Origin of the sequence: Tardiphaga robiniae (assembly GCF_013359755.1) — a bacterium.
GTDB lineage: Bacteria > Pseudomonadota > Alphaproteobacteria > Rhizobiales > Xanthobacteraceae > Tardiphaga > Tardiphaga robiniae.
On record NZ_JABMCJ010000083.1, the window covers coordinates 56,980 to 114,650 of the forward strand.

Here is a 57,671-nt window from a genome sequence, read left to right on the forward strand (position 1 = left end):
TCTCGCTCACAGCGCGGTCAGCATCCTCATTTTCGCGCGGCATTTCTTTGGGAAGATCGGTCTCTTTCTCGACCGCTTTCTGCTCCTGCACAGCCTGAGACGCAACTTGCTGCGCGGAATCCGGCCCTAGCGGCACGTCCTCGGTCGGGTCGACATCGACCGACACCATCTCCATGCCAACCTCTATGCCGCTGGCGCCGAGGCCGTCGTCGTCCTCTTCCTGCTGCATCTCGAACACGGCCGCAGCGATGCCGCCGACATGCAGCAGCACGGCGACAAGCGCCGCGATCAGCCACAGTCGCCAGGACGACTTTCCATCAAGCTCGGACATATCGTTTCCGTAACGTCAGGGCTTCGGTGCAGCGGTCGGCGATGCGGCAGCGGCATCTGGAACACCTTCCAGTGCAACAAGCTTGGTCTTTTGATAGCCACCGGCACGCAGCCGTTCCATCACATCGAAGAATTCGCCATAGGGCACCGCGCGATCGACGCGCAGGAAGATCGGACGATCCTTGTTGCCGTCGCCCATCGCATCGAGCTGACGCACCAGATCGACACGCTTGACCATGTTCTCGCCTATCGCGACCGCGAGATCCGGCTTGATGCTCACATAGGTCGGCTTGTCCGGCTTCTTCTGCGGCGTCACCGTGGAGGACGGCAGATTGATCGGCAGGTCCACCGTCGAGAGCGGCGCGGCCACCATGAAGATGATCAGCAGAACCAGAATGACGTCGATGAAGGGCGTGACGTTGATTTCGTGATTTTCACCGAAATCATCATCGTCGTCTGCACCTTCGGAAAGCGACATACCCATGATTATTCAGCCGCCGCGCGTGCGTGTGAACTCGAATGCGTACGATCAAGATCGCGTGACAGCAGACGACCGGCGGCGCCCTGCGCACGGCCGACGATTTCCATGTAGGCCTTCGTCACGCGCGAGAAGTGATTGTAGATGATGACCGCCGGGATCGCCGCGACGAGGCCGATGGCGGTCGCCAGCAGCGCTTCGGCGATACCGGGCGCGACGACGGCGAGATTCGTGGTCTGCGACTTCGAGATGCCGATGAAGCTGTTCATGATGCCCCACACAGTGCCGAACAGTCCGACAAACGGCGACGTTGCGCCAATGGTCGCGAGGATACCCATACCGGTACGCACCTTGCGGCCTTCAGCGCGAACGATTTCGCCAAAGCTCGACGCGGCGCGCTCCTTGATGCCTTCATCGCTCGAAATGCCGGCGGACATCCGCCCTTCCCGCATCGCCGCTGCCAAAAATCGCGACAGGATCGTGCCGCGCTCACCGAGCGCCATCTGCGCCTCGGACAGCGAACGCGATTCACCGATCTTGCGGAGCGCGGCCTTCAGGCGACGCATTGCCCAGGTCAGTTCCATCATCTTGAAAATGCCGACCGTCCAGGTGACGACCGATGCGAAAGCCAGACCCACCATCACCGCCTTGACGATGATGTCGGCGCCCATGAACATTTTCCAGGGCGACAGATCGTGCTCGCCGGTCGCGACCATCGGCCGGGGCGCGGCCTCCACCACCGGGCTAGCAAGAGCTGTCGAAGCGGTCGGGCTCGCCGCTGTGCTGCTCGGCTGAGCAGTTACCGGGGCCGGCGCCGCAGCGGGAGCTGCCTGAGTAACCACCGGCGCCACGGGCTTTGCAGCCTGCTGCGCAATGATTGGCGAAGCAAACGCGACCACTGCCAGCACAGCCAGCGACTTAAGAACAGTTCTAAACAAGCTTATACCTCGGCCCAGTAGCGGATGAGATTATGATAGATGCCCGTCAATTTGACCGTTTCTGGGTCGTCTCTTCCGAGACGTTCAACTAGGCTCTGAATCGCGCTGTCGAGATCGAAGATCATGCTGCGCGCATGAGCATCACGTATCATGCTCTGTAGCCAGAAAAAAGACGCTACGCGCATACCTGCCCTTAGAGGCGTTACAAGGTGCAAACTGGAAGCAGGATAAAGTACGAGGTGGCCGGCCGGCAGCTTCACCTCGTGTGAGCCGTAATTGTCTTCAATAACAAGCTCACCGCCCTCATATTCTTCGGGCTCGGAGAGGAACAGCGTCACTGAAAGGTCGGTGCGGATACGCATGCCGGTGAGATGATCGCCGCGCACTGCATTGTCGACGTGCACGCCGAAGTGATGTCCATCCGACGAGACGTAACGATTGAACAGCGGCGGGAAGATATGCAGCGGAATTGCTGCAGACAGAAACCGCGGGTTCGACGTCAGTGCCGAGATAATCTGATTACCGAGCGCGCGGGCCACATCGCTGTCCGGCGGCAGTTGCTCGTTCCTTTTGACCAGCGCCGATTGCGCACCGGCAGTCGAGCGACCGTCCTCCCAACCGGCCGCATCCATGATGCGGCGGAACTCCGCCACATCACTTTTGCTCAGAACATCAGGGATGCAGATCAGCATCCCCTAGAACTTCCCACTGAGAACAAGTGTTCCCGACCGCCCCGGCGCCACCAGCACGAACGGTGCAGCACTGTTGTAGAAGCCGTCATAGTAGAGCTTGTTGGTGAGGTTGTTGACGAACAGCTTGAGGGTGATGTTCTTGTCGATCTTCTTCTCGACGAACATGTCGAAGCGCCAGAATTCCGGCAGGACCGTCGTGGTGGTCGTGTACAGAATGCCACCGGTGCGCTGCGACTGATAGGTCGCCTGCCCGCCCAGCTCCCAGCCATAGTCGAACTTGTACTTGGTCATCAGGTTGAACGACTGATGCGCGATATTGGCGAGATCGCGCCCGATGAAAGCAGGCGTTGCCGAATTCAGCACCTTGGATTCCATCAGAACCAGACCGCCGAACACGCTCCAGCGATCGGTAATCTTGCCGGCGACGCCGAGATCGATGCCGCGGATCCGGTAAGACGCACCAGCGACGACCTGCGTGACGCCACCGACGGCGAGCTGCTCACGCGCGTTGCTCTTGGTGGTCTCGAACAGGGCACCGGTCAGCAACAGATGGCGATCGAACAGTTCCCACTTGGTACCGACTTCCGCCGACTTGTTCTTTTCCGGCGCGAACACCTGATTGTAGGCGCCCGTGAGGTTGAAGCCGCCATAGCGTGCGTCGGTGCCGTCCAGTTCCGCACCGACCGGGTTGGTCGACGTGGCGTAGGCCGCATAGACGCTGCCATAGGGTAGCGGCTTCAACGTCAGGCCGACATTCCAGTTTACATTTCCGCTATCTGCCTTTTGCGGGAACGTGGTGGTGGTCGCAAACGGCTTGCCTGCGCTGACGCTGTAGTCGTCATAACGGATGCCGGTGTTCAGATAGACGAGGTCGTTGTAGTTCGCCGTGTTGATGGCGTAGCCCGCATTGGTATCGACCTTGATGACCGTTGGATTGTTGGCACGCGTGGGCTGCGCGAAAGCCGAATAGGTCAGATACGGATTATTGATCGGAACGATCACCGAGCCGATGCTGGTGCTGCCACCCGGCAGTGACTCCGTCGTCAGGCCCGTAAAAGTGTCGATATCGACCTTCTCGCGCGAGATCTCCGCACCGACGATGGTCGTGTGCCTGATCGGACCGGTGTCGAACTTGAACTTCAAGTCTGACTGGTTAGCGATCGTGTCCGTGGTCTGGTAGCGGCTGACGGCGTTGAGCTGCACCAAACCGTAACCGGCAGGATCGGGAGAATAGCCGGGAATGCCGGCGCGGGGCGCTTCCGGCAAAGTGCCGACATAGGCCAGGGTCGAGCGTTCCAACCGCATCTTGTTGCTGAAGGTAACATCCGGGGTCAGCGCGACTTCGGTGTTCAGCGAACCGATATCCTGACGTGCATGCTGGAAGTCGCGATTGGCGAAGCCATAGTAGTTGTTGCGGTTGGCGATGCCGGTTTCCGTTGATGGCTTGTTGGCCGCGCGGTCCCATGGAATACCGAAATCCGGGATCGAATTGAGATCGGTGTGGATGTAGTTGGCCGTGACCTTCACGGCATCGACCGGCGTCCACTTGATGGCCGCGAAGCCTCCCCAGCGATCGTCAGTCGTGGTGTTGCGGCCAGCAACATTGGCGTCCTGGAACAGGCCGCCGGCGCGCACCGACACCGTCGGGCTCAGCACCTGATTGGCGTCGATGGTCACGCGCTTGGTGGCATCGGTGCCGAAGGCGGTATCGATATTGGTGAAATTCTTGTCGCCCGCCTGTTTGGTGACAATGTTGATCGCACCGCCGGCAGTGCCGCGTCCGGCGAAGGACGATGCCGGACCGCGCAGAATCTCGACCTGTTCGGTGAAGAAGTTTTCACGAATGCTGACGGCCGGGTCGCGGATACCGTCGACGAACACGTCATTGCGAGCATCGAAGCCGCGAATGAAGAAGCGATCGCCGAAAGCATTGCCGCCCTCACCGGTGCCGAGCGTCACGCCGGCCGTCGAACGGACGGCATCGCGCAGCGATGTCGCGTTCTTGTCCTCAAGAACTTCCCTGGTGAGCACCGTGACGGTGCGCGGCGTATCCAGCAGCTTCTCGGTGAATTTTCCGCCCGCAAGCCGATCACCTTTATAGGGCGCGGACGGATCAGCATAAGGATCAGCGGCTAGTCCGCCGGCATTCGGAAACGGCACCGGCGCGACCGGCACCGGTTGAGCCCGGCGGGCGGCGCGGCGGAGCGCGGTGCGCGCGCGAATCTGGTCCGGACTTGGCTTCGACGCCGCCGGCCGGGGCCGGGCAACCGGGGCATCCACTGTGACCGGCGGAAGGGTGGATTGCTGCGCTTCGGCACCGCTGAACGACGCAACCGCGATAAGACCCGCAACCGCCGTTACTTTTCGGCCAGAATGGGGATCGGCGCCCTCGCCGACACGAACCTCAGAAACAGCACGCAAAGATCGCGGCATTTTCGCCGTACCCATCGAATTCCCCCAAAACTGCGACGCCAGGACGCATCAAGTGCGATAATTTGTCCCATGGACGTAGTCGGCAGGAGAACGGGTGGTCAACGCAATTGGGCGAGATTGCAGGGTTCTTATGTTTGAATATGTCTAGATTGGCCGCGGCAGCTACCGGGAGGTAATATGAGACGGCCGCCCTATTCGCTGCTCGGCGGCTTCATCAGCGAGAACATCTCGTCGACGGTCTGCAGCGCCGACTGCCTTACCCGATCCGTATTCTCCATGCCGGCGATGTTGATGCCACGCACGACGGCTTTGATCTCGTCCCGATAGTCGGTCAGGAAGCGCAGCGGATCCGGCGAGTCATTGGCGACCCGCGCGATCAATCCGGTAATCAAAATCTGACAGGCGATCATCCGCCCATTCAACTCGTCCATGTGCCGCTCCGGCTCGATTACATTTGCAAGCCGCGATGTCGGCTTCGACGAGGCTATGGCGGATACGACGCGCAGTTACAACACCAGGCGCTTCTCACTGCGCCGATGGATTGTCCAAGACGCCGCATAAAACGAGGCGCAGTGTCCTGTTGGAACGATGCGAGAAATCACGCGTAAATCATAGTGAACATGAAGATTTGGCAATGAAGCACGCGTTCAAGCGGTCGTGTGTTTACAGCATTTGAGTCGCCACCTAGCTGATCAGGAGCCGCCCAAGCGGGCGCGCATTGGACGCGCTTGTCTGCGTCAATGGCTGCCAAGAGATTGATGAGATCACCATGACAACGCTTACCCGTTTTCGATGGACTGGGCTGATTGTTCTGGCGCTGCTTGCGGCCGGCGGAACTATCGCATGGCAGCATTACGGAGCTACCGGAGCACAGCAGGCGAATGCCGACAAACCGCGCGGCCCTGCCCCTGTCCCGGTGAAAATCGCATCTGTCGAAAAAGCTGATTTCCCCGTTTATCTCGGCGGTTTAGGCACCGTGCAGGGTTTTAATACTGTCGTCGTGCGGACCCGTGTCGATGGTCAGATCGACACAATCGCTTTCACCGAAGGACAGATCGTCAAGGAGGGTGACCTGCTCGCGCAGATCGATCCGCGCCCGTTCCAGGCAGCGCTCGATCAGGCCAAGGCCAAGAAGGCGCAGGACGAAGCCAATCTCGCCAATGCCAATCTGGATTTGCAGCGCTTCACCAAACTCGGCGAATTCGCGACACGGCAACAAACAGACACACAACGCTCCACCGTGCAGCAGCTGACCGCGCAGATCGCTGCCGATGATGCCGCGATCTCGAATGCGCAGACGCAGCTCGCTTACACCACGATCAAGGCACCGATCTCCGGCCGCGTCGGCTTTCGTCAGGTCGACCAAGGCAACATCGTCAATGCTGCGACCCAGACCGGCATCGTCACCATTGCGCAGATCGAGCCGATCGCCGTGATCTTCACCGCGCCTGAACAGAACCTCATCGACATCAGCCAGTCGCTAGCGGAGCATCCGCTCAAGGTGATCGCGCTGACCACCGACGGAAAGCGGACGCTCTCGGAAGGCACGCTCGCGGTCATCAATAATCAGGTGGATACGACCAGCGGCACGATCCGGCTCAAGGCGGTATTCGACAACAAGGACCACGTGCTGTGGCCCGGCCTTTCCGTCTCGACACGGTTGCTGGTGACCACGTTGAAGGATGCGACCGTCATTCCCGACGATGCCGTTCAGCATGGGGCCGACGGGCTCTATGCCTTTGCGGTCGGCACCGACAACAAGGCCGAGCTGAAGAAAATCAAGGTCGGCCGTTCCATCGATGGCCGCACGGTGGTCGAGGACGGGTTGAGCGCCGGCGAGCGCGTCATCGTCGCCGGGCAATATAAAGTGCAGCCGGGCGCGCTGGTGGCGACGTCAGTCGCAACATCCGCAGCCACTCCGGCGAAGGGCGAATAGCCATGAACGGAGGAATTTCAGCACCGTTCATTCGCTATCCGATCGCAACATCATTGCTGATGGCCGGCATCCTGTTCGTCGGCCTGGTCTCCTATCCCCAGCTTCCCGTCGCGCCTTTGCCGCAGGTCGACTTCCCGACCATCCAGGTCGCCGCCACCCTGCCCGGCGCCAGCCCCGAGACGATGGCGTCCTCGGTGGCGCAACCGCTGGAGCGACAGCTCGCGCAGATCCCCGGCGTGGCGCAGATGACCTCGACGAGTTCGCTCGGCACATCTGCAGTCACGATCCAGTTCGATCTCAACCGCTCGATCGACGGCGCCGCCAATGACGTGCAAGCCGCGATCAATGCCGCCGGCGGACAATTGCCGAAGACGCTTCCGAGCCCGCCCACCTATCGCAAGGTCAACCCGGCGGACTCGCCGATCATGCTGCTGTCGGCGACATCGGACACGCTGCCCATTACAACGGTCAGCGACAGTGTCGATGCGCAACTGGCGCAGCAGATCAGCCAGATCTCCGGCGTCGCCCAGGTTACAATCGGCGGCCAGCAAAAGCCGGCGATCCGCATCCAGATCGATCCCGCCAAGCTGGTTGCCAAGGGGCTGCAACTCGAGGACATCCGCAGCCAGATCGCGATCACCACCGTCGACAGCCCGAAAGGCAATATCGACGGCGCGACCCGCAGCTACACGATCTACGCCAACGACCAGTTGCCGGAATCGAAGGATTGGAACGATGTCATCATCGCCTATCGCAATGGTGGCCCGCTGCGGATCAAGGATATCGGCACGGCGGTGACAGGCCCGGAAGACGCCAAGCAGGCGGCATGGGCCAACGGCAAGCGCGGCGTGTTTCTGGTGATTTTCAAGCAACCCGGCGCCAACGTCATCGACACCGTCGACAAGATCAAGGCCGAGCTGCCGCGTCTGGTGGCCGCGATCCCGCCGACCGTGAAGATCGAGGTCCTCAGCGATCGCACGCAGACCATCCGCGCCGCCGTGCAGGATGTCCAGTTCACCCTGCTGCTGACCATCGCCCTCGTCGTAATGGTGATCTTCGTCTTCCTGCGAAGCGTCTGGGCCACCGTCATTCCCAGCGTGACCGTACCGCTCGCATTGCTCGGCGCCTGCGCGCTGATGTGGGTGTTCGGCTATACGCTCGACAACCTGTCGCTGATGGCGCTGACCATCTCGGTCGGCTTCGTGGTCGACGACGCCATCGTGATGCTGGAAAACATCACTAGATATATCGAGGAAGGCGAAACACCGATGGCTGCCGCGCTGAAAGGCGCCGGTGAAATCGGCTTCACCATCGTCTCGATATCAGTCTCGCTGGTCGCGGTGCTGATCCCGCTGCTGCTGATGGGCGGCATTATCGGCCGCCTGTTCCGCGAATTCGCCGTGACACTGACCATGACGATTTTCGTCTCGCTGGTGGTGTCGCTAACGCTCACCCCGATGATGGCCTCGCGCTTCCTGCGCGAGGAGAAACACGCCAAGCATGGCCGGCTCTATCAGCTCAGCGAGAACGCCTTCGACGCTCTGCTGCGCGCCTATGAGCGCGGCCTCGACCTCGTGCTGCGCTGGCGCCTGACGACGCTGATGATGTTCTTCGCCACGCTCGTCCTGTCGGTCTATCTATTCATGATTATCCCGAAGGGCTTCTTCCCGCAGCAGGACACCGGCCTGATCACCGCTTCCTCCGAAGCGTCGCAGGATATTTCCTTCGCCGACATGAAGATCCACCAGGAAGAACTCGGCAAGATCGTGCAGGCCGATCCCGACGTCGCCAGCGTCGCCATGTCGATCGGCGGCAGCGGCGGCGCGCTCAATACCGGGCGCATGTTCATTACCTTGAAACCGCGGGACGAACGTTCCGCCAATGCGCAACAGATCATCACACGGCTGCGACCGAAGCTGGAGAAGGTTCAGGGCGCGCGCCTGTTCATGCAGGCGGCACAGGATATCCGGCTCGGTGGCCGCGCCACCCGCACCCAGTTCGAATACACGCTGCAGGATGCAAATCTGGCCGAACTGAACGAGTGGGCACCCAAGATTCTGGCCAAGATGCAGACGCTGCCGGGTCTACGCGACGTCGCCACCGACCAGCAGACCAAGGGCACGACGCTGACGCTGACCATCGATCGCGACAACGCCTCGCGCTACGGCATCCAGCCGCAACTGATCGACGACACGCTGTATGACGCGTTCGGCCAGCGTCAGGTCGCGCAGTATTTCACGCAGTTGAACAGCTATCACGTTATTCTCGAGATATTGCCCGAGCTGCAGGGCAAGCTCGATTCACTCGACAAGATCTATATCAAGTCGCCGACGACAAGCGACATGGTGCCACTGTCGGCCTTTGCCAAATGGACGACGGTGCCGGTGCGGCCGCTCTCGATCAGCCATCAGGGACAATTCCCGGCGATCACGATCAGCTTCAATCTCGCCCAGGGTGTTGCGCTTGGACAGGCGACCGATGCCGTACAGGCTGCCATGCAGGATATCGGCGCGCCCTCAACCTTGCGCGGCACCTTCCAGGGTACGGCGCAGGCGTTCCAGCAATCGCTATCGACGGTGCCGCTGCTGATCCTCGCCGCACTGGTGGTGGTCTATCTGATCCTCGGCATTCTCTATGAGAGCTACATCCACCCGCTGACGATCCTGTCCACCCTGCCCTCTGCCGGCGTCGGCGCGCTGGCGATCCTGATGGCGTTCGGTTTCGATTTCAGTCTGATCGCACTGATCGGCATCGTGCTGCTGATCGGCATCGTGAAGAAGAACGGCATCATGCTGGTGGACTTCGCAATTGCTGCCGAGCGCGACGAACATCTTGAACCGGAAGAAGCCATCCGCAAGGCCGCTATCCTACGTTTCCGCCCGATCATGATGACGACCATGGCGGCGCTGCTTGGCGGCGTGCCGTTGATGCTCGGCACCGGCACCGGTTCGGAAATCCGCCAGCCGCTCGGCTACGCGATGGTCGGCGGCCTGATCGTCAGCCAGGCACTGACGCTGTTCACGACACCAGTGGTCTATGTCTATCTCGACAAGCTTTCCAATATCATGTCGGGCTGGGGACGATCGAAGCGCGACGACGATAACCGGTCGGACAAGCAGATGCTGGCGAAACAGGCCGCCGAATAGCGCAACGGCGCGCTATACAGCTTCTTCGATCCTGGTGCCGACATAGACGGTGTTGGACACTTCCTCGTCTGCGTTCAGATTGTCGAAGGCCACGACATGCGCGGTGACGGCGCCAAAGACACTCTCCATCACGGCCGTGAATGCAGCTTCTGGTGGGTCGTTCGACCACAGCGCAAACACGCCGCCGGGCTTGAGATGCCCGGACAGACGCTGCAGCCCGGCCGCCGTATAGAGCACGGCATGACTCGGATGCAGCAGGTTGTCCGGCGCATGGTCGATATCGACCAGTATCGCATCGAAGCGACGACCGGGTTCGTCGGGATCAAGATGACCACCCGTCGAGGTCGCCATCTTGAAGAAATCGCCATGGACGAGACGGCAGCGCCCGTCCGCCGACAATTCGCGGCCGATCGGGATCAGGCCGGCCTGATGCCATTCGATCACTTCGGGCAGTGCATCAATGACGACCAGCGAACCGACCTTCTCATGCGCGAGAACTGCCTGCGCAGTGTAGCCCAGACCGAGACCGCCAACGACGACATCCAGCCCGCTGCTGGTTAGTGACGCCAGACCGATATCCGCCAGCGCGATCTCGGCAGCCGTGAATGCGCTCGACATCAGAAATTCGTCGCCGAGCTTGATCTCAAAGATATCGATGTCCGTGCCCGGCTTCCGCCGACGTCGCAGGGTCAGGACACCCATCGGCGTCGGGCGATAATCCAGTTCTTCGAACATCATGCTCATATCCAACCATGTACATGGCGCGTGCAACCCGGCAACAACGAAATGCCCCAAGTGTGCAAATCTGGACAGACACCTCCGGCGAAATGACTAAACACTTGGCGTCGTCGGCGATTCGTCGCGTCATGGTTGCGTGTTGCGTGGAGAGTGACTGCAGGCTCACTCCAGCGCGCGGGGGCGCCGCCATGAAACGCATTCTGGTCGTCGACGACGACCCACTCGTGTCCATGTCATTAGGCTGACACTGGAACGCGAGGGCTTCGAAACCGTCTCGGCCGATGGTGGCGAGATCGGTCTATTCGTGTTAGAAGATACAAGCTTCGATGTGATGATCATCGATATCTTGATGCCGCATGATCAGGCGTCAGCCATATCGCCGTGATCGCTCTTCGCCGGCGATTTCTTCTTGCTACCTTTGGTGTTCAGGAAGCGAATATCGATCTGCGCACCGTTCACCTTGACCAGTTCGCAGCGGCGATAGGCAAGTCCGGTCGATGACAGCAGCAGGAAGAACTCTTTCAGATTGAGGCCCTCGATGGAGGTCTCGAGTATCAACTCGGCGTCGTGACTCGACACAGCCTTCAACACACAACTGCGCCGCCATGTGCCGTCGATGGCCATGATCCAGACATTGTAGCCGCGCCCGAAAATGACGCGCCCGTTGGTTGCAACTTCTTCTGCCATGACCGCTCCTACGCCCGCATACTGGCGGGAGACGTCTTCAGTCCGGCACCCATGCCGGGCACGATCGATGGCGACGCTTGCGCACTCACCGGCAGATACACACCGCGACGATTGGGGCAAACCCGATAGCGGTCGGTGAGACCAATCACAGTCTCGGCTGCGCCCAGAAACAGATAGCCGTCAGCCTCGCTGGCTTTTGCAAGCCTGCCGAAGATCTCGGTCTTGGTCGCCTGATCGAAATAGATCAGCACGTTGCGGCAGAAGATGACGTCGAACTTGCCAAGATGTGCGTAGTCCTGCAGCAGGTTGAACTGCTTGAACTGAACCATCGCGCGGATGTCAGCATTGAGCTGCCACGTCGTACCGGTCTGCTTGAAGTGTTTCACCAGCAACTGGATCGGCAGGCCGCGCTGCACCTCGAACTGGGTGTAGACGCCAGTGCGTGATTTTTCGAGCACTTCGGGCGAGAGATCCGTGGCCACGATCTCGACGCGCCACCCCGTCAGCGCGGCGCCGAATTCCTTCATGATCATGGCGAGCGAATATGGCTCCTGCCCGGTCGAGCCGGCGGCGCACCAGATCCGCAGGCTACGCTTGCCTGCGCGCGCCTTGATCAGGTCGGGAATAACCGTGTTCTGAAAATGCTCGAACGGTGTCTTGTCGCGAAAGAAGAAGGTCTCGTTGGTGGTCATAGCTTCGACCACATCCGAGATCATCGGCTCCGAACCGGCTTTCATCTTCTGAACGAGTTCGCTGATCCCGGCGACACCGACCTTACGCGCCAGCGGCATCAATCTGCTTTCGAGCAGGTACTTCTTGTCGGCCGATAGCACCAATCCGGAACGATCTTTCAGAATCTTCTGCAAATACTCATAATCGATAGGGGTCATGGTCTCTTTCTAAGACGCAACGCCGGTCCAAATAACTTGCAGCGACGACGGTATGCCGCTGCGTGCAAAAAGCGCGTAGTACACGATTGCAGCAAATGACTAAGAGATCGCCAAGACGCCGCAGGACGTCGCGCAACGCCGGGCACAAAGTTGAGAAGCGCGACCACATAACCGTTGCACGCGGTAGCCCATAACCTGCGCAAACAGAACAGCGCACCAAGCGAATGGGTGGAAGCGGCATCAATTGACAATGAAAAAAGCCGGCGCTTTCGCGCCGGCTTCAATGTCTCGATATCTCGTAGCGTCAGGCTGCGCGTACGGCGTTCAGGAACTTGCTGACCTCGACCTTCAGACGCGTGCTGTCCGAGGACAGCGACTGCGCTGCAGAGAGCACCTGCGAGGATGCCGAGCCGGTCTCGCTGGCGCCACGCTGAACGTCGGTGATGTTCGACGAGACTTGCATGGTACCCTGCGCTGCCTGCTGGACGTTGCGGGAGATTTCCTGGGTCGCAGCGCCCTGCTCTTCCACCGCCGAGGCGATCGTCGAAGCGATCTCGGACATCCGGCCGATGGTGTCCCCGATCTCCTTGATCGCACCAACCGATTCCTGCGTCGCCGCCTGGATGCCGGAGATCTGCGTCGAGATCTCGCCGGTGGCTTTCGCCGTCTGCTCGGCCAGCGCCTTCACTTCCGATGCCACCACCGCGAAGCCACGACCGGCCTCGCCGGCACGCGCTGCTTCGATAGTTGCGTTGAGCGCCAGAAGATTGGTCTGGCCGGCGATGTTGTTGATCAGCTCGACGACGTCACCGATGCGAGCGGCCGCACTGGCAAGCGCGCTGACGCGATCGTTGGTCAGGCGGGCCTGATCGACGGCCTGATTGGCGATGCTGGCCGATTCCTGCACCTGACGGCTGATTTCGTTCACTGACGAGGCCATCTCCTCGGTCGCCGAAGCAACCGACTGCACATTGGTCGAGGCTTCCTCCGAAGCGGCTGCCACGGTCGTTGTCAGCTCCTGCGAACGTTCGGCGGTCGCAGTCAGCGTGCTGGCAGAGGCTTCCAGTTCGGTCGAAGCCGACGACGCCGTCTCGACGATCTCGCCGATCATCGTTTCGAATTCGCGGGTGATGCTATCGACGCGGCGACCGCGCTCGATCTTGGCTTCTGCATCGGCTGCTGCAGCTTCGTCCGCCGCACGCTTGTCGATCAGCGCCTGCTTGAAGATCTGCAGCGCGTCTCCCATCGTGCCGATCTCGGTCTTCATGCCCTGATGCGGCACGACGGCGGACAGATCGCCCTGGCCCAATGCCTGCATCGGCTTGACGATCGATGCGATGCCGCTGGAGACGTCCCGCACGAGGTAGATGCCGATGCCGATGCCGAGCAACGCCGAGACGACGAGGATTGCGACAACCATCATGAAGGCAGCATCGTAATTGGCCAGGGCGTCTGCACCGGCAGTGTCGGAGCCCTTGAGATTGAGCTCGATGTCCTTGTTCAGGATTTCGTCAGCTTTCAGGCCGATCGGATTCACGGTCTTCGTGTTCAACGCATTGGCTTCCTGTGGCATCTTGCCGGCGCTCTTGCGCGACAGATCCATCACATCGAGCGTGCCCTTCTTGTAGCTGTCCCAGAGCTTGCTCCATTCCTCGTAGAGCGCGCGCTCTTCCGGCGAGGTGATCAGCTTCTCATACTTCGCGCGGATAGCGGTGTTGCTCGCCACCACCGTCTCGAGCGTTTTCTCATTGGCCAGCTTCTCCTCCAACGTCTCGGACAGCATGTGCTGACGGATCACGTTGCGATAGGTGATGACGCCGGAGCGCAGATCGCCGAGGAAACGCACGCTTGGCAGCCAGCTGGTCTGGATATCCACCGCATTGGCGTTGATCGCCTGCATCTTGCGAACCGCGACCAGGCCCAGACCCGTCATCGCAAGCAGCAAAAATGAAAGAACAATGGTGATCTTGGCGCGAATAGACAGGCTGGCGAGCATGACGAAGGGTCCCTCGGTTTTCGACCGTTGGTCCGCAATGTGCGGGGTGTCGTGGAAATGAAGCAGTCAGCAGAGGTGCAATTGGCAGAGCGACGAACACGGGGTTTGATGACTTTCTTGTTATCAAGTCCCGTTCCTGCAATTTGTAGGTATTATGTAAACCGTTGGTAAAGGTGCGACATTCTGACTGAACAAAAGTGAACTGAAGCTCTCTTTTTCGATGGCCTGCAATATCAGCCAGTTAGCAACGAGTATCTGAGGTTGACAGCCACAACTCCACTACTTGTGGACGCGTGTCGGCGTAAGCTAGCGACGACGTAGTGCCCCTGGACAAAGTAGCGAATCAAAATCGCAACTTTTGGTTCCAGCCGCCGACATACCGACGACCTGAAGTTTATCCGTCGCTCGACGTGGGGACGACGCGGCGTGCGAACACGACTGAGCGTGCCGGCTGGAGAATCAGGAGCAATCTGGTCCGGATATTTTCCAGTCAGATTATAGCCGCCCAATTGCATCTCAATCCGAAGATAGTAGCTGCGCCCCGTGCCGGTTGATTTGGTAGGTCTGGGACGACATGCAGCTGGGACACCGGAACGTCCTCCGATCGCCGGGCAGACTGGCTCTAGGCTGCGCCACAATCTTGATAAGAGTGCGTGCCCCCCCGCAACGGCGGCACAGCAACAGATCGACTGCTGGTAGTTTCGTTGCTCTCACATCGATACCTCCGCGGAGTGAAGTCATCGACTCAAGTCCGGTTGTCTTGCTCCGTTCCACAACTTTTACTATGCGGTACTCCGTTGCAGCGCTCCTGATGATCGCCCGGCAGCTTTCAGAGAGTTCCTTCGCCTCAGCTTGGAGCGGGCCGGTCATGGTGATGGTGCGGCCCTCAAGCACCTTTCTGGACATGTTCCGGACGACATACTGCACCCAGTCGTCATCACAGCGCTGGGCATTCATATCGAGCTGGTGTTCAGCGCAGCGCCTGGCTTGCTACTTTCCAGCAACACGGAACCAAGCCGCCTCGATCATCGCGTGCTCGTGAGAATGAGCAGCAATCCCGCCGTGCCCAAAGATGATCGCGGAAATCAATGAAGCTCAGCGGCAGCGCCACCGCGACATAATGGCACACCGTTGTCCCATCTGTCGGCGACGTCCTTCAAACGCAGGATGTCGAAATTTCCGTGCCCGGCGATAACAAGCTTTAGGCTCGGCAGGTGACCTATGGCTCGGACTTATCTCCAACCAGAAGTGGTGGAACGACCGGCCGACCCGTTCGTCAACCAGAGGCTGCGGCCCTCATGGGCGCAGGGACGCGAGCCGACGATCTATCAAATCGTGCGGGATGCCCAGTCCACGAGTTTCAACACTCCCAACATGCCTGGAACCTCGGAGGAAGCCGACGATTTATCAAGGCTGCAGCGGTGCATTCAGGAGATAGAGAGCGCCACCGGGCTGGAGCTCTCGGTCGCACACTTCGCGCTCGATATGACAGCCGCGGAGATGGTCAAGGCGATTGTGTCCGGGAAGGCAACCGCCAAAGCCGTGGGCGTGCAAGCCGATCTGCGTCCCATCCTGTTCCTGTTGCCGGGGTCCCTTGGTTACGGTCCGAGCATGGCCGCTTTTGCAGCGGGGCTCGGCAAGATCGCCCGGGTCGTCCCGATCAAATACCCCGACCTGGGGAGCATCCTCGCCGGAAACAACACGGTCGCCTCTATGGCAGATGCCGCGGTGGAGCAAATCCGCCGGAGCCAACCCGTCGGACATGTTCGCCTTCTCGGCCATTCCCTTGGTGGTGTGGTGGCATTCGAAGTTGCGGCGCGGCTGCTGGAAGCACGGCGGTCCATCAAGTTCCTGGGGATTCTCGATACAGCGATTATCAACGAGGGCCGCGATTACCGGGAGACGCTCGCCCGAACGTTGCGGCGGCTCCGCGCCAATCGTGTGAACATTTCGCGGATAGCCTGCCGGGCGCTCGCAAAGGTTACGGCAGCAATCGGTGGCGAGGCCCCCCTTACCTGGATGCTTCATCGCTATGCGCGAGGGAAGTTCAACGCCACCTGCTTCCGAATTAGGCTTGAGCTGCAAGAGGTGTTGCGGTCGCGAGCTTTCTACCAATGGCTGGCGTCGCCCAGGCCGTCTTTGCCGATCGGAGCTACACTGTTTCGCTGCAACCGAGATGGAGCGCCGCAATCGCTCGGCTGGGATTGCTCACTCGCAAGCCTGGACGTGATCCCCGTCGCAGGCACGCATATCGAGCTCGTCGTCGAGCCCTACCTCGCCACCAACCTCCCCTTGGTCGAGAGTGCGGTCGTGCAAACCTACACGCCGGCCGAGTTTTGCAAGCGGAAAGCGCTGTCATGACCCTTGCTGCGCACATTCCGGCTGCGCGGGAGTTTGGCAACAACGTATTGGCGCTCGATCCCGCTGCCGAAGTCGAGAGGATTGTCCAGGCGCTACGCCAACAGGTCTTGGGCGTGTTAGGGCGCCGCGGCGCCGTCGTTGGTCTTTCCGGCGGCATCGACAGCTCCGTCGTCGCGGCGTTGTGCGTGCGTGCATTCGGCAACGACAAGGTCTTGGGCATCTTCATGCCCGAGCACCATTCTTCGGACGATTCGCTGAGGCTCGGCCGCAGTTGGGCGGCGCAGCTTGGCATCGATACCGTGTTGGAAGACATATCGCCCGCCCTCGAGGGACTCGGCGCCTATCGCCGGCAGGTCGAGGCAATCCGAACCGTCGTTCCCGAATATGACGACGGCTGGAAATGCAAGCTGGTGCTACCGTCGGTTTTCGCGAGCAACGGATTGAATATCACCCGTCTCACGGTTCAGAGCCGCGACGGCAGCACCCGCACCGTTCGTCTTTCGTCAAACGCCTATCTCCAGATCGTCGCCGCGACCAATTTCAAGCAGCGCGTCCGCAAGATGACGGAGTACTACCACGCCGACCGCCTCCGATACGCGGTCGCCGGCACACCGAACCGTCTCGAGCACGACCTGGGCTTTTTCGTCAAGCAGGGCGACGGAATTGCGGACGTGATGCCGATCGCCCATCTCTACAAGACGCAGGTCTATCAGCTCGCGAAATATCTCGAGGTCGAGGAGGAGATCCAGCGCAGGCCACCGACCACGGATACGTTCTCGATGCCGCAGAGCCAGGAGGAGTTCTATTTTGCGCTGCCTTATCACCAGATGGATCTGTGCCTTTACGCGGTGAATCACGGGATTCCGTCAGACGAAGTTGCAGAGGCTATCGGACTGACAGCAGCCCAGGTCGATTTGGTATTCAGGGATATTGACGCCAAGCGTCGTGTCACGCGCTACCTCCACGCACGACCCCTGCTCATCACTCAAGTATTCGAGGACTGACCTGCATGTGCGGTGTCGCGGGCATAGTGTCAGTAACCGCCGCCGCAGGGCCCCCCTCCCGCGAAGCCTTGATGCGCATGCTCGGCGCGCTCGCCCATCGCGGCCCGGACGAGCGCGGCCTATACCGGGACGAACGCGCGGGATTGGCACATGCCCGCTTGTCCATCATCGACATTTCGAGCGGTCAGCAGCCTCTCGCGGACGCGAGCGGCACGACGTGGATCGTGTTCAACGGCGAAATCTTCAACTACGTTGAGTTGCGTGAGAAGCTGATCAGGCTTGGCTACAGGTTCCGGACCCGCAGCGACACGGAGGTCATCGTCAACGCCTATCGGGCCTGGGGCGAGGACGCCTTCGAGCGGATGACCGGACAGTGGGCGCTCGCGATCTGGGACTCGGTAGCCCGTCGTCTGGTGTTGGCGCGCGATCGCACCGGCATTTGCCCTTTGCATTTCTGCGAGCGCGAAGGTCGACTGTATTTCGCCAGCGAAGTGAAGGCCATCTTCGCGGCGGATGCAGCGATTCCCCGCACCTTCGATCCAGTCGGCATCGATCAGACATTCACTCTCTGGACCGTTGTGGCGCCGCAGAGCGTGTTTCAAGGGATCAAGGAGCTCGTCCCGGGACATTTCCGCATTTATGAAAACGGCGACGTTCGCGAGAAAGCGTTCTGGAAGCCGCGATATCCCCAACTGTCCAGCTCGCGCGACGGCCGGTTTGCCGGTTCACTCGACGATGCCGTGAAGCAGGTGCGCAGCGCTTTGGAATCCGCGACGTCGCTTCGAATGGTGCGCTCCGACGTAAACGTCGGCAGCTATTTGTCCGGCGGGCTCGACAGTTCGCTTATTGCGGCGATGGGATGCCACTTTGCCGGCGAACGCTTCCAAACTTTCTCACTGCGTTTTGCTGACGCTGAATATGATGAGACCGACTTCCAGCGACTGGTTGCCCGTGTCACCGGGAGTGAGCACCATGAAGTGGTGGTCTCGCGCAGTGACATCGCCGAGATTTTTCCGCAGGTCATCTACCACACCGAGCGTCCGATCTTGAGAACCGCGCCAGCGCCGTTGTTCCTGCTGTCGCGTCTGGTGCGCGCCTGCGGCGTCAAGGTTGTGCTGTCCGGCGAAGGCGCCGACGAAATGTTTGCCGGCTACGATCTCTTTCGCGAAGGCAAGGTCCGCCGTTTCTGGGGCCGGCAACCCGCTTCGACACGCCGCGCGCGGCTGCTTGAGCGTCTCTACCCTTATCTCACACGCTCGCCGGTACGGCAGCAGGCAATGGCCCGGCAGTTTTTTGGGCGCAATCTGTCGGAGCACGCCGCGCCGGGCTTCGCGCATGACACCCGCTGGCGAACGACCAGCGGCATCAAACGACTGTTCTCCAGCGACATGAGCGCGGAGTCGGCGAGACACGATGCGGTTTCCGAGTTGATCGCCGGTCTACCTCCGGAATTCACGCAATGGAGCTCCCTTGCGCAGGATGAATATCTTGAAATCCAAACACTGCTGTCGGGATATCTCCTGTCCTCTCAGGGCGATCGAATGCTCATGGCTCATTCGGTTGAAGGTCGCTTTCCTTTCCTTGACGAGGACGTGGTCGCGCTGGCGAATTCGCTGCCGCCCGCCTACAAGCTCCGCGTCCTTGACGAGAAGCACGTTCTGAAGCGCGTCGCAGAGCCGATCGTGCCGTCGGAGATCATCGCCCGCAAGAAGCAGCCATTCCGCGCGCCCGACGCTCTATGTTTCGTTGGCCGCGATACGCCCGCCTATATCGACGACGCGCTTTCGGAGGCGGCTATTCGCGAAGCAAACGTCTTCGATCCTGACGCGGTCGCGCGCCTGCGGAGCAAGTGCCGGACACAGGCCGCAACCGGCAACGGCGATCTCTCCAACTCCGACAACATGGCGATGGTCGGCGTGCTATCGACCCAGCTCCTGCACCAACAATTCATCGCAAGCCGTCCTGGTGGGCGCCACGCTCTGGAGCTGACCGTCGATATCGATCGCGAGCACCGGGTTGAGGGGGCCCTGTCCTGATGCATGGTCCTGTACCGCTCCTGCACGATTACCTCATCCACTCCGCCCGTCATCTCGGTGAAAAGGTGGCGCTGGTGTGTGGCAAGCATCGCGTCAGCTATGGTGAGATCGAGGCACGCTCCAACGCAATCGCGAATTATCTGGTCGCAAGCGGCGTCGAACGTGGCGATCGGGTGATTATCTTCGCCGACAACACTGTCGAGACCGTCGTCAGTTTCTGGGCCGTGCTGAAGGCGAATGCCGTGGTGTGCATCGTCAATCCGCTCACCAAGCGCGACAAGCTTGGCTACCTGCTCAATGATTGCCAGCCGTCGGCGCTTATCACAGACAAACATCTCCTCACGATATTCGAGGAGCCTGCGCAGGCATGCCCGTCATTGCGACGGGTAATCGTTTCCGGGCCCATCGACGATGCCGAGCTGACGGGGCTGCCCCATGCGGTACGCTGGGACGAGGCAGGCGCCGCCAGCCACGACCTAGCTCCGGCGCGCCGCTGCATCGATATCGATCTCGCGGCCATCGTGTACACCTCCGGATCGACGGGCGATCCCAAGGGCGTGATGCTGACGCACCGGAACATGCTGTCCGCGTGCACGTCGATCGCATCATATCTCGCGCTACGCGAAGACGAGGTCATTTTGAATGTCCTGCCACTCGCCTTCGATTACGGCCTGTATCAGATGATCATGGCGTTTCGCACGGGCGCGCGACTGGTCCTCGAACGGTCGTTCGCTTTTCCGGCACAGATTCTCGGGCTTATCGCCGACGAACGGGTGACCGGCCTGCCCGGCGTGCCGACGATCTTCTCAACGCTATCGGGGCTCAAGTCGATCAAGGAGCACGATCTCTCGAGTATCCGCTATGTCACGAACACCGGAGCTGCACTGCCGATGAAGCACATTCGTCTGCTGCAGGATCTATTCCCGGATGCCCGCATTTATTCCATGTACGGCCTCACTGAATGCAAGCGCTGCACCTTTCTGCCCCCGGAGGATATCGATCGAAAGCCGCTCAGCGTCGGGATCGCCATCCCGAATACCGAGATGTGGATTGTCGACGAGCGCGACAGACGCGTGGGCCCCGACGTGGTCGGTCAGCTTGTCATTCGCGGCGCGACGGTGATGCGAGGCTATTGGGGCAAGCCAGAGGCCACGGCCAGGAAACTCAAGGCCGGTCCGCTGCCAGGCGAGCAGGTACTGTACACCGGTGACTACTGCCAGATGGACGCGGAAGGCTACCTCTACTTCGTTGGCCGCAGCGACGAGATCATAAAGTCCCGAGGCGAGAAGATCGCTCCCAAGGAAGTGGAGAACGTGCTGATGGATATTCCGGGCGTGAGGGAAGCCGCGGTGATTGGCGTTCCCGACGAGCTCCTCGGGCAGGCGGTTAAAGCGTTTGTCGTTATCGAACAGGGAACAACACTGAGCGAGAAGCAGATTCAGAAAGAGTGCCAGCGACGCCTCGAAAGCTTCATGGTGCCGAAGTGTATTGTGATCGTGCCCAGCCTGCCGCGAACGAATACAGCAAAACTCAACAAGAGAGCACTGCAGGCGTCGATTTCCGAATGATCCGAGCGTGACTTTTCTTTACGCATTGGAGTTGAAACATGTTGCTAGTCAGGGAACCACTCGAGACCTATCGAAGGCAAGTTCGCGATTTCTTGCTGTCGAACTTCTACATTGCTGAAGCCAACTCGCTTGAGGTCGACACATCGCTGCTCGATCAAGGCATCATCGACTCGACGGGAGTGCTCGAGGTCATCGGGTTCATCGAGGAGACCTTCGGCATCACGGTCGAAGATAGCGAGCTCTTGCCTGAGAACCTGGATTCCATCGAGGGAATTTCACGCTTCGTCATGAGCAAGAAGAGCTGATGCTTGTCTGCAGCGTCCAAACCGCGTCACGAACGCCACCGTAGCGGTTCAGGTTGTTGCGCCTTTGCGGTATCCCATAACGACGCGGCCTTCGCCCGTTTCATTCGTCACCACGCTGATGCTCTCGTAGCTCTTGTTGCGCTCAAGAAGGGTTGTCACCTGCCGCTCCTGACCGGCGCCGACCTCGAACAGGAGGATGCCGCCCGGCCGCAAATATCGGACTGCGTCCTTCGTAACCCGCATATGGATGCTAAGTCCGTAAGGACCGGCTGCGAATGCCTCACGTGGTTCGAGTTCGAGCAAGGGGGCCCGGTCGCCTCTGAGCCGCGTTTCCGAAATATAGGGTGGGTTGCAGACGATCAGGTCGATGGTCCCATCCAGCGACAGACCTGAAAAAGCGTCGAACAGATCGCCCTGAAACACCGACATGCGTTGCGTGAGTCCGTGATAGGCGACATTGCGACGTGCGACAGTGACACATCCATCGGTTAGATCGCTCGCCCAGACGCTTGCGTCGGGGGTCTGGAGCGCGATGGCGCATGCCAGATTGCCTGCGCCACAGCACATGTCGATCACCCGCGGCTCCGCCACGTTTAACTGACGCAGAGCATCGACAGCGCTCGCGCAAAGCAATTCGGTTTCCGGCCGGGGGACGAGCGCACCGGGCGCGACCAGCAGCTCTATTCCCATAAACAGAGTACGTCCCTCATCGTAAGCTTTGGCGACGTTGATCACTTCGCTCATTGCGGTCACCCTGCCTGGACGTTGCGCGACAACTGTTGCATGCGGCGTGATCATGCACCGGACAGAACCATGCCCTGTCCATGTGGCAATGGCGGTAGTCACAATGAGGTAGATGGGCCGATAGCGGCAATGCAGTTGTTTTCGGCAGCGCTCCTTACGCATTTTGGCGATGCGGCAACCCACCGGCTGCATGGTCATCCGACGACGCAGACCTCGCTCTGACTTCGGCCACTTCGAGGCTGCGTGGTATTTGCCTGTCCCGCTTTTCAAGTTCTCATGAACGGGGCCGCGGCGATCCGGCACCCTGTCCGGCGAGCTAACGATTCGTGACGATGGCTTCGTTGGCCGTTTGCTGCTATGGCGTTCTTGGTATCAACGAGGCTGAGGCCTTACGTTGTTTTTTATATTGTCCAAGACTCTTGGCAACGCACTTGCGCCGGTCAATTTCCTGGTCGGCCTCGGTGTGCTCGGCGCGGTTCTTTCGGCAACACGGCTTTCTTCGCTTGGCCGCGGGCTTATGATCACAGCCGCCGTGCTGCTTGCGGTCGCCGCGTTTTCACCGGCTGGAAGATTGCTGCTCTATCCGCTTGAATCGCGCTTCCCGCCCTGGGATCCGGGACAGCGTGCGCCTGACGGCATCATCGTGCTCGGCGGCTCGATCGACGCCGATGTTTCGCTTGCGCGTGACACGCCGGTCGTCCGTCGCTCGCCCGACCGCATCATCGCAGCCGCAGCGCTGGCGCGACAGTATCCGAACGCACGCGTGGTGTTCACCGGCGGCAGTCCGAGACTGGTATCGGATGCCAGGGAGGCCGATTACGCCGCCGCGCTCTTCGAAAGCCTTGGAGTCGACAAATCGCGATTGATCATGGAGCGGCAATCGCGCAACACGCATGAGAACGCCGAGTTCACCAAGGCGCTCGTGGCGCCGAAGCCGGGCGAGCGCTGGGTTCTGGTGACATCAGCGTTCCATATGCCGCGATCGATTGGCCTGTTTCGCAAAGCCGGATTTCCGGTCGAGGCTTATCCAGTCGACTGGTGGGTCGGCGGTCGGCGCGCCGCACTTTCCTTCACCACCCTCGCCCTTGACGGGCTGTCGCGGACCGACATTGCGGTGCGCGAATGGTTCGGGCTCATTGCCTATCGAGTCACGGGGCGGATCGATGACTTGCTGCCGGGGCCCGATGCACATTGATTCTCCGGGCCCGAGATAAGGCAAGCGCCGCGGGCCGTCGGAAGCCAAAAGCCATGTATGGCCACGCCGCCGCAGGTACCGACCGGACGCCATTCGAGCCTCGTGTGGGCCATTGTTGTGGACCACCGGATTTTCTCGAAACGGCTGCGGGTTAGAAGTCTTTGATCTGCGAAGGGAAATTCGAGTGTGGCTGGGGAACTAGGATTCGAACCTAGACAAACAGAGTCAGAGTCTGTTGTGCTACCGTTACACCATTCCCCAAACGATTCAGAGACTTACAGGAAAATCCAGTCTGGAATCGGTCGGAACAGAGATGCTCATCTCGTTCGGGCGCGTTCTAGCCCGTCCGCCGGACAAAGCGCAAGGCCTCTGGACGGAAATGACAGCTCATTGACACCACTGGCAATGGACAGGCCACACAAGGCGCGGCCTGCCCGGTCGCCTCGCCCTATTCGCCCGGTCCACCGACCGGGATGGCCATCGGCTCCGGCGCCAGACGCCTGCTGAGCGCCAGATAGACGCCGCCGCCTACAACGATGCCCGCCAGCCAGCTCAGATCCGCGCCGCCGAGAAGGTTGATCGAGATCGGCCCCTGCAACGCAGGCACCAGGCCATCCTGGAACAGCCAGGTGGCGATCAGGCCGGCGAAGAACGCGATCATGCCGCTCCAGTTGATATCGCCATAGATGCTGGTCTCCGGCGACTTGTAGAGTTCGGCGATGTCGATCTGGCTCTTCCGCCTGACGAAGAAGTCGGCCAACACCACCCCGGCATAGGGGCTCATCCACATCAGCAGGCTGATCAGCCAGTTGTCGAAGGCCTTCGCAAAGGACGGCGCGAAGATGAAATACACCGTCACCGCATAGCCGGCGACGCCGACGATCAGCGCCAGCATCGTCCGCGAGAAGCGGACGCCCATGCTCAGCGCCGCGAGCGCCGACGAATAGACGTTGAGGATATTGGTGGCGATCGGCCCGTGCAGCACCAGCAGCAGCACGAGAATGCTAGCGACGCCGCCGAACACCGCCGAGACCATCTTGGCGGGATCGGTGTCGAGCGTCACCGACGCGATGGTGGCACCGAGAATAGCCAGCCACACCGACGGCACGAACATGCCGACATAGCTGTACCAGAACACGGCCTTTGACGAGGTCGAGCGCGGCACGAAGCGCGAATAGTCCGACGCCCAGGTCACCCACGAAATGCCCCAACCGACGCCAACGGCGGTCATCAGCAGCGACAGCATCGCCAGATGCGGCCCCGGCGGCAGCGACGTGGTGTGATTCCAGTTGACGACCCCGGGCTGGCTCCAGGCCAGCACGCTCATCAGCACCATTATCACCACTGTGACCGGCACGGTGTATTTCTCGAAGGTGCGGATCGCATAGAAACCATAGGTGCCGATCACCACCTGCGTGACCATCACGATGGTGATCACAACGAGATTGGCGAACCAGCTATCCGCGATGCCGAACTGGCCGAGAATGGCCATCGAGATCTTGACCGGGAAATAGGTGTTCACGCCGATCCAGCCGAGCGTCATCAGGAACATCAACAGGCTCGGCAAATAGGCGCCGCGGCGCCCGAAGGCCGACCGCGCGAGTACCATCTGGTTGACGCCGGTCTTGTGGCCCATGACCGTGAAGGCGGCGAAGATCGCGGAGCCCGCCGCATTGCCGATGACGATGACCGCGATGGTTTCCCACAGACCGAGCTTGAGAATGATACCAAGCGCGCCGAGCGCCCAGTTCACGGGCGCAATATTGGCGCCGGCCCAGATCCACATTTGCTGCGGCCCGGTGGAATCCCGGTCGGCATCAGGGATCGGTTCGATACTGTGGATGTCTGCCCGCAACTCAGAGTTAGTCATGCTCGCCCCCACGTCAGAAACAACCTGAGGTCAACAAAGCAAGACGCGTACCAATCCCGGCAGCGCGGCTTGCTACTTGTGGGGCACCGGCGGCGTGCCGTGGGTGTGGAATGACTCGATGGTCTTGAGGCCCCAGGCTTGGCCCTTCTTGCGCTCCTCCTCGGTCCAGACGATGGGCTTCCAGTCCGGCGCCAGGATCAGCCGTGCGCCGGCATTGGCGACTTCGACGCGGTTGCCGCCGGGCTCGTAGACATAGAGGAAGAAGGTCTGCTGGATCGCGTGCTTGTGCGGACCAGTCTCGATGAACACGCCGTTTTCCAGAAAGATATCAGCCGCGCGCAGAATGTCTTCGCGGCTGTCCAGCGCGTAGGTGACATGGTGGAAGCGTCCCTTGGTGCCGGAGTGATCGCGCGAATAGGCGAAGTCGTAGCTCTTGTTCGACATGGTCATCCACATCGCCGCTTCCGTGCCGTCATTGAGCACGATCTGCTCGGTCAGCCGGAGCCCCATATAGTGCTCGAAAAACTCGCGATTGGCCTTGATGTCCACCGCGAGGCAGTTGAGGTGATCGAGCCGCCGCACATTGATGCCCCGCGCCGGATAGCGCTGCGCCTGATTTTTAAGCGCCGGCTTGAGTTCCGGCGGCGCCTCGTACCATTCGGTCTCGTAATAGAGTTCGACGATGTGCCCGTCGGGATCGCGGCAGCGAAATGCCGGCCCGTGCCCGAGATCGCCGTCGGTCCAGCCGATATCGTAGCCGGAGCCTTTCAGCGCCGCCACGCGGCGCTCCAGCGCCTGCGGGCTGCGTGCGCGCAGCGCCATATGCTCCATACCCGACGTGTTCGACGCCGTCAGCTTCAGCGAATAGCGCTCATAGTCGTCCCAGCCACGCAGATAGACCGACTCGCCCTGCCGGCCCGACACGGTCATGCCCATGACGTCGACGAAGAATTTCAGGCTCTCGTCCGGCTTCGGCGTCAGCAATTCGAGATGGCCGAGATGGGCGAGATCGAAAATGGGTTCGGGAGTCATTGGTTGTTTCCTCCAGTATTCTAGTCGAGCTTACTCGATCCCCTCATGGTGAGGAGCGCGTCTTCGCGCGTCTCGAACCATGAGGAATTGGGCGCTCATCCTTCGAGACGCGGTCGAAGACGACCGCTCCTCAGGATGAGGGCGACGGCGCGCTATCGCAACGCGCGCGTCACGTCGTCGAACAGCTCATCAACGCTGAACCTGCGCGGGATCAGCCCCTGCTGCGCAGAATAGTCTGCAATGAGAGCCAACGAACGATTCATGGCATCCGCATCGAAAGACAGGCTCTTGCCGGCTGCCGCCGCCCTGCTCGCCTCCAGCATACGGTGGACTTCGCGCACGACGTCGGGCCGCGTATCGGACAATTGCTTGCTGACGACTACCATATGGTTGATCGGCACCACGCCATGCCTGGCCAGCCAGGCTTTCTCTGCAGCGGCCACGTCTGGGAACAACTGCGCCACCCGTGGATCGTCGCTCTTCTCGCCGAGCACGGCGTCCAGTTCGCCGTCGAACAACATCTGCATGATCGCCTTGCCGGCGGGTGCCCTGGTGGTGCTGTCGACATATTCGGCGACATGCGGATCCTCGAAGGTGATCCATTCAATCGCGTCGAGATTGACGCCGTAGTCGTTGGCGAGCATACCGCGCAGCCACGCGCCCGTCGTCGTCGTAAACGATCGAATGCCGACGCGCTTGCCTTCAAGATCCTTAGGTCCGGCAATACCAGCCCCGGGGTTCGTGACCGCGAAGCCAAACTGATGCCGCGCCATCATCACATCAGGCAGCAGCACCATCGGCTTGTCGTAGCTCCTGGCCATCAGATAGGTGACGATGGCCATTTCGGCGATGTCGAAAGCCCCGTCGCGCACCATGGGCTTGAAGCCCTTATTGGTGGGCTTGTAGTCCGCGAAGTCCAGTTCGACGAGATCAGACGTGATCGCGCCGGATTTCAACGCAGCCGTATGCGGATGATCGCCGAGCAGAATACGAAGCCGCATGCCAGCCTCCTCCCCGCTCAGGCCTGATCGGGATCGTCGACGTAAACCAGACCCGCTTTGGCGAGCGGCTCCCGCATATTGTACATGTCGAGGCCGAGAATACCGGAAGCCAGCTTCTGCCGCTTGGCGTCTTCTTCGGCGAAACGCTTCTCGCCCTTCACCGCAACCTCAGCGGCATGTTTGCGCGGGATCACCACGACGCCGTCTTCATCGGCGACGATGACGTCACCCGGCGTCACCTGCGCGCCAGCGCATACCACCGGCACGTTCACCGCGCCGAGCGTCGCCTTGACCGTCCCCTTCGCCGAGATCGCGCGTGACCAGACCGGAAAGCCCATCTCGCGCAGCGTCTTGATATCGCGACATCCGGCATCGATGATCAGACCGACACCGCCGCGTGCCTTGAGCGAGGTCGCGAGGAGATCGCCGAACATGCCGTCGGTGTTGTCCGTCGTGCAGGCCACCACCAGCATGTCGCCGGGTTTGCACTGCTCGATGGCCACATGCAGCATCCAGTTGTCGCCGGGCTGCGCCAGCACCGTCACGGCGGTACCGGCCGCCTCTGCGCCGGACCACACCGGCCTCATATAGGTCTTCATCAGGCCGAAGCGGCCATAGGCCTCATGCACCGTGGAGACGCCGAGCGCGCCGAGCCGCTGCACGACGTCGGCATCCGCGCGTTGAATATTCCTGACGACGACGGGTTTCATGCCAGTGTCTCCACGGTCATCGGGAACAGGCGCTGATAGGCTTCGCCATAGGTCATGGCCGCGCCGGTGTTGCGACCACCCTGCATACCGCGCTGCAAGGCGACGCGCTCGTAATAGGCCCAGAGGTGCTTTTGCGCAGCGAGAATTTCGAACGTCTTGCGCTTGATGTCCCAGACCTCATCGATGTTGAGGATCACCTGCGGTTTGAAATTGCACATCTCCGGCTGATGCGGCTCGAACAGGAACACCGGCGGCGCAGAGTAGCTGTATTCTGCTTCAGGCTTGTGCCCCATCGCCTGCGCGATGATGCGGGCTTCCTGTGCGGCGGCGGTCGCCGCGGGATGATCGACATTGTAGGGATCTTCGAGCGAATGCGTCAGCACGAAGCTTGGATTGAGCTCCCGATAGATATCGATCAGCCGCTCCTTGTGTGCTTCGGTCAGATGCAACGGATAGTCGCCGGCATCGAAAAATTCGATCTCGGCGCCGAGCGACGCCGCCGCACGCTCCGCTTCGTCTTTCCGTCCCGCCTTGACCTTGTCGAGCGTCATGCCCGCCTGCTTCCAGGCAAATTGCGACTCGCCGCGCTCGCCATAAGCGAGGCAGACGATCTTGACGCGATAGCCCTTCTTCGCATGCAGCGCGATGGCGCCGCCGGCGCGCCAGACGAAATCGCCGGGATGGGCGGAGACCACGAGGCCGGTCTTGGCTTTGGACATCGGATGTTCCTTCGGATTTTCGCGTCGCTTAAGTGTCGAATTCAAACAGTCGCGCGGGATTGTCGACGAGGATCTTCTGCTGGATCACCGGATCCGGCGCGAAGAGCGGGATCAGATCAACGAGATCACCGTCATTGGGCATCGCCTTGACGTTGGGATGCGGCCAGTCGGTGCCCCAGATCACGCGATCGGGCGCGGTCTCGCAGATTGTCTTCGCGAACGGCACCGCATCGGTGAAAGGCGGCCCCAGCGAGGTGACGCGCTCGCAGCCGGAGACCTTTACCCAGCATTTCTCGTCGCGCTTCATCAGGTCGATCAGGATGCGGAACGGCTGCTGCTCCAGGCCATCGGCGGCCTTGACGCGCCCCATGTGATCGATGGTGTAACGCACCGGCAGCTTCGCCAGCAGGTCGGCATAATCAGGCAGGTCGACCGCATCGAAATGCAGATCGACGTGCCAGCCCATCGGCGCGATCATGTCGATGATGCGATGAAACACTTTCATGTCCGGCGTGCCGCCGAGATGCCGTACGAAGTTGAAGCGGCAGCCACGGAAGCCACCTTCGTGGAGTTCGCGCAAGCCCTTCTCCGTGATCGTGCCATCGATATTGGCCACCGCGCGGTAACGCCCGCCGCTCACCGCGATGGCGTCGAGCGCCACGCGGTTATCTGTCCCATGCACGCTGGCATTGACGATGACGGCGCGGCCGATGCCGAGCTTCTTGTGCAGCGCCTGGAAGTCTTCTAGCGGCGCGTCCGGCGGAATGTAGGAACCGACATAGGGATATTTGGCGCCAGGCCCGAAAATATGCGTATGCGCGTCGCAGGCCAGCGGCGGCAGCTTGAACTTCGGCACCTTGGTATGCGGATCGGGACCGGGAACGGTTGGTTTCGTCATTGCTTCGGAATTCCTGCCTTCTCGATGACGGCGGTCCATTTGGCGATATCGTCGACCAGCCGAGCCTTCAGTTCCTCGGGCGAACTGGCTTTCGCCTCGATGCCGAGGTCGAGCAGCTTCTGCTTCACATCTGGCATCGCCAGGACCTCGCGTAGTCCTGCATTCAACCGCGCAATCGCTTCGGGCGGCGTGCCTGATGGCGCAAACAACGCATTCCATGACACGACGTCATAGCCCTTCACGCCGCCTTCGATCATCGTCGGCACGTCTTTCAGGATCACCGAACGGGATTCGCCCGTGGTCCCGACGGGACGCATCTTGCCATCCTGCAGCGCCGATTTCATCCCGACATAATTGTCGATCATCACATCGATGTCTTCGCGCAGCAGCCCGACAATGACTTCCGGCGTTCCGCGATAGGGCACGATCTGGAAGTTGATCCCGGCCGTGGATTTGAGCAATTCGGCCGACAGGTTCTGGGTACTGCCCACGCTGATGGTGCCGACATTCAATTTGCCCGGATTGTCGCGCGCGAACTTGATGACGTCGGCCAGCGTCTTGTGTTGCGAATTCGTATTGGTACCGACGATGAAATCGAAGAAGCCGATGCTGGAGATCGGCGCAAAGTTCTTCACGGGATCGAATGGCAGGCTCTTGAACAGCGGTACGCTGACGGCGGTGCCGTTGCTGAGCAACGCCAGCGTATAGCCATCTGGTTGCGACGATAGCACTGCGCGCGCCGCAACGACGCCGCCCGCGCCCGGCATGTTCTCGATCACGAGACGCTGGCCGAGATTATCGCCAAGTTTTTCGGCCACGATGCGGATGGTGATGTCAGCGACACCGCCGGCCGCGAACGGCACGATCACGCGAATGGGCTTGGTCGGATAGCCGGACTGGGCCTGCGCCACAGGTACCGCGTTCGTGAGGAATATCGCACCGAGCGCCAAATGCGCGGCGCTCAGCAGGTGCTTGAGCCTGGTCGGGAAGCGGAGCGTCATGATGGATTGAAGACGCCTGATGCGTCCACCCTTGCCGTTTTTATGTCGGTACCCGTGGCCGTCACGTCATCGCGACAGGGCTATGGACCGTTCTGCTCCCGCAGTAGCCAATTCCGATATATGAAACAAATGAGAAATCTGGGATAATCGTGCAGTCTCCTGCATATATCCTGCCGAGCGGATTATCCCGCAGCCTGGAAGTATTTCCGGGTCAGATCGATCAGCGCCTGCGCCGGCTTGCTGACGGGCTGTCCACGCTTGACGATGATGCCCACCGTGCGGCTGACGCTGGGATTACGCAGCGGAACGGCGATCAAGCCGGCAGTTCCCTGCGTCGCCACCGCGATGCTGGGCACCACGGCGATGCCGAGCTTCTCGAACACCATGCCCACCGCCGTCTGCAGATGCTGCACCTCGTAGCGCCAGTTCAGCTTGTCGCGGCGATGGCCGAGCGCGTCGTCGATCAGGGCCCTATTGCCGGCCTGCGGACTGATGCGGATCAGCGGCATATCCTCGAGATGCGACCAGGCCACGAACTTGCGTTGCGCAAAGGCATGATCCTTCGTGCACAACAGGACGAAGCGCTCCTTGATCAGCGGCGTGACAGCCAGATCCCATATATTGGTCGCCGTGATCGTGATGCCGAACTCTGCCTGCCCGGACTGCACCAAAGTGGCGATCTCGCTGGCTGAGTTATCGTGGATCTTGATCGAAATCCCCGGATGCACCGCATTGAACTGCTTCAGCACCCGCGGCAGGTGATAGGCGGCGATGGTCGGCAGGCAGCCGAGCGCGATGTGCTCCTGCCGCTTGCGGCCCCGTGCCCGCAGCAGATCGATGGAATCGGACAACTCCCCGATCATCCGCCGCGCAGTCGGCAGCAGTTCCAGCCCGGCCGGGGTGAGTGCCACCTGTCGTGTGGTGCGGGCCAGCAGCTGAAAGCCGAGATCCTCTTCCAGTTTCTTGATCCGGTGGCTCAGCGCCGTCTGCGACAGATTGAGGTGCGCGGCCGCACGAGAGAAGCTGCCCCGCTCCGCGATGCTCAGAAACGCCTGCAGGCCGGGAAAATCGATGCGCATGAGAGGTCCGTGCACGGCCGAAGGCGACCGCGTTGAGATAACGCGGCGACGACGACCCATGCAAGGTCAGGACGTCAGCCTATGCCGACCTCGCGGGCTGGTTAAAACTGCGTAAAGCCAGATCGCCAGCCACGCGCGACAAGGTATCCAGTGCCGGAGTTTCCGCGTCCCAGTGCGGAGCTAATTCCGCAATGCAAGTTTGACGAGCAGAGCCCACCGATAGCCCGTGGACGCGCCTTAACAATTTGTCCAGTCCCTGACCTGCATAGTCGGCCCAACCGGGGCGTGAGACGCGAATTCATCAATGACCAGTTTAAACGCAGCGGCGTCGTTCGGGCGCATTATCTCAGTTCGCGGCTCGCTGGCCCGGGTCGGCTTGCTCGCCGTGAACCCGATGACACCCTCGGAGATGCGCGGCACCGTCGGCCGCTTCGTCAGCATCCGTTGCGCCTCCTCGACCATCATTGCCATGATCACGGAAGTGTCCGCTGAGAACATGCATGCATCGGACATGTATATCGCCAGTGCCTCGGTCGATCTGCTCGGCGAGATCATGGGGCACGGAGACAAGGCCAAATTCCAGCGCGGCGTCACCAACTATCCCACCATCGACGACATCGTCGATCTGATCAGCAATCACGATCTGCGCACGGTCTATGCGCCGTCCGGCTCCGAGCAGATCAACGTGGGCACGCTGCAGCAGGACAAGTCGGTCGCCGCTTATGTCGACGTCGAGGAAATGCTGAGCAAGCACTTCGCGGTGCTCGGCTCCACCGGTGTCGGTAAATCCACCGGCGTGTCGCTGCTGCTCAATGAAATCCTGAAGTCGCGCCCGCATCTGCGCATCTTCCTGCTCGATGTGCATAACGAATATGGCCGCTGCTTCGGCGATAAGTCGCTGGTGCTGAACCCGCGCAATCTGAAACTGCCGTTCTGGCTGTTCAATTTCGAGGAAATCGTCGACGTGCTGTTCGCCGGCCGCCCCGGCGTGCCCGAAGAGCTCGAAATCCTCTCGGAAGTCATCCCGATCGCCAAGGGCGTCTACACGCAATACCAGAACGCCGACCGCATTGGCCTCAAGCGCATCGATCCCAAGACCATCGGCTACACCGTCGATACGCCGGTGCCTTATCGCCTGGTCGATTTGATCTCGCTGATCGACGAGCGCATGGGCAAGCTCGAGAACCGCTCGTCGCGCATCCAGTATCACAAGCTGATCTCGCGCATCGAAGCGGTGAAGAACGATCCGCGCTACGCCTTCATGTTCGACAACGCCAATGTCGGCGGCGACACCATGGCGGAAGTGATCAGCCATCTATTCCGCCTGCCCGCCAACGGCAAGCCGATGACCATCATGCAGCTCGCCGGCTTCCCCGCGGAAGTCGTCGATAGCGTGGTGTCGGTGCTGTGCCGGATGGCATTCGATTTCGGCCTGTGGAGCGACGGCGCCTCGCCGCTGCTGTTCGTCTGCGAGGAAGCGCATCGCTACGCCTCCGCCGACCGCAATATCGGCTTTGGCCCGACCCGCAAGGCAGTGTCGCGCATCGCCAAGGAAGGTCGCAAGTACGGCGTCTATCTCGGCCTCGTGACGCAGCGTCCGGCAGAACTCGACGCCACGATCATTTCCCAGTGCAACACACTGTTCGCCATGCGTCTCGCCAACGAGCGCGACCAGGCCCTGCTGCGCTCCGCGGTGTCGGATGCCGCTGCCAACCTGCTCTCCTTCGTGCCGTCACTCGGCACCCGCGAAGTACTCGCCTTCGGTGAAGGCGTCGCGTTGCCGACCCGCCTGCGTTTCAAGGAAGTGCCGCCGCACCAGCTGCCGCGCTCCGAAGCCACCATCGCGACAGTGCCCTCGGTCGCCGCCGGTCACGACATGCAGTTCGTCAGCGCGGTGCTGGAGCGCTGGCGCGGCGCCACCTCGCATCGCGAGGTACCGAACGATCCCGGCTTCATCGAACGCCCGCTGGCGACGCCGAGCCGCAGCGTCGAAGCCCCGATGCTGCAACCCTCGCTCGGCCTCGATCCGGATCGCTTCTCGCTGCTCAAGAAGCCGCTACGTTAATCGCATCGGCATGCATTGCCGCAAGCGCTTTGCGGTGACGGCGTGATCGCCTATGGTCTCGTGAAACAGAAACGTTCACGGGAACGCCAGATGACCCAGCCGATTGCGAAACGCTTTCCGACACCCGCCCTCGACAAGCTGCCCGAGGACATCCGCATGCGCATCATGGGCGTGCAGGAAAAGTCTGGCTTCGTGCCGAACGTGTTCCTGTCGCTGGCCTATCGCCCCGACGAATTCCGCGCGTTCTTCGCCTATCACGACGCGCTGATGGAAAAGGACAGCGGGTTGACCAAGGCCGAGCGTGAGATGATCGTGGTCGCGACGTCAGCCGCCAACCAGTGCCATTATTGCGTCATCGCGCATGGTGCAATCCTGCGCATTCGCGCCAAGAACCCAACCATCGCCGACCAGATCGCCGTCAACTACCGCAAGGCCGACATCACGCCGAAGCAACGTGCGATGCTGGATTTCGCCATGAAAGTGAGCCGGTCCGCCGAGACCATCGGCGAGCAGGATTTTGCCGAGGTCTCCGGCCACGGCTTCAGCGACGACGATATCTGGGACATCACCGCGATCTCGGCCTTCTTCGCGCTGTCGAACCGGATGGCCAATGTCACCAACATGAAGCCGAATGACGAATTCTATATGATGGGCCGGCTGCCGAAATAGTGGCACGGGTTTAGAAGGATCTCGCATTGCTCGACTGGACGGACATCATCCTACGTCTCGGCATCGCCGCCCTCGTCGGCGGCGCCATCGGCCTCAACCGCGATCTGCACGGCAAGCCCGTCGGCGTACGCACGCTGGGGCTCGTCAGCCTGGCCACTGCCATGATCGTGGTGCTGGCCGATCCGCTCGGCAAAGGCGGCTTCACGGATGCCGGGAGCCGGGTCATTCAGGGCATACTCACAGGCGTCGGCTTTCTCGGTGCCGGCGTGATCTTTCATGCCGAGCGGCATTTCCGTGTCCGCGGCCTGACCAGCGCCGCCTGCGTCTGGCTGACCGCCTGTGTCGGCATCATGTGCGGCGCCGGCCATTGGCGCATCGTCACCGTCTCAGTGGTGATCGCCTTCCTCGTGCTACTGCTTGGCGGAAGGATCGAACGCGCCCTGCATCGCGTGCTCGGCGGCAAAGGCGATCCCGCGTCGGTTCCGATGGATGCGCCTCAGTCGTCGGACGCCGGTCCGCACCAGCCCGGCAAATAGATCGCATCCTTGCTTTTGGCGATCGCCAGCGCTTTCTCCAATGCCTTGGCGAAATCTGCGTCGATCTCCTTGGTGGAGAGCCGGCTGCGAAACAGGTCCGCCCAGAGGAATTCGCTGAACGGCGTGGTGTCTTTGGCATAGCCGCCGGCGCGGCGAATTTCGCCGGCCAGGCTGCGGAACGGATCGTCTTTCAGGCCCGTCACCGATTTCGGAATGTCCTTGAAGTGCCGTCGCTCGCCCTTGGCGTCATAGGGATAGGCCCAGCGGCGGTGATCGAGCACGCCCCAGAAGGCTTTCATATCGACCATCGTGAGATCGGCGATCACGGTGACGAGCACATCCTTCACGCCTTCGTCATGCAACGCACGTGCGAGATGATGGTGATCGACCACGTAGTGGCGCTGATCCGGCCCCAGCACCACGGGGATCATGTGCTGGCCGAGCAGTTCGGCCTGTTTGCGCTTGGACTTATGGGCGCGCCAGCGTTTGCGCTTCTCCTTCACCTCGCGCATGCCCACCGTCATCTGCGTTGGCCGCAGCGATAGGATCGGGACCGGATGCAGCAACGGTTCGCGTGTGTTCGGCATGTGGCCTCCCATATCTAATTCTGTCCGGAACGAACTATGGCATGGCCGCTACGCCGATGCGGATCAGTTCCACGTCATCTCTGACGATTGCCGCATCCGTGCCATGCGGACTTTATCTGCGCGAAGCGGCCGCCTCGTGGTAGACTGCGACATTGCATGCGCAGACCCACGACGATGAAGACCCAGCAGCCGATTATCAGAGAGGATGACGAGCACCGCGTGCTTCGTTTTGTGCCGCGCACCTCCGATACGCTGCCACACCATCCCACCGCTCCTGCCGACCAACCCCGCCGCCGCCAAACGACCGGCGCCAGCGACCTGTCCCGCTATCAACAGGCACAGGACGACCCCGACGACTTCCGCCACCGGATGCTGGCCAATAGCGCAGCCTTCGGCTTCACGGTGATCCTTGTGGGTGTCGGGATCTGGCTCGCGGTCAGCATTGCCGATCTCCGCAAAACCCAGGATTGCGTGTTGATGGGCCGCCGGGACTGCGCCCATATTGTTGCGCCGCACGGCTGAGGCGCGCCAAACCCTCTTTCCACAGCCCACAGGGGCTGGTGAGCGGGCGCTCAACTGCATTGAACTGCCGCCCCCGCTCCGATATACGGGCAATCGACTCTATACGGCGGACCGGGACTGCCCCGGGGCGAAGCCCTGTCTTTGCGCGCGCCGATCGAACATTATCTTCAATATATCAAAGGCTTAGTAATGTCCTCCACATTCGATCAGGTCGCCACAATCATCGCCGAGACTTGCGACATTCCCCGCGACACGATCACACCGGAAAGCCACGCCATCGACGATCTGGGGATCGACAGCCTCGACTTCCTGGATATCGCTTTTGCGATCGACAAGGCGTTCGGGATCAAGCTGCCGCTCGAAAAATGGACCCAGGAGGTCAATGACGGCAAGGCGACCACCGAGCAGTATTTCGTCCTGAAGAACCTCAGCGCGCGCATCGACGAATTGGTCGCGGCCAAGGGCGCGTAACGCCCCGCCATGAACCTCGAATATTTTCACCTGATCGACCGCATCACCGACCTCAATGTCGGCGAACGGACGATCACGGTCGAAGCCAACGTTCCCGAGACCAGCACCATCTTCGAGGGCCACTTCCCGGGCTACCCACTGATGCCCGGCGTGCTGCTGATCGAGTCGATGGCGCAGACTTCGGGCTGGCTGCTGATCGCGCTGATGAAGTTCGAGCGTATGCCCTTCCTCGCCGCGGTGAAGGAAGCCAAGATGCGTACCTTCATCACGCCCGGCACGAAGCTGGACATCAACGCCAGCGTGCTGCACGAAGGCGACGGCTTCTACATGACCACTGTCAAGATCAAGGTCGACGGCAAGCTGACCTGCAACGCGCAGCTCACCTTCAAGACCGTCCCGTTCCCCCATCCGGATCTGCGCGGACACATGGACATCGTGGCCGAGCGCATCGGATTTCCCCTACAGGCGATCACCAATGGCTGAAACCCGACCGATGACATCCGAGCCGGTGGAAGCGTGGATCACCGGCATTGGCCTCGCCACGTCATTGGGCGAAGGCCCTGACGCGCATTGGGATGCGTTGAACAACAAGCGCATCAACGTCGATGAAACCGGCTTCGCTCCGAACATCGTCCACCCCCTCGCGCCGGTCTCATACGACGCGCAGATCCCCAAGAAGGGCGATCAGCGTCAGATGGAAGCCTGGCAGCGGATCGGCACCTATGCCGCCGGCCTCGCGCTGGATTCAGCTGGCGTCAAAGGCAACAAGGACATCCTGTCGAGGATGGACATGATCGTTGCCGCCGGTGGCGGTGAGCGCGACCTGGCTGTCGATTCCGGTATCCTGAATTCGGACGGCTATGGCGCTGCGACACCGGGCCTGCTCAACGAAAAACTGCTCAACGACCTCAGGCCGACTCTGTTTCTGGCGCAGCTCTCCAACCTGCTCGCCGGCAATATCGCCATCGTGCACGGCGTCACCGGTTCGTCCCGTACCTTCATGGGCGAGGAAGCGGCTGGCGTAGACGCCGCGCGCATCGCACTGGCCCGCATCGCTGACGGCCAGAGCGACATCGCGCTGATCGGCGCCGCACATAATGGTGAGCGCAAGGACCTGCTGCTGCTGTACGAATTCGACGACTTCAACCTGAAGAACAAATTCGAGACCGTGTGGGCACGCGAGGCGAATTCGGGCTTTGCGCTCGGCTCTGCCGGCGCATTCCTCGTCATCGAATCCAGGGCGCATGCAGAAGCGCGCGGTGCCAAGCCTCTCGCACGTCTCAAGAGCGTGGTCGCCGATCATGCCCGTCGCAAGACTCCCGGCGAAGTCACCGCTTCGCTGCAGGGGTTGTGGTCGAAGCTCGGCGCGAAGAGCGACGCTGCGATCATCACCGGCGCGACCGGCGCGGAACCCGTGACATCGGAAGAGCGCGCCTTCCTGAAGGATCATGCGGATGTCGCCATCCGCGGCACCGGCACTCTCTTCGGTCATACGCTCGAAACCCAATTCCCGCTTGGCCTCGGCCTTGCGGCGTTGGCGATCTCGCGCGGCGCAATGTTTCCGCCGAACGATTCAACCGGCCTCGAGATTGAAAAGTCCGGCAAGCCCACCCAGATTGTGGTGATCGGCGCCGGCCACTGGCGCGGCGAAGGCATGGCGCTGGTTGAAGCCGTCTAGAACCCATCTGGGCTCTAGATTTTTCTTATGTTTGAGCAAGATCTTATCCGAAAACCGGCATCCACTTTTCGGGATCATGCTCAAGTTAAGCGGTCGACGCGGCCGACGGAGAGAGCATGACTGCAACGCGCGATAAATTCGGCCGACCGATCGTTGTCGTCACGGGCATGGGTGTTGCGACATCGCTCGGCGCCGGCAAGGAAGACAACTGGGCCAAGCTCACTGCTGGCGAGTCCGGCATTCGCACCATCACGCGTTTTCCCACCGACGGCATGAAGACGACGATGGCAGGCACGATCGATTTCGTGCCGGTCGAGCCGTTTTCCTCCACCGACCTCTCCGAAAAGCTCGGCGAGCTCGTCACCGAGGAAGCCATCGCGCAGGCCAATATCGGCAGCAAGGGCGACTTCCCCGGCCCGCTGTTCCTCGCGGTTGCGCCGGTCGAAGTCGAATGGCCGCAGCGCCAGGTGCTGGCAAAGGCCGCTGGCGCCAATAGCGATATCAATTACGACACGCTGCTGCGCGTCGCCGGTGGCGGCAAGTTCGTCCAGTATCACCGCCGCTTCCTGTTCGGCTCGGTCGCCGACCATCTCGCGGACACGTTCGGCACCAAGGGCTCGCCGATCTCGCTGTCGACCGCTTGTGCCTCCGGCGCCACTGCGATCCAGCTCGGCGTCGAAGCGATCCGCCGAGGCGAAGCCGATGCGGCGCTGTGCGTGGCCACCGACGGCTCGGTGAACCCGGAAGCGCTGATCCGTTTCTCGCTGCTGTCGGCACTCTCGACCCACAACGACCCGCCACAGAAAGCTGTCCGTCCCTTCGCCAAGAACCGCGATGGTTTCGTGATGGCCGAAGGCGCCGGTGCGCTGGTCCTGGAAAGCCTGGAAGCCGCCACCGCGCGCGGCGCCAAGATCCTTGGCATTGTCGCCGGTTGCGGCGAGCTCGCGGACTCCTTCCACCGCACCCGCTCCAGCCCGGACGGCAAGCCGATCATCGGCTGCGTGAACAATGCGCTGGTGGATGCTGGTCTGACGTCGGACCAGATCGACTACATCAACGCCCATGGCACCGGCACGCCGGAAAACGACAAGATGGAGTATCTCGGCATTTCCAGCGTGTTCGGTGAGCGCGCTAAGGAAATTCCGGTCTCGTCGAACAAGTCCATGGTCGGCCACACCCTCTCCGCCGCCGGCGCTGTCGAGGCGGTGTTCTCGCTGCTCACCCTGGAACACCAGCGGATCCCGCCGACCATCAATTACGATGTTCCCGATCCGGCCATTCCGTTCGACGTGGTTCCCAATACCGCCCGCGATGCCCGCGTGACGGCCGTGATGTCGAATTCCTTCGGCTTTGGTGGCCAGAATGCCTCGCTGATCCTCACCGGCGAGCCCGTTTAGGGCTCCCTGCCCGTCCTGGCGCGTCCTCGCCGGTTGACGTGATGACGTGAACCGGCGATACGCAGGCCATCCGAAATCAACCTTTCTTGCCGGAGACGCGGTTCATGCGTGCGCTCAATCTTGTTGCCGATCGTGAGCTCGTCGTCGTCGACGTGCCGCCGCCCCCGCCGCCTGCTGCCGGCGAAGTGCAGATCAGCGTGAAGGCTGTCGGCCTGAACCATATCGACGTCTGGGGCTTCCGCGGCATGGCCTTCGCCAAGCGCAAGCTGCCGCTGTCGATCGGCGCCGAAGCCTCGGGCGAAGTCGCCGCCGTCGGCGAAGGCGTCACCCATGTGAAGCCCGGCCAGAAGGTCGTGATGTATGGCGCACTCACCTGCGGGCACTGCAAGGCCTGCCAGGAAGGCCGCGACAATTTCTGCGAGAACGTCGGCGGTCTCTATGGCTTCCACATCGACGGCTTCTCGCGCGAACTGATGAACATGCCGGCGCGCCTCGTGATCCCCGTCCCTGACGGCATCAGCTTCCGCGACGCCGCCTGCGCCCCGATCGCCTTCTCGACCGTGCAGCACATGCTGTTCGACAATGCCAAGCTGCAGCCCGGCGAGACCATTCTCGTTCATGCCGGCGGCTCCGGCATCGGTACCGTCGCCATCATGATGGCCAAGAAGATCGGTTGCACCGTGATCACCACCGTGGGCGACGATTCCAAGATCGAGGGCGTGAAGGCGCTCGGCGCGGATCACGTCATCAACTATCGCAAGGATCGTTTCGAGGGCGAGACCCGCAAGATCACTAAGAAGAAGGGCGTCGATGTCGTGTTCGAACACGTCGGTGCCGATACCTTCAACGGCTCGCTGCTGGTGATGAAGCGCGGCGGCCGTCTGGTCACCTGCGGTTCGACCTCCGGCCCGACCACGACGATCAACCTGATGCAGCTGTTCCAACAGCAATACCGCATCTTCGGATCGTTCGGCGCCACCATGAAGAACATCAGTGAGAGCCTCGACAAGATGGCCGACGGCATGCTGCCGGTGATCGATACCGAAGTGCCGATCAGCGACGTCGAGACTGCGCTGAAGCGGATGGAAACCCGCCAGGTGTTCGGCAAGATCATCGTTCACTTCTGATGCTCCGCCTGCTGCTTCGCACCAAGGCCCGCATTCGCGATGCCCTGAAGCCTGCAGGCGACGCTGCTGTCGGCGCACTGACGATCGGCATCCTGCGCACCACGCGCTATTTCGATCCAGTCAAGACCGCCAACCGGTTCGGCAAGATCACCCAGCGCATCGGCCCGCTGTTTCGCGAAGACAAGATCGGCCGCGCCAATCTCACCGCCGCCTTCCCCGAGAAATCACCGGAAGAAATCGAGAAGATCCTCGCGGGTGTCTGGGACAATATGGGCCGCATTGGTGCGGAATTCGCCCATCTCGACAAGATCTGGGACTATGACCCGGCCAATCCGACCAAGCCGAGCAATGTCGAATTCTCCGCGCGCACCGGCGAGATTTTCGATCAGCTGCGCGACGACGGCAAACCGGCGTTGATTTTCGCCAGCCATCTCGGCAATTGGGAAATTCCTGCGCTCGCCGCCGTGGCTCACGGCCTCGACGCCGCCGTGCTCTATCGCCGGCCGAACAGCGCCGCCGCAGACCGCGCCATTCATCAGACGCGCGCGATCAACATGGGCAATCTCATCCCGGCCAGCCATGACGCGCCGCTCAAGCTCGCGCACGCGCTAAACGAGGGCAAGCACGTCGCCATGCTGGTGGATCAATGGTTCACCAATGGCGTCCCGGTGGATTTTTTCGGCCGCAAGACCAACGCCAATCCGATGCTGGCACGGCTGTTGCGCCAGGTCGATTGCCCGATCCACGGTGTTCGTATCATCCGCCTGCCCGATCATCGGTTCCGCATCGAAGTCTCCGAAGAGGTGAAACCGGTGCGCGATGCCAATGGCAAGGTCGACGTTCAGGGCACCATGCAGGCGGTGACGTCCGTGCTGGAAGGCTGGATCCGGGAATATCCCGAGCAGTGGCTGTGGCTGCATCGGCGCTGGCGATAACGCTCAGCGCCCCGTCTTCACCTTCGTCCACAGCCGGTTGATCACGCGTTGCGTTGCCGGATCGCGCGCCGTAATGACGAACAGCTTCTGCAGCATCGCCTCATCCGGATAGATCGTCTTGTCGTTCAGGATCTTCGGATCGATCAGCTTCTGGCTGGCGAGATTGCCATTGGCATAACCGAGAAAATCCGAGTTCTTCGCTGCGACGTCCGGTCGGTAGAGGTAGTTGATCAGCTCATAGGCTTCATTGACGTTCTTGGCATCGGCCGGAATCGCCAGATTGTCGAAGAACATCTGCGCGCCCTCCTTCGGCACCGCATAGCCGATCTCGACGCCGTTCTTGGCTTCCTCGGCGCGCGCACGCGCTTGAATGATGTCACCGGACCAGCCGACCACGAGGCAGATCTCGCCGGTTGCCAGTGCGCTCAGATATTCGGAGGAGTGAAACTTGCGAACATTGCCTCTGATCTTGCCGACGAGATCGGCCGCCTTTTCGAGGTCTGGCTGTTTGGTCGAGTTCGGATCGAGGCCCAGCGCATTCAGCGCCGCCGGCAGAATGTCATCCGCGGAATCCAGCATATGGACGCCGCAATCCTTGAATTTCGCAAGATTCTCCGGCTTGAAGATGACGTCCCAGCTATCAATCTTCGCGTCAGGCCCGAGGATTTTCGCGACCTGCTTGACGTTGTAGCCGATGCCCGTCGTGCCCCACATGTAGTTCGCGGCGAACTGATTGCCGGGATCGTAGATCGCAAGACGCTTGGTCACCTCCGGCCAGGCATTGGCGAGGTTCGGCAGCTTCGCCTTGTCGAGCTTCTGGAACACCTTTGCGGTAATCTGGCGCTGTAGGAAATAAGCTGTCGGCACCACGACATCGTAGCCGGACTTGCCGGCCAGGAGCCGCGTCTCCAGGGTCTCGTTGGCATCGAAGGTGTCATAGACGACCCTGATGCCCGTCTCTTTAGTGAAGGCCTCCAGCACACCGGGCGCCATGTAGTTCGACCAGTTGTAGAAGTTGACGACGCGCTCTGCCTTCTGGTCTTGCGCCTGCACCGGCAAGGACCACAGCAGCGCCGCTCCGACGACCCACGCGACCCCCTGCTTGCCCATGCGCATCAACTTCCTCTAGCGGCGATGAACGGCGTTGGACAGGCGTTCCAGCGCGGTATCGAGCGTTGCGTCGTTCTTGGCGAAACAGAAACGCACCACCGAGGTCACCTTGTCCTGCTCATAAAAGGCCGACACTGGAATCGCCGCGACCTTGTAGTCGTAGACGAGACGGCGGCAGAACTCTTCGTCAGTCTCGTTCAACCCGAGCGGCGACAGATCGACTGTGAGAAAGTACGTGCCCTGCGACTTGATAACGGGAAAGCCGATGCTCTCCAGACCCGCGGCCAGCCGATCGCGGCTACGCGCGAGATCGGCGCGCATCGTCTTGAAGTAATCGTCGGACTTGCCGAGACCGTAGGCCACCGCAACCTGCAGATTTGGCGCCGTCGTGAAGGTGAGAAATTGATGCACCTTGGCGCAGACGCGCAACAGATGCGGCGCGGCACAGACGAAGCCGATCTTCCAGCCGGTGAGCGAGAAGATCTTGCCGGCGGAGCCGACCTTGATAGTGCGATCGCGCATGCCGGGAATGGTGATCAGCGGGATATGGTCGTGGCCGTCGAAGGTCACATGTTCCCAGACTTCGTCGCAGATCGCGATCGTATCGAATTCCTGACAGAACTTCGCCAGCAGTTCGAGATCCTCGCGCGGCGACACCACTGCAGCCGGATTGAGCGGGCTGTTGAACAGCACGGCCTTGGTCTTGTGATTGAAGACCGCGCGCAGGTCTTCCTCCGTGAGGCGCCAGTGCGGCGGCTTGAGGCTGACCAGACGCGGAATGCCGCCGGCCTGCCGAATGATCGGCAAATAGGAATCATAGACCGGCTGGAAGCACACGACTTCATCGCCGGGCTCGACCACCGCGAGGATCGACGAGGTCAATGCCTCGGTGCCGCCGGAGGTTACCATCACCTCGGTCATCGGATCGAGCGTGAGCTGGTGCCAGTGCTGGTAGTGCGTGGCGATCGCCTGACGCAGCTCCGGGATGCCCATCATCGACGGATACTGGTTATAGCCGTGCAGCGTCGCGTCCGCAGCCGCCTGACGGATATCGTCCGGACCGGGATGGTCGGGAAAGCCCTGTCCGAGATTGATGGCGTTATGATCGCGCGCAAGCTGCGACATCGCCTCGAACACCGTGACGGGCAGCTCAGAGAAGATCTTGTTCATCGAGCGATCAGCCAGCCTTTGTCGGCAGGCCTGCAGCCTTCCATCCCAAAATCCCGCCGGCGAGATGCTTGTCATAGGCAAGGCCATCGGCCTGCGCCGCCAGCGACGCCGTCACCGAGCGCTTGCCGGAGCGGCAGGCAAACACGATCTGCTTGCTCGCGGGATCGGGCAGATCGGCACTGTCGAAGGTCGAGAGCGGCACAACGACGGCATCCGGATAGGCCTCGACCGCGACCTCGTTGGGCTCGCGCACGTCAACCAGCAAATACTTGCCTTCAGTGATCCCCTTGGACACTTCCTCGGGCGTCAAATCGTGAACGGTATGAGCTTCGCCTGCCACAACAACCTCCTGCCGCCCCGGTGTCCGGAGCGAATGCGAAGGGGCGGAAACGCCCCTGTTTTCGGGCGCCAACGTCGCCTCTCGCGCGGCGAAAATCAAGCGTTGGAAGAGCTTATTGTCGGGCCTGGTCTTGCCCGAAAGCCGCAAGCCCGCTTTTCGGGATCAGGCCTAGATAGTCACCTGCGTACCCACCTCGACCACCCTCCCCGTGGGGATCTGGAAATAGTCGGTCGCGTCATTGGCAGTGCGGCTGAGCGCGATGAACAGATGGTCCTGCCAGCGTGGCATGCCGGAATGCGCGGCCGGTTTCAGCGCCCTGCGCGACAGGAAGAACGACGTCGACATGATGTCGAACTGCCAGCCGGTCTTGCGCGCGATCGCCAGGGATTTCGGCACATTCGGCGATTCCATGAAACCGAAGCGCAGCGTCACTTTCGAGAAGGTCGCGCTGATCTCTTCCATGCGCACCCGCTCACTGGGATCGATGCGCGGCGTCGGCGCCGTCTCGATAGTGAGAATAACGTTCTTCTCGTGAAGCACTTTGTAGTGTTTCAGACTATGCATGAGCGCCGTCGGCGCACTCTGCGGATCGCTGGTGAGAAATACCGCCGTGCCGGCCACGCGCTGTGGCGGACGTTTCTCCAGCATGGCCACGAGATCGGCCAGCGGAAACTCCAGCTTGCGCGATTTCTCGAACAGCAGGCGGCTGCCGCGCCGCCACGTATACATCATGAGAATGATCACGCCGCCCATTACCAGCGGCACCCAGCCGCCGTCGAACACCTTCAAGAGGTTCGCGGTGAGGAACGTGATGTCGATCACCAGAAACGGCACGATCAGCGCCGCAGCCGCGATCGGCGACCACTTCCAGCCGCGCCAGATCACCACAAAGCCCATCATCGCAGTGACGACCATGGTGCCGGTGACCGAGATGCCATAGGCCGAGGCCAGCGAGCTCGACGACTTGAACAGCACGACAAGCACGATCACTGCGATGAACAGCAGCATATTGACGCGCGGAATGTAGATCTGGCCGGAATGCGACTCCGATGTGTGCCGGATTTCGAAACGCGGCAGCAGGCCAAGCTGGATCGCCTGCTGCGTCAGCGAATAGGCGCCGGTGATCACGGCCTGACTCGCAATCACGGTGGCAGTCGCCGCGAGGACCACCATGGGGATCAGCGCCCAGTCGGGAAACATCAGATAGAACGGATTTTCCAGCGCGGTGGGATCATGCATCACCAGCGCAGCCTGGCCGAAATAGTTGATGGCCAGTGACGGCAGCACGAGAAACAGCCAGGCCAGCTGGATCGGTTTTTTGCCGAAATGGCCGAGATCGGCATAGAGCGCTTCGGCGCCGGTCACGGCGAGAAACACTGCGCCCAACGTCACGAAGGCGATGATGCCGTGATGGAACATGAAGTAGATCGCATGCACGGGATTGAGTGCCGCGAGCACTTCAGGATGCTTCACGATCTGTGGAATGGCCGCTACCGCGATCACGATGAACCATAGGCACATGATCGGTCCGAAGAACGTCGCGACCTTCGCAGTGCCACGCGATTGCACGGCGAAAAGCGCCACAAGGATCACGATGGTGAGCGGTACAACATAGGGATCGAAGGCGGTGGTGACGAGCTTGACGCCCTCGATGGCCGAGAGCACGGACAGCGCCGGCGTAATCACCGCGTCCCCATAGAACAACGCCGCGGCGATGATGCCGAGCATCACCACCACCGGCCCGCTCGATCCGATCGCGCGCTGGGCCAGCGCCATCAGGGCCAGCGGGCCACCCTCGCCGTTATTGTCGGCGCGCAGCAGCAGCACGACATATTTGAGCGTCACGACGATGATCAGGGCCCACAGGATCAGCGAGAGGACGCCCAGGATTGCTTCATTGTCGATGCCGGGCGCCTTGTGGCCCCCGGCCGCGACCAGCGCCTCACGGAGCGCGTAAAGCGGGCTGGTGCCGATGTCGCCATAGACGACACCGATACTGCCCATGACGAGCGAGCCGAAGCTGGCCGTCGAGTGCCCATGGGTAGGGTCCGCCGGGGATGCCGCGGCGGGAGATGCGCTATCGATGGTCATGGAAACGGCCTCGAAGACTTCTGAATCGCAGGTCTCTGAACAGCGGGGCAGCGAGGCCGTTCCCGGCCCCGATGATCACACTCCTTATAGCGCAAATCGGGGAACCGGACATGACAAAAGATGCTTAGATCGTCACCTGAGTACCGACCTCCACCACGCGTCCGGTGGGGATCTGGAAATAGTCGGTGGCGTCGTTCGCCGAGCGGCTGAGCGCGATGAACAGATGGTCCTGCCACAACGGCATGCCGGATTGCGCCGACGGCTTCAGCGAGCGCCGCGACACGAAGAACGACGTCGCCATGATGTCGAACTGCCAGCCGAGTTTACGCGCGACGACGAGCGCCTTGGGGACGTTCGGCGATTCCATGAAGCCGAAGCGCAGCTTCACCATCGAGAACTTGTCGCTGATATTCTCCATGCGAACGCGTTCGGCCAGATCGACCTTCGGCGTCTGCGCGGTCTCGATGGTCAGGATCACATTGTGTTCGTGCAGAACCTTGTTGTGCTTCAGATTATGCAACAGCGCCGTCGGCACGAATTCGGGATCGCTGGTGAGAAACACCGCGGTGCCCTTCACGATATGCGGGGGGCGCTTTTCCAGACTCTTGATGAGATCACGCAACGGCACTTCGATACGGCGCGTCTTGGTGATCAGGATCGCCGCGCCGCGGCGCCAGGTCCAGATCATGCCGGCCATCAGCACGCCGAACAGCAGCGGCACCCAGGCGCCTTCCAGCAGTTTCAGGAGATTGGCACTGAGGAAGGCCAGATCGACGAACACCAGTGGCGCGATGATCGCAGCGGCAGTCGCGGCCTTCCAGTTCCATAGCTTCCAGATCACCACGAAGCCCATGATGCCATCGGCGACCATGGTGGTGGAGACCGCGATGCCATAGGCCGAGGCCAGACCGCTCGACGATTTGAACAGCAGCACCAGCAGCAGCACGCCGATCAGCAGCAGACGATTGACCCGAGGCAAATAGATCTGGCCAGCATGGGTCTCGGAGGTGAAGCGCACTTCGAAACGCGGCAGCAGGCCAAGCTGCACCGCCTGACGCACCAGTGAATAGGCACCGGTGATCACCGCCTGGCTCGCGATCACGGTGGCAGCCGTCGCCAGCGCGATCAGCGGCAACAGCATCGATTCCGGTGCCATCCGATAGAACGGATTTTCGATCGCGGCCGGGTTCGACAGCACGAGCGCGCCCTGCCCGAAATAATTGATCATCAACGCCGGCAACACGAAGAAGAACCAGCCGTACTGAATTGGCCTGCGACCGAAATGGCCAAGATCAGCATAGAGCGCCTCGCCGCCGGTCACGGCCAGGAAGACTGCGCCCAGGGTCACCAGACCGATGGTCCCGTGGGTCAGCATGAACTGCACGGCATAGTACGGATTGATCGCCTTCAGCACCGTCGGATCATCGAAGATGTGCGAGGCGCCCATCAGCGCGAGCGCCGTGAACCAGATGATCATCACCGGACCGAAGGCGGAGGCCACCTTGGCGGTGCCAATCCGCTGCACCGAGAACAGCACGACGAGAATCGCGACCGTGACCGGCACGACATAAGGTTCGAGCGCAGGTGCCTTGAGCTTGAGGCCTTCCACCGCCGAGAGCACCGAGATCGCCGGAGTGATCATGGAATCGCCGATGAACATCGAGGCGCCGATCACGCCCAGTACCATCAGCGGCAAGCTCCGCCGACCCAAGGCACGCTGGCCGAGCGCCATCAGCGACAGTGTTCCACCCTCGCCATTGTTATCGGCGCGCAGCAGGAACAGCACGTATTTCGCTGTCACGACGATGAACAGCGCCCACAGGATCAGCGAGAGCACGCCGAGCACGATGACGGGCGTCACCGGCGCGCCATGCGTTGCGCCATGTACCGCCTCGCGGAACGCGTAAAGTGGCGACGTTCCGATGTCGCCGAACACGACGCCGATACTGCCGACCGTGAGCGACCAGAACCCGGTATGAACCGGAACTTCGATCGGTCCCTCGCCTGTTGTTTCCGTAACGGCCATTCTGCTCGTAACGCCTCTGGACAATCCGGACCCGGCTATGGCGCGCCGGGCAATGCCAGTCAACCGGGACACTAGCCTATACTGCCGCAGATCGCTTATCGGGAGCGCAGCAAAAATCGGCCTTGCCCAGCAAAAAAAGAGGCTGGAGCAGTAAAAAAGGAATTGACTGTTTTACGGCTTGAGGTTTGGCGGCAGCGGAGGGTCTTCCCGCATCAGCGTAATGGTCACCCGCCGGTTGGCGGCCATGGTCGGATCATCGGGGAATAGCGGCTGGCTGTCTGCCTTGCCCGACACCGAGAAGATATGGGACGACGGCAGGCCTTCGCGTTCCAGAATCTGCCGAACGACATTGGCGCGATCGGCCGACAGATCGAATGCATCGTATTCACTGCGCGCCGGCACGAAGCCCGCGGCGGTGTGACCGACGATAGCCACGCGCAGCGGCGTTGCCTTCAGCGGTCCGGCGAGTTTCTGCAGCAACAGGCGGGTGCGCTCATAGGGAACCTTGGATCCGTCAGCAAACATCGAGCGGCCGTTCTGGTCGATAATTTCCAGATTGAGGCCCTGCTTGGTTTCCTCGAACATGATGTTCTTGGAGATCTCGTTGATCTCCGGCATGTCCTGCAGCGCCTGCCGCAGTGATGCCGAGGCGAGCGCGAATTCGCGGTCCATCTTCAGCTTGGCGCCCGCGGGACGGCCGCCCTTCTCGCTCGGACTGGTGATGTTCGACGCATCGTCCGGCGACACATGGTCCTTGTTCTTCGTCTGACCGCGCGTCGGCAGACCATCGGATTCGATCACACCTGAATAACGCGCATCGGATTGCACGCCGAATGCTTCGCGAACCGAGCCGGCAACGATCTTGAGTTTGGCGCCATCAGGGCTGGAGAATGCCACCAGCATGACGAAGTAGCTGAGCAGCAGCGCCATCAGGTCGGCGAAGGTCACGAACCAGCCATGGCCGCCGTGTGCTTCTCCGCGTTTTTTCTTCGCCATCGGACGTGCTCCGAGCCTGCCTCCAGTGTGTTACGCTGGGACCGGCTCACTTTCGTCATGGCGGTGCTTCTCGGGCAGATAGGCCAACAGCATTTCGCGGACCAGCGCCGGGCTCTTCGAGTCGCGGATCATCAGGATGCCGTCGATGATGAGTGTGCGGTTGGTTTCCTCATCGAGCACCTTGACGTGCAGCTTGTCGGCAATGGGCAGACAGATCAAGTTGCCGACGATCGCACCGTACAATGTGGCGAGCAGCGCGACAGCCATGAAGGGGCCGAGCTTGGACGGATCGGACATGTTCGAGAACATCTGCACCATGCCGAGCAGCGTGCCGATCATGCCGAAGGCCGGCGCACAATCGCCGATGGCACGGTAGATCTTCGAGCCTTCGTCGAGATGCATGAGGAAATTGTCGCGGTCGCGCTCAAGATTGTCACGGATGAATTCGAGGTCGTAGCCGTCGGCAACGAAGCGGATACCCTTGGCGAGGAATGCATCATCAGTTTCAACTTTTTCGAGTCCGACCGGTCCCTGCTTCCTCGCGATTTCCGCGATGCGGGCGAGTTCGTCAACGAGATCACGAGCGTTCAGGCGGCTCAGCGTGAATGCAAATTTGGCGCCGAGCGGAATGCCATGAAGGATGGACGAGAGCGGAAAGCGGATCAGAGTCGCAGCAAATGAACCGCCGAAAATGATGATGACGGCGTGGATGTCGTAGAACATCCCAAAGCTGCCGCCCATGAGGACCAGGGTACACAGCACAATGATGCCAGCGACAAAACCGACGAGTGTTGTGATATCCATGTCAACTCCGACGCTATACACGTATCGAACGACGCCCGTCCTGGACGGCGGCACGCCTCGAGATCAGGCCGCGCGAAGGTACCTTAGCGATACTGCGATTAAGGACGCGTTACCGCTTCACGGTTCATTAACGACAGATTAATGACGCGCAAGCGAGCGTGGAACGATACGAAGAGTACGTTCAGCAGACCGATTGAGGATGATTGTGCTGCGTCAAACAGCGCGCTGGACGACCACGAAGGTACGTGACCCCGGCGCGTGGGTCGGGTCATCGAGAAACTCGATCGGCTTGAGGCCGGCGGCCACGCAAAAGTCGGCGATCGTATTCTTCGGCAACGGCTTTGCACCGCGCCACGACGTATCCGCCGTCAGCGGATCCTTGCCGAGCAGCGCCTTGATCCTCTGGATGACAGGTGTCGGGACGAACTTGGCGATATGCCAGAGGATCGTCGGATATTCGTGCGCCGTTCGGAAGTGAATGAGTCCAAGCGCGGATGGACGCAGGATGCGGGCAACCTCGACCAGATTGGCCTTCACAACGTCATGCGACGGCATGTGCTGAAAGACCTCATATGACCACACGAAATCCGCAGTTTCGGACGCCAAGGGAAACACGACGCCATTGCCGGCGACGAAGTCGAGATTGCTGAACGCCGCTGCCGCCGCCTTGGCCTTTTCCACCATGACGTCGGACACATCGATGCCAACAGCCCTGGTGAAACGCCGGCCAAGTGCCTGCGTGAAACGTCCGACACCGCAGCCGATATCGACCGCCGTCTTGCCGACGGGATCAACTGCATATTTTGCGAGAACAGGGTCGATCAGCAGCGTCGCGCGTTCGCGACCGAGTGCGAAGAATTTTTCGGGATCGTGATCCCACAGCTCGGTCTCGACGTAAAAGAACGGGTCACGATTTGCACGCTCATTCCAGGCTTTCTTCATATCCTTGGTCTGAGGCAATACCGTCTCCAATGTCCGTTTTAACGGCGGAACCGGCAGTTAGCCCGAAGCCCTCCGGCCGCGCAAGCAACCGGAGCTGGTTCGGGTTGATCGGCATCTAACCTTTATCGTTAGTCTTAATAGCCCCGAATTTCAGTGTATTTCCGACGAGCGCGCCATCGCCTCTTTCAGCTTCTCAAGCGTGAATGACGGGCTGCGCGCGATATCGAGAATGGGTGTCTCCCGCCGCCCGCACAGCTCTGCCGCTTCCGGCAGTTTCGCGGCGACATCGAGCGGGATCACAACCGCGCCGTGCTGATCGGCATGGATCAGATCGTCCGAACGGACACTCATGCCAGCCACGCGGACCTCATGACCAAACTCGCTCACATGCACATGTGCATGCGACGGACCGATCGTGCCGGCGAGCGCCTGAAAGTCCGGTGCCCATTGCGGGATATCGCGGATCGAGCCATCGGTGACCACACCGAGGCAACCGAGCGCCCTGTGGACGGCGCTGTTCACCTCGCCCCAGAACGCCCCATAGCCCGCGTCGGGCCCGTCGATATCCTGGATCACGCTGATGCGCGGACCGATGCCCGTGCCGACATAGTCGTAGTAAGCGAGCCGCCGCGCCTTCTGCTCCGCGGCAGGCAGGCCGGAGGCTATGGTCGCGCGAATGGTCGCGGTGCGCGCATAGCCGACGATGGGCGGCAGATTGGGAAACGGACAAACCAGCGGACGCGTGGTGTAACCGATCAACCGGCGCTCGGGGGCGACGATCTCCATCGCATTGCAGATGGTCGGCGTGTCGTAGCGGCCCAGTGCTTCCAGAACGGATGCGGGCAGCGGACCGGTCGCGGAATTCGTCACGGCGTTTCTCCTGTGGGTGATTATCGCATCCCGTCTTCGCGGGACGTCGTCGTCGCTGAGTGACTCCGGATATAGCCGACTTCACTGCATGCCCAAAACGAAATGCAGCCGCTTTCGTCGGGGCTGCTATCGCAGGGGAAAGCGGCTGCATGAATTGTTCGCGAGATGGACAATCAGTTCAGGCGTGCGGGCCGATCATCCGGTGCGATCTCGGGTGCACCCGGCGTATAGGGCGGCGATGCATGGGGCGCCGCCGGATCGACAGGGACCACCGACTGCGCGGTCAGCGCACGTTCCTGATCGCGATACGATTTCCAGCCGAGCGGAAGGCTCAGTAGATACATGATGGAGAGCGCCGACAGGATGTGCCAGGGGTAACCGATCAGCAGCGCGATGAAGAGCACGACGCCGACGAACACTGGCAGCACCAGCTCGCGGGGCACCCGCATGTTCACGGCTTTGCCGGAGAACACCGGCAGCCGCGACACCATCAGGAAGCCAACCAGCAGCGTGTAGAGGGTCGTCAGGATGGCCGGCGGCATCGGCATGCCCAGGAAGCCCAGATAGATCGGCAGCATCACGGTGAGTGCGCCCAGCGGCGCCGGCATGCCCGTGAAAAAGTTCGCGGCAAAGGCCGGCTTGTCCGGATCGTCCATGGTGGCGTTGAAACGCGCCAGCCGCAGACTGCCGGCGATGGCGAACACCATCGCGGCTATCCAGCCGGCATTGCTGAGATCGTGGAGCTGCCAGAAATACAGGATCAGGCCAGGCGCCACACCGAAATTGACGAAGTCAGCCAGGCTGTCGAGTTCGGCGCCGAATTTGGACTGGCCCTTGATCATGCGGGCGACACGGCCATCGACACCATCGAGCACGGCGGCGAACACGATGGCCGCCACGGCCAGTTCCATCCGCCCCTCGGTGGACAGGCGGATCGCCGTCAGGCCGGCGCAGATAGCCAGCAGCGTGATCATGTTCGGCACCAGCATCCGGATCGGAATGGTCCGGAACCGGCGGCGGCGCGTCTCGGGAGACTGGTCAGGAGGCATTTGCATGGCGTGATCCTAGCAAATCCCACGCTGTTCCGCCATTGTGGCGTCCTGCCGCTCAAACCGGCAGGAAATCGGGGTTAATCACCCCCGCGGCCATCACCCCTGGGTTATCACCCGGGTTAATCGACGCGGTAGGTGCGGCCGCCGTCACCGATCCGGAAATCGGCCAGCACGGTCTCACCAGCAATCGCGGTCTGTCCGACGGCCACCAGCGCCTTGCTGCCTTCCGGCAGGTAGATATCCAGCCGGGAGCCAAAACGGATCAGGCCGAAGCGCTCGCCGGCGCTCAGGGTCTGGCCCTCGCGCACGAAGGAGACGATCCGGCGCGCCACAAGCCCGGCGATCTGCACCACGCCGATCCGGCCGCCGGGGGTCGAAATAACCAGCGAATTGCGCTCATTGTCCTCGCTCGCCTTGTCCAGCTCGGCATTGATGAACTTGCCCGGCCGATAGGCAATGCGCTCGATCCGGCCAGCCACCGGGCTGCGGTTCACGTGGACGTTGAAGACGCTCATGAACACCGAAATGCGCAGCAGCGGCTGATCGCCGAGGCCGAGTTCAGCCGGTGGCAGCACCGGCTGCACCATCGATACTTTCCCGTCGGCGGGCGACACCACGACGCCCTCGCGGGTCGGGGTCACGCGCACCGGATCGCGGAAGAACAGCGCACACCAGACCGTCAGGACCATGCCGATCCACCCGAGCGGCGTCCAGATCCAGAACAGCACCAGGCTCGCCAGCGCAAAAGCGCCAATGAACGGATAGCCTTCCTTGTGGATCGGCGGGATCTGGCCACGGATGGAATTTGCGATGGACATGGGTGCTTAAAACCTGGGTTCGGGCAGAATCTGGCCATGCTTTAGCAGAGATTATTCCGCCGCGTCAGGCGTCATCAGCCGGTCGTCATCGACCGGCGGCGGGGTGCGATTGGGGGCGATGGCATCGTCGCCGATCTGGGCGAGCCGCTCACGGGCTTCCTGGGCCTCGCGCTGCCGGTTCCACATGCTGGCATAGAGACCGCCGGCGGCCAGCAACTGGCCATGGGTGCCGCGCTCGGCGATCCGGCCCTGGTCGAGCACGATGATCTCGTCGGCGCCGACAATGGTGGACAGCCGATGCGCAATCACCAGCGAGGTGCGGCCCTGCGAGACCTTCTCCAGCGCGTCCTGGATTTCCTGCTCGGTATGGCTATCGAGCGCCGACGTCGCTTCGTCGAGCAACAGGATCGGCGGCGCCTTCAGTACGGTCCGTGCAATGGCCACGCGCTGTTTCTCGCCGCCGGAGAGTTTCAGGCCGCGCTCGCCCACTTCGGTCTCATAGCCCTTCGGCGACATCCGGATGAACGGGTCGATCTGCGCCATACGGGCGGCTTCCTCGACCTCCGCGTCGGTTGCGTCCCAGCGGCCATAGCGAATGTTGTAGCGGATGGTGTCGTTGAACAGCACGGTGTCTTGCGGGACCATGCCGATCGACTGGCGCAACGAGGCCTGCGTGACATTGCGGATGTTCTGGCCATCGATGGAGATCGTTCCGCCCGACACATCATACAGTCGGAACAGCAGTCGCGAGATCGTCGACTTGCCGGCGCCCGACGGGCCGACGATGGCGACGGTCTTGCCGGCCGGCACGTCGAAGGAGAGCCCCTTCAGGATCGGCCGCTCCGGGTCATAGGCGAAACGCACGTCGTCGAAGCGCACAGCACCTGACGTCACCAGCAGCGGCTTGGCTCCTGGAATATCCTTCACCTCCGGATTGCGGTTCAGGACACCGAACATCTTCTCGATGTCGATGATCGCCTGCTTGATCTCGCGATACACCATGCCCATGAAATTCAGCGGCTGGTAAAGCTGGATCATCATGGCGTTGATCATGACGAAATCGCCCACCGTATGGGTGCCGTTGCGCACGCCGACCGCGCACATCAGCATCGTTGATGTCAGACCGAGCGTGAAAATGATCGCCTGCCCGGTATTGAGCACGGCCAGCGACGTATAGGTCTTGACGCTGGCGCGCTCGAAACGCTCCACGGTCTTGTCATAGCGCTCGGCCTCGCGCGTTTCGGCGCTGAAATATTTGACCGTCTCGTAGTTCAGCAGCGAGTCGATCGCCTTGGTATTCGCTTCGGTATCGGACTCGTTCATGTTGCGGCGGATAGCGATGCGCCACTCGGTCGCCAGATACGTATAGTACATGTAGACGACCACGGTGATCGCCACGACCAGCACATAGCGCCAGTCGAACTGCCAGAGCAGTACACCCATCACCAGCAACAGCTCGACGATGGTCGGCACCAGTTGCAGGATCACCATCCGCACGATGACTTCGATGCCTGCACGGCCGCGTTCGAGCACGCGCGTCAGACCACCGGTCTTGCGCTCCAGATGAAAGCGCAGCGAAAGTTCGTGCATGTGGACGAAGGTGAGATAGGCCAGCTTGCGCACTGCATGCATCGCCACCTTGGCGAAGATGCCGTCGCGCCACTGCGTGAAGATCGCCATCAGTACGCGGATTGCGCCGTAGCTGACGGTCATGGCGACCGGCGATGCGATCAGCCACAGCGTCCAGTTCGAGGACTGGACCGGAGCCGTATCGGCACCGGTCAGCGCATCGATCGCCCATTTGAAGGTGAACGGCACTGTCAGTGTGGCCGCCTTGGCGACCAGTAGCAGCAGCATCGACCAGACGACGCGCATCTTCAGGTCGTCGCGGTCGCCCGGCCAGATATAGGGCCACAAATGGGCGAGCGTTCCGAACAGCGTGCCGCGTTCGATATGGGCCGGGTTAGGAACTGTCTCGTCGTTCAGCGCGGGATCGGAATCAGACATGCACGGCGCCTGGAACGAACGGAGCTGCGGCCCGGGGCCGGCTCAAAATGGAGGTCGATTTCATTAGAATGCATATAGGCGCTTTGCCGGAACGTCGCACCCTCGCGGAGCATTCTTTTCCCTGCGGAGAGGTGTCCCGGGCAGGAATTTCCCGTATCGCGTTCATTCCGTGTCTTGACGCTGTTATCCCGCAGTGCCACATGGAATCTATGAGCACAATTAAAACGATCTGCGTCTATTGCGGCTCCGGCCCCGGTACCAATCCCAGCTTCGTCGAATCAGCGGTCGCGCTCGGCAAGATCATGGCCGAGCAAGGCATCGGCCTGGTCTATGGCGGCGGCTCCATCGGCCTGATGGGCGCGGTCGCCAAGTCCGTGCTGGACAATGGCGGCCGGGTCACCGGCATCATCCCGGAATTCCTGACCAAGCGCGAAAACGCGCTGACCGCGGCTCAGGAACTGATCGTCACCCACGACATGCATGAGCGCAAACGGCTGATGTTTGAGCGGTCGGACGCCTTCGTCGCCCTGCCCGGCGGCATCGGCACGTTGGAAGAGCTGGTCGAACAGCTCACCTGGCAGCAGCTCGGCCGCCACAGCAAGCCGATCCTGATGGCCAATATCGATAACTTCTGGGAGCCGCTGCTCGAGCTGCTCAAACACATGCGCTCGACAGCCTTCATCCGGCCGACACTGCCGCTGGACGTGCTGACGGCCGACCGTGCCGAAGACATCCTGCCCCGGCTCCGCACCGCTGCGGCGCTGGCTTCCGACGAAGCCAAGAAGCTGGCTCCGGACGTCGCGACGCGGCTCTGACTAACCTCTCTTCGCTTGCGGGGGAAGAGGTCGAAGCCGAGCGCCAATAACGCCTCAGATGAGGAGGAGCCAGCGTTTCACTCACTGGCTCCCTCTCACCCGGCGGCCCCGCTTCACCCGGCTCGAATGACCTTCGGAGCCTCGGATTTAATACGAACGAATCAGACAGACTCATTTCTAATGTGAACTCAACGATTTGCTGCCAAGCTCGTTTTGGCAGCGTCGATGAGAAATTCATTTTGTTGGACGCAATGTTGCGACGAATTTGTTGGGCGCTCTGTCGCGCCACACGAAATGCAAACCTTACCTCGGCTTGCGCGGGCCTGCTCTCCTTTACGTCTCTGGAAACAACCTCGGAAACAGCACGTCGAGCGCCTCGACCGGGAAGCGCAACGAGACCGCACCCTTTGGCGTCTCCGATGCGAGCAGGCCTTCGGCGATGACATCGGCCAATACCCGGCGCGCCGTGCGATCCGGAAGTCCCGTGATACGAGAAATATCGCCACGTTCAAACTGTCCACGAATGAGCGCTTCCTCCAGAAGGCGTTTGGCCTCTGGCTTCAGCGTGTTGCTGCGCTCGACATAGGTACTCAAGCGCTGGCCCAGACTATCGAGCTCGAACAGGCTGTCCATGAACTTCACCTGATCGAGACAGACTTGCAGGAACCACAGGATAAATTCGCTGAGCGCTTTGAGCGAGAGATTGCCACGTCCGTCGAGATCGCCCTGGCGCGGCGTGTCCGCCAAATCCATCATTCGCTTGTATTCGCTTGGCGTCTTCAGACCGCGGGCAAGACCGCGTGAGATTGACCAAAGGCCATGCGACCCTATTCCGGAAAGCTGCGCCATAGCATGG

52 protein-coding genes and 1 tRNA gene (2 of these 53 only partly in view) are annotated in these 57,671 nt (G+C 61.2%); 19 read left to right on the forward strand and 34 right to left on the reverse strand.

The features are described from left to right. From HP556_RS13445 to HP556_RS13470, 6 genes are all read right to left on the reverse strand, one after another. Nucleotides 1-331, reverse strand: the start of a protein-coding gene (locus tag HP556_RS13445; RefSeq protein ID WP_175367348.1) for a TonB family protein. It extends 458 nt beyond the left edge of the window; only the first 331 of its 789 coding nucleotides appear in the window; the start codon lies at nucleotides 329-331; the stop codon falls past the left edge of the window. A 15-nt stretch (nucleotides 332-346) separates the two neighbouring features. Further along, nucleotides 347-814: a TonB system transport protein ExbD gene (gene exbD, locus HP556_RS13450; protein WP_175367349.1), complete on the reverse strand. Its 468-nt coding sequence runs from the start codon at nucleotides 812-814 to the stop codon at nucleotides 347-349. A 2-nt stretch (nucleotides 815-816) separates the two neighbouring features. Then, a complete protein-coding gene (gene exbB / locus HP556_RS13455; RefSeq protein WP_175367350.1) occupies nucleotides 817-1,746 on the reverse strand; it encodes a tonB-system energizer ExbB in 930 nt (309 codons plus the stop codon). 2 nt (nucleotides 1,747-1,748) lie between these two features. Continuing rightward, the gene (locus HP556_RS13460) at nucleotides 1,749-2,438 is read right to left on the reverse strand and encodes a Fe2+-dependent dioxygenase (protein WP_120291080.1); all 690 of its coding nucleotides are present in this window, start codon (nucleotides 2,436-2,438) and stop codon (nucleotides 1,749-1,751) included. Nucleotides 2,439-2,441: 3 nt separating this feature from the next. After that, nucleotides 2,442-4,886, reverse strand: a complete 2,445-nt coding sequence (locus HP556_RS13465) for a TonB-dependent receptor (RefSeq protein ID WP_175367351.1) — start codon at nucleotides 4,884-4,886, stop codon at nucleotides 2,442-2,444. Nucleotides 4,887-5,062: 176 nt separating this feature from the next. Then, the gene (locus tag HP556_RS13470; protein WP_089267192.1) at nucleotides 5,063-5,302 is read right to left on the reverse strand and encodes a hypothetical protein; all 240 of its coding nucleotides are present in this window, start codon (nucleotides 5,300-5,302) and stop codon (nucleotides 5,063-5,065) included. Nucleotides 5,303-5,640: 338 nt separating this feature from the next. Between HP556_RS13470 and HP556_RS13475 the strand changes: the two genes are divergently transcribed. Further along, complete coding sequence (locus HP556_RS13475; RefSeq protein ID WP_175367352.1) at nucleotides 5,641-6,807, forward strand: efflux RND transporter periplasmic adaptor subunit; 1,167 nt, start codon at nucleotides 5,641-5,643, stop codon at nucleotides 6,805-6,807. A gap of 2 nt (nucleotides 6,808-6,809) precedes the next feature. Next, on the forward strand, nucleotides 6,810-9,953 hold the full coding sequence (locus HP556_RS13480; RefSeq protein ID WP_175367353.1) for a multidrug efflux RND transporter permease subunit: 3,144 nt from the start codon (nucleotides 6,810-6,812) through the stop codon (nucleotides 9,951-9,953). A gap of 12 nt (nucleotides 9,954-9,965) precedes the next feature. On the opposite strand, the gene HP556_RS13485 is transcribed toward HP556_RS13480, so the two are convergent. The 4 genes from HP556_RS13485 to HP556_RS13500 all read right to left on the reverse strand — a co-directional run bounded on the left by HP556_RS13485 (nucleotide 9,966) and on the right by HP556_RS13500 (nucleotide 14,264). Beyond that, complete coding sequence (locus HP556_RS13485; protein ID WP_210269178.1) at nucleotides 9,966-10,691, reverse strand: spermine/spermidine synthase domain-containing protein; 726 nt, start codon at nucleotides 10,689-10,691, stop codon at nucleotides 9,966-9,968. A 360-nt stretch (nucleotides 10,692-11,051) separates the two neighbouring features. Beyond that, nucleotides 11,052-11,378 (reverse strand): pilus assembly protein PilZ, encoded by a 327-nt coding sequence (locus tag HP556_RS13490; protein WP_068730616.1) that lies wholly within the window; start codon nucleotides 11,376-11,378, stop codon nucleotides 11,052-11,054. Between the two features lie 8 nt (nucleotides 11,379-11,386). Next, nucleotides 11,387-12,268, reverse strand: a complete 882-nt coding sequence (locus HP556_RS13495) for a CheR family methyltransferase (RefSeq protein WP_175367355.1) — start codon at nucleotides 12,266-12,268, stop codon at nucleotides 11,387-11,389. Nucleotides 12,269-12,572: 304 nt separating this feature from the next. After that, nucleotides 12,573-14,264, reverse strand: coding sequence for a methyl-accepting chemotaxis protein (locus HP556_RS13500; RefSeq protein WP_175367356.1), 1,692 nt, complete (start codon nucleotides 14,262-14,264; stop codon nucleotides 12,573-12,575). Between the two features lie 1,221 nt (nucleotides 14,265-15,485). Here HP556_RS13500 and HP556_RS13505 point away from each other — a divergent pair. The 5 genes from HP556_RS13505 to HP556_RS13525 are packed head-to-tail and all read left to right on the forward strand — an operon-like array spanning nucleotide 15,486 to nucleotide 21,538. Beyond that, nucleotides 15,486-16,625, forward strand: a complete 1,140-nt coding sequence (locus tag HP556_RS13505; RefSeq protein ID WP_175367357.1) for a thioesterase domain-containing protein — start codon at nucleotides 15,486-15,488, stop codon at nucleotides 16,623-16,625. Beyond that, nucleotides 16,622-17,629, forward strand: a complete 1,008-nt coding sequence (gene nadE, locus HP556_RS13510; RefSeq protein ID WP_175367358.1) for an NAD(+) synthase — start codon at nucleotides 16,622-16,624, stop codon at nucleotides 17,627-17,629. The genes HP556_RS13505 and nadE overlap by 4 nt, the downstream gene beginning before the upstream one ends. Before the next feature lie 5 nt (nucleotides 17,630-17,634). Further along, on the forward strand, nucleotides 17,635-19,665 hold the full coding sequence (gene asnB, locus HP556_RS13515; protein WP_175367359.1) for an asparagine synthase (glutamine-hydrolyzing): 2,031 nt from the start codon (nucleotides 17,635-17,637) through the stop codon (nucleotides 19,663-19,665). Then, nucleotides 19,665-21,233, forward strand: coding sequence for a class I adenylate-forming enzyme family protein (locus tag HP556_RS13520; RefSeq protein WP_246297687.1), 1,569 nt, complete (start codon nucleotides 19,665-19,667; stop codon nucleotides 21,231-21,233). The genes asnB and HP556_RS13520 overlap by 1 nt, the downstream gene beginning before the upstream one ends. A 38-nt stretch (nucleotides 21,234-21,271) precedes the next feature. Further along, nucleotides 21,272-21,538: an acyl carrier protein gene (locus HP556_RS13525; RefSeq protein WP_089267182.1), complete on the forward strand. Its 267-nt coding sequence runs from the start codon at nucleotides 21,272-21,274 to the stop codon at nucleotides 21,536-21,538. Nucleotides 21,539-21,586: 48 nt separating this feature from the next. Here the strand turns inward: HP556_RS13525 and HP556_RS13530 are convergent, their stop codons facing one another. Then, a complete protein-coding gene (locus HP556_RS13530; protein ID WP_089267325.1) occupies nucleotides 21,587-22,282 on the reverse strand; it encodes a N5-glutamine methyltransferase family protein in 696 nt (231 codons plus the stop codon). A 394-nt stretch (nucleotides 22,283-22,676) separates the two neighbouring features. Between HP556_RS13530 and HP556_RS13535 the strand changes: the two genes are divergently transcribed. After that, entirely contained in the window at nucleotides 22,677-23,477 is an 801-nt protein-coding gene (locus HP556_RS13535; RefSeq protein WP_175367360.1) for a YdcF family protein, read from the forward strand. A gap of 187 nt (nucleotides 23,478-23,664) precedes the next feature. On the opposite strand, the gene HP556_RS13540 is transcribed toward HP556_RS13535, so the two are convergent. From HP556_RS13540 to HP556_RS13580, 9 genes are all read right to left on the reverse strand, one after another. Then, nucleotides 23,665-23,738 (reverse strand) — tRNA-Gln (locus HP556_RS13540). A 187-nt stretch (nucleotides 23,739-23,925) separates the two neighbouring features. Next, entirely contained in the window at nucleotides 23,926-25,347 is a 1,422-nt protein-coding gene (locus HP556_RS13545; protein ID WP_175367361.1) for a purine-cytosine permease family protein, read from the reverse strand. A gap of 72 nt (nucleotides 25,348-25,419) precedes the next feature. Next, a complete protein-coding gene (locus HP556_RS13550; RefSeq protein WP_068730601.1) occupies nucleotides 25,420-26,379 on the reverse strand; it encodes a catechol 2,3-dioxygenase in 960 nt (319 codons plus the stop codon). Between the two features lie 152 nt (nucleotides 26,380-26,531). Then, entirely contained in the window at nucleotides 26,532-27,380 is an 849-nt protein-coding gene (locus HP556_RS13555) for an ABC transporter substrate-binding protein (RefSeq protein ID WP_175367362.1), read from the reverse strand. Nucleotides 27,381-27,397: 17 nt separating this feature from the next. Next, complete coding sequence (locus HP556_RS13560; protein ID WP_089267178.1) at nucleotides 27,398-28,090, reverse strand: 4-carboxy-4-hydroxy-2-oxoadipate aldolase/oxaloacetate decarboxylase; 693 nt, start codon at nucleotides 28,088-28,090, stop codon at nucleotides 27,398-27,400. After that, entirely contained in the window at nucleotides 28,087-28,809 is a 723-nt protein-coding gene (locus HP556_RS13565; protein WP_089267177.1) for a PIG-L deacetylase family protein, read from the reverse strand. The genes HP556_RS13560 and HP556_RS13565 overlap by 4 nt, the downstream gene beginning before the upstream one ends. A 28-nt stretch (nucleotides 28,810-28,837) precedes the next feature. Continuing rightward, the gene (locus HP556_RS13570; protein WP_175367363.1) at nucleotides 28,838-29,707 is read right to left on the reverse strand and encodes an amidohydrolase family protein; all 870 of its coding nucleotides are present in this window, start codon (nucleotides 29,705-29,707) and stop codon (nucleotides 28,838-28,840) included. Next, nucleotides 29,704-30,708 (reverse strand): Bug family tripartite tricarboxylate transporter substrate binding protein, encoded by a 1,005-nt coding sequence (locus HP556_RS13575; RefSeq protein WP_175367364.1) that lies wholly within the window; start codon nucleotides 30,706-30,708, stop codon nucleotides 29,704-29,706. Before HP556_RS13575 ends, HP556_RS13570 begins: the two co-directional genes overlap by 4 nt. Nucleotides 30,709-30,890: 182 nt before the next feature. Beyond that, the gene (locus HP556_RS13580) at nucleotides 30,891-31,787 is read right to left on the reverse strand and encodes a LysR family transcriptional regulator (RefSeq protein WP_116660335.1); all 897 of its coding nucleotides are present in this window, start codon (nucleotides 31,785-31,787) and stop codon (nucleotides 30,891-30,893) included. A gap of 304 nt (nucleotides 31,788-32,091) precedes the next feature. Here HP556_RS13580 and HP556_RS13585 point away from each other — a divergent pair, with 304 nt between their 5' ends. The 3 genes from HP556_RS13585 (at nucleotide 32,092) to HP556_RS13595 (ending at nucleotide 35,057) form a co-directional block, all read left to right on the forward strand. Further along, nucleotides 32,092-33,852: an ATP-binding protein gene (locus HP556_RS13585; protein WP_089267173.1), complete on the forward strand. Its 1,761-nt coding sequence runs from the start codon at nucleotides 32,092-32,094 to the stop codon at nucleotides 33,850-33,852. Between the two features lie 90 nt (nucleotides 33,853-33,942). Continuing rightward, nucleotides 33,943-34,521 carry a peroxidase-related enzyme gene (locus HP556_RS13590; protein ID WP_175367365.1) on the forward strand — a complete coding sequence of 193 codons (579 nt, stop codon included), beginning with the start codon at nucleotides 33,943-33,945 and terminating at the stop codon, nucleotides 34,519-34,521. Nucleotides 34,522-34,547: 26 nt separating this feature from the next. After that, nucleotides 34,548-35,057, forward strand: coding sequence for an MgtC/SapB family protein (locus tag HP556_RS13595; protein WP_175367366.1), 510 nt, complete (start codon nucleotides 34,548-34,550; stop codon nucleotides 35,055-35,057). Here HP556_RS13595 and HP556_RS13600 read toward each other — a convergent pair. Further along, a complete protein-coding gene (locus tag HP556_RS13600; protein WP_093758901.1) occupies nucleotides 35,018-35,644 on the reverse strand; it encodes a ParB-like protein in 627 nt (208 codons plus the stop codon). The genes HP556_RS13595 and HP556_RS13600 overlap by 40 nt on opposite strands. Before the next feature lie 174 nt (nucleotides 35,645-35,818). Between HP556_RS13600 and HP556_RS13605 the strand changes: the two genes are divergently transcribed. From HP556_RS13605 to HP556_RS13635, 7 genes are all read left to right on the forward strand, one after another. Then, nucleotides 35,819-36,166, forward strand: a complete 348-nt coding sequence (locus tag HP556_RS13605; protein WP_175367367.1) for a hypothetical protein — start codon at nucleotides 35,819-35,821, stop codon at nucleotides 36,164-36,166. Nucleotides 36,167-36,355: 189 nt separating this feature from the next. Beyond that, nucleotides 36,356-36,637, forward strand: coding sequence for an acyl carrier protein (locus HP556_RS13610; RefSeq protein WP_002711294.1), 282 nt, complete (start codon nucleotides 36,356-36,358; stop codon nucleotides 36,635-36,637). 9 nt (nucleotides 36,638-36,646) lie between these two features. Next, complete coding sequence (locus tag HP556_RS13615; protein WP_093758902.1) at nucleotides 36,647-37,120, forward strand: 3-hydroxyacyl-ACP dehydratase FabZ family protein; 474 nt, start codon at nucleotides 36,647-36,649, stop codon at nucleotides 37,118-37,120. Continuing rightward, nucleotides 37,113-38,315, forward strand: coding sequence for a beta-ketoacyl-ACP synthase (locus tag HP556_RS13620; protein ID WP_093758903.1), 1,203 nt, complete (start codon nucleotides 37,113-37,115; stop codon nucleotides 38,313-38,315). The genes HP556_RS13615 and HP556_RS13620 overlap by 8 nt, the downstream gene beginning before the upstream one ends. A 116-nt stretch (nucleotides 38,316-38,431) precedes the next feature. Next, entirely contained in the window at nucleotides 38,432-39,712 is a 1,281-nt protein-coding gene (locus HP556_RS13625) for a beta-ketoacyl-ACP synthase (protein ID WP_089267167.1), read from the forward strand. 104 nt (nucleotides 39,713-39,816) lie between these two features. Beyond that, nucleotides 39,817-40,839 carry a zinc-binding dehydrogenase gene (locus tag HP556_RS13630; RefSeq protein WP_175367368.1) on the forward strand — a complete coding sequence of 341 codons (1,023 nt, stop codon included), beginning with the start codon at nucleotides 39,817-39,819 and terminating at the stop codon, nucleotides 40,837-40,839. Continuing rightward, the gene (locus HP556_RS13635; RefSeq protein ID WP_089267165.1) at nucleotides 40,839-41,774 is read left to right on the forward strand and encodes a lipid A biosynthesis lauroyl acyltransferase; all 936 of its coding nucleotides are present in this window, start codon (nucleotides 40,839-40,841) and stop codon (nucleotides 41,772-41,774) included. The genes HP556_RS13630 and HP556_RS13635 overlap by 1 nt, the downstream gene beginning before the upstream one ends. 3 nt (nucleotides 41,775-41,777) lie before the next feature. Here the strand turns inward: HP556_RS13635 and HP556_RS13640 are convergent, their stop codons facing one another. The 12 genes from HP556_RS13640 to HP556_RS13695 form a co-directional block, all read right to left on the reverse strand. Beyond that, nucleotides 41,778-42,884, reverse strand: a complete 1,107-nt coding sequence (locus HP556_RS13640) for a polyamine ABC transporter substrate-binding protein (protein ID WP_420878665.1) — start codon at nucleotides 42,882-42,884, stop codon at nucleotides 41,778-41,780. 15 nt (nucleotides 42,885-42,899) lie between these two features. Continuing rightward, the gene (locus HP556_RS13645) at nucleotides 42,900-44,054 is read right to left on the reverse strand and encodes an aminotransferase (protein ID WP_175367370.1); all 1,155 of its coding nucleotides are present in this window, start codon (nucleotides 44,052-44,054) and stop codon (nucleotides 42,900-42,902) included. Between the two features lie 7 nt (nucleotides 44,055-44,061). Next, nucleotides 44,062-44,394 carry a rhodanese-like domain-containing protein gene (locus HP556_RS13650; protein WP_175367371.1) on the reverse strand — a complete coding sequence of 111 codons (333 nt, stop codon included), beginning with the start codon at nucleotides 44,392-44,394 and terminating at the stop codon, nucleotides 44,062-44,064. 168 nt (nucleotides 44,395-44,562) lie between these two features. Beyond that, nucleotides 44,563-46,485 carry a potassium transporter Kup gene (locus tag HP556_RS13655; RefSeq protein WP_175367372.1) on the reverse strand — a complete coding sequence of 641 codons (1,923 nt, stop codon included), beginning with the start codon at nucleotides 46,483-46,485 and terminating at the stop codon, nucleotides 44,563-44,565. A gap of 124 nt (nucleotides 46,486-46,609) precedes the next feature. Continuing rightward, nucleotides 46,610-48,511, reverse strand: coding sequence for a potassium transporter Kup (locus tag HP556_RS13660; protein ID WP_089267162.1), 1,902 nt, complete (start codon nucleotides 48,509-48,511; stop codon nucleotides 46,610-46,612). Between the two features lie 171 nt (nucleotides 48,512-48,682). After that, complete coding sequence (locus HP556_RS13665) at nucleotides 48,683-49,507, reverse strand: OmpA/MotB family protein (protein WP_068730582.1); 825 nt, start codon at nucleotides 49,505-49,507, stop codon at nucleotides 48,683-48,685. 30 nt (nucleotides 49,508-49,537) lie between these two features. Beyond that, nucleotides 49,538-50,311, reverse strand: coding sequence for a motility protein A (locus HP556_RS13670; RefSeq protein WP_068730581.1), 774 nt, complete (start codon nucleotides 50,309-50,311; stop codon nucleotides 49,538-49,540). Between the two features lie 213 nt (nucleotides 50,312-50,524). Then, the gene (locus tag HP556_RS13675) at nucleotides 50,525-51,271 is read right to left on the reverse strand and encodes a class I SAM-dependent methyltransferase (protein WP_175367373.1); all 747 of its coding nucleotides are present in this window, start codon (nucleotides 51,269-51,271) and stop codon (nucleotides 50,525-50,527) included. 132 nt (nucleotides 51,272-51,403) lie between these two features. After that, the gene (locus HP556_RS13680; RefSeq protein ID WP_175367374.1) at nucleotides 51,404-52,123 is read right to left on the reverse strand and encodes an RraA family protein; all 720 of its coding nucleotides are present in this window, start codon (nucleotides 52,121-52,123) and stop codon (nucleotides 51,404-51,406) included. Nucleotides 52,124-52,296: 173 nt separating this feature from the next. Next, a complete protein-coding gene (gene pssA, locus HP556_RS13685) occupies nucleotides 52,297-53,172 on the reverse strand; it encodes a CDP-diacylglycerol--serine O-phosphatidyltransferase (protein WP_175367517.1) in 876 nt (291 codons plus the stop codon). Between the two features lie 122 nt (nucleotides 53,173-53,294). Continuing rightward, nucleotides 53,295-53,993: a phosphatidylserine decarboxylase gene (locus HP556_RS13690; protein WP_175367375.1), complete on the reverse strand. Its 699-nt coding sequence runs from the start codon at nucleotides 53,991-53,993 to the stop codon at nucleotides 53,295-53,297. A gap of 51 nt (nucleotides 53,994-54,044) precedes the next feature. Beyond that, nucleotides 54,045-56,000, reverse strand: coding sequence for an ABCB family ABC transporter ATP-binding protein/permease (locus HP556_RS13695; protein WP_093758911.1), 1,956 nt, complete (start codon nucleotides 55,998-56,000; stop codon nucleotides 54,045-54,047). A 209-nt stretch (nucleotides 56,001-56,209) separates the two neighbouring features. On the opposite strand from HP556_RS13695, the gene HP556_RS13700 reads away from it, so the two are divergent. Continuing rightward, nucleotides 56,210-56,815 (forward strand): LOG family protein, encoded by a 606-nt coding sequence (locus HP556_RS13700; RefSeq protein ID WP_089267321.1) that lies wholly within the window; start codon nucleotides 56,210-56,212, stop codon nucleotides 56,813-56,815. A 333-nt stretch (nucleotides 56,816-57,148) separates the two neighbouring features. On the opposite strand, the gene HP556_RS13705 is transcribed toward HP556_RS13700, so the two are convergent. Next, a protein-coding gene (locus HP556_RS13705; RefSeq protein ID WP_175367376.1) for a Fic family protein crosses the window boundary here: on the reverse strand, nucleotides 57,149-57,671 show its end. It continues 671 nt past the right edge of the window; the window shows 523 of its 1,194 coding nt (coding positions 672-1,194); its start codon lies off the right edge, out of view — the gene reads right to left on this strand; the stop codon is at nucleotides 57,149-57,151.

Excerpts from the sequence above, each read along its gene's own strand:
- exbD (WP_175367349.1), bottom strand. The coding sequence starts at position 814 with ATGGGTATGTCGCTTTCCGAAGGTGCAGACGACGATGATGATTTCGGT.
- HP556_RS13460 (WP_120291080.1), bottom strand. The coding sequence starts at position 2,438 with ATGCTGATCTGCATCCCTGATGTTCTGAGCAAAAGTGATGTGGCGGAG.
- HP556_RS13465 (WP_175367351.1), bottom strand. The coding sequence starts at position 4,886 with ATGGGTACGGCGAAAATGCCGCGATCTTTGCGTGCTGTTTCTGAGGTT.
- HP556_RS13470 (WP_089267192.1), bottom strand. The coding sequence starts at position 5,302 with ATGGACGAGTTGAATGGGCGGATGATCGCCTGTCAGATTTTGATTACC.
- HP556_RS13475 (WP_175367352.1), top strand. The coding sequence starts at position 5,641 with ATGACAACGCTTACCCGTTTTCGATGGACTGGGCTGATTGTTCTGGCG.
- HP556_RS13480 (WP_175367353.1), top strand. The coding sequence starts at position 6,810 with ATGAACGGAGGAATTTCAGCACCGTTCATTCGCTATCCGATCGCAACA.
- HP556_RS13485 (WP_210269178.1), bottom strand. The coding sequence starts at position 10,691 with ATGATGTTCGAAGAACTGGATTATCGCCCGACGCCGATGGGTGTCCTG.
- HP556_RS13490 (WP_068730616.1), bottom strand. The coding sequence starts at position 11,378 with ATGGCAGAAGAAGTTGCAACCAACGGGCGCGTCATTTTCGGGCGCGGC.
- HP556_RS13495 (WP_175367355.1), bottom strand. The coding sequence starts at position 12,268 with ATGACCCCTATCGATTATGAGTATTTGCAGAAGATTCTGAAAGATCGT.
- HP556_RS13500 (WP_175367356.1), bottom strand. The coding sequence starts at position 14,264 with ATGCTCGCCAGCCTGTCTATTCGCGCCAAGATCACCATTGTTCTTTCA.
- HP556_RS13505 (WP_175367357.1), top strand. The coding sequence starts at position 15,486 with ATGGCTCGGACTTATCTCCAACCAGAAGTGGTGGAACGACCGGCCGAC.
- nadE (WP_175367358.1), top strand. The coding sequence starts at position 16,622 with ATGACCCTTGCTGCGCACATTCCGGCTGCGCGGGAGTTTGGCAACAAC.
- asnB (WP_175367359.1), top strand. The coding sequence starts at position 17,635 with ATGTGCGGTGTCGCGGGCATAGTGTCAGTAACCGCCGCCGCAGGGCCC.
- HP556_RS13520 (WP_246297687.1), top strand. The coding sequence starts at position 19,665 with ATGCATGGTCCTGTACCGCTCCTGCACGATTACCTCATCCACTCCGCC.
- HP556_RS13525 (WP_089267182.1), top strand. The coding sequence starts at position 21,272 with ATGTTGCTAGTCAGGGAACCACTCGAGACCTATCGAAGGCAAGTTCGC.
- HP556_RS13530 (WP_089267325.1), bottom strand. The coding sequence starts at position 22,282 with ATGAGCGAAGTGATCAACGTCGCCAAAGCTTACGATGAGGGACGTACT.
- HP556_RS13545 (WP_175367361.1), bottom strand. The coding sequence starts at position 25,347 with ATGACTAACTCTGAGTTGCGGGCAGACATCCACAGTATCGAACCGATC.
- HP556_RS13550 (WP_068730601.1), bottom strand. The coding sequence starts at position 26,379 with ATGACTCCCGAACCCATTTTCGATCTCGCCCATCTCGGCCATCTCGAA.
- HP556_RS13555 (WP_175367362.1), bottom strand. The coding sequence starts at position 27,380 with ATGCGGCTTCGTATTCTGCTCGGCGATCATCCGCATACGGCTGCGTTG.
- HP556_RS13560 (WP_089267178.1), bottom strand. The coding sequence starts at position 28,090 with ATGAAACCCGTCGTCGTCAGGAATATTCAACGCGCGGATGCCGACGTC.
- HP556_RS13565 (WP_089267177.1), bottom strand. The coding sequence starts at position 28,809 with ATGTCCAAAGCCAAGACCGGCCTCGTGGTCTCCGCCCATCCCGGCGAT.
- HP556_RS13570 (WP_175367363.1), bottom strand. The coding sequence starts at position 29,707 with ATGACGAAACCAACCGTTCCCGGTCCCGATCCGCATACCAAGGTGCCG.
- HP556_RS13575 (WP_175367364.1), bottom strand. The coding sequence starts at position 30,708 with ATGACGCTCCGCTTCCCGACCAGGCTCAAGCACCTGCTGAGCGCCGCG.
- HP556_RS13580 (WP_116660335.1), bottom strand. The coding sequence starts at position 31,787 with ATGCGCATCGATTTTCCCGGCCTGCAGGCGTTTCTGAGCATCGCGGAG.
- HP556_RS13585 (WP_089267173.1), top strand. The coding sequence starts at position 32,092 with ATGACCAGTTTAAACGCAGCGGCGTCGTTCGGGCGCATTATCTCAGTT.
- HP556_RS13590 (WP_175367365.1), top strand. The coding sequence starts at position 33,943 with ATGACCCAGCCGATTGCGAAACGCTTTCCGACACCCGCCCTCGACAAG.
- HP556_RS13600 (WP_093758901.1), bottom strand. The coding sequence starts at position 35,644 with ATGCCGAACACACGCGAACCGTTGCTGCATCCGGTCCCGATCCTATCG.
- HP556_RS13605 (WP_175367367.1), top strand. The coding sequence starts at position 35,819 with ATGAAGACCCAGCAGCCGATTATCAGAGAGGATGACGAGCACCGCGTG.
- HP556_RS13610 (WP_002711294.1), top strand. The coding sequence starts at position 36,356 with ATGTCCTCCACATTCGATCAGGTCGCCACAATCATCGCCGAGACTTGC.
- HP556_RS13615 (WP_093758902.1), top strand. The coding sequence starts at position 36,647 with ATGAACCTCGAATATTTTCACCTGATCGACCGCATCACCGACCTCAAT.
- HP556_RS13620 (WP_093758903.1), top strand. The coding sequence starts at position 37,113 with ATGGCTGAAACCCGACCGATGACATCCGAGCCGGTGGAAGCGTGGATC.
- HP556_RS13625 (WP_089267167.1), top strand. The coding sequence starts at position 38,432 with ATGACTGCAACGCGCGATAAATTCGGCCGACCGATCGTTGTCGTCACG.
- HP556_RS13630 (WP_175367368.1), top strand. The coding sequence starts at position 39,817 with ATGCGTGCGCTCAATCTTGTTGCCGATCGTGAGCTCGTCGTCGTCGAC.
- HP556_RS13635 (WP_089267165.1), top strand. The coding sequence starts at position 40,839 with ATGCTCCGCCTGCTGCTTCGCACCAAGGCCCGCATTCGCGATGCCCTG.
- HP556_RS13640 (WP_420878665.1), bottom strand. The coding sequence starts at position 42,884 with ATGGGCAAGCAGGGGGTCGCGTGGGTCGTCGGAGCGGCGCTGCTGTGG.
- HP556_RS13645 (WP_175367370.1), bottom strand. The coding sequence starts at position 44,054 with ATGAACAAGATCTTCTCTGAGCTGCCCGTCACGGTGTTCGAGGCGATG.
- HP556_RS13655 (WP_175367372.1), bottom strand. The coding sequence starts at position 46,485 with ATGACCATCGATAGCGCATCTCCCGCCGCGGCATCCCCGGCGGACCCT.
- HP556_RS13660 (WP_089267162.1), bottom strand. The coding sequence starts at position 48,511 with ATGGCCGTTACGGAAACAACAGGCGAGGGACCGATCGAAGTTCCGGTT.
- HP556_RS13665 (WP_068730582.1), bottom strand. The coding sequence starts at position 49,507 with ATGGCGAAGAAAAAACGCGGAGAAGCACACGGCGGCCATGGCTGGTTC.
- HP556_RS13670 (WP_068730581.1), bottom strand. The coding sequence starts at position 50,311 with ATGGATATCACAACACTCGTCGGTTTTGTCGCTGGCATCATTGTGCTG.
- pssA (WP_175367517.1), bottom strand. The coding sequence starts at position 53,172 with ATGCCTCCTGACCAGTCTCCCGAGACGCGCCGCCGCCGGTTCCGGACC.
- HP556_RS13690 (WP_175367375.1), bottom strand. The coding sequence starts at position 53,993 with ATGTCCATCGCAAATTCCATCCGTGGCCAGATCCCGCCGATCCACAAG.
- HP556_RS13695 (WP_093758911.1), bottom strand. The coding sequence starts at position 56,000 with ATGTCTGATTCCGATCCCGCGCTGAACGACGAGACAGTTCCTAACCCG.
- HP556_RS13700 (WP_089267321.1), top strand. The coding sequence starts at position 56,210 with ATGAGCACAATTAAAACGATCTGCGTCTATTGCGGCTCCGGCCCCGGT.